This window comes from Alteromonas oceanisediminis (assembly GCF_018474025.1).
GTDB lineage: Bacteria > Pseudomonadota > Gammaproteobacteria > Enterobacterales > Alteromonadaceae > Alteromonas_E > Alteromonas_E oceanisediminis.
The window spans coordinates 288358-346028 of sequence record NZ_JAHCTA010000005.1 but is presented as its reverse complement, the minus strand read 5'-3'; the positions used below and the strand labels follow the sequence as shown (position 1 = coordinate 346028).

General features: G+C 48.7%; 60 protein-coding genes (2 of these 60 only partly in view). 18 read left to right on the top strand and 42 right to left on the bottom strand.

All coding sequences use genetic code 11. The annotated features are described in order from the left end of the window. Positions 1-27: the beginning of a tRNA-uridine aminocarboxypropyltransferase gene (locus KIU71_RS11100; protein WP_214131339.1), read on the bottom strand. It extends 597 nt beyond the left edge of the window; the window shows 27 of its 624 coding nt (coding positions 1-27); its start codon is at positions 25-27; its stop codon lies off the left edge, out of view. A gap of 68 nt (positions 28-95) precedes the next feature. On the opposite strand from KIU71_RS11100, the gene KIU71_RS11095 reads away from it, so the two are divergent. Beyond that, complete coding sequence (locus KIU71_RS11095; protein ID WP_214131338.1) at positions 96-1136, top strand: ligase-associated DNA damage response exonuclease; 1041 nt, start codon at positions 96-98, stop codon at positions 1134-1136. Then, positions 1136-2716 (top strand): cisplatin damage response ATP-dependent DNA ligase, encoded by a 1581-nt coding sequence (locus tag KIU71_RS11090; protein ID WP_214131337.1) that lies wholly within the window; start codon positions 1136-1138, stop codon positions 2714-2716. Before KIU71_RS11095 ends, KIU71_RS11090 begins: the two co-directional genes overlap by 1 nt. 38 nt (positions 2717-2754) lie before the next feature. Here the strand turns inward: KIU71_RS11090 and KIU71_RS11085 are convergent, their stop codons facing one another. Then, positions 2755-3117 (bottom strand): MliC family protein, encoded by a 363-nt coding sequence (locus KIU71_RS11085; protein WP_214131336.1) that lies wholly within the window; start codon positions 3115-3117, stop codon positions 2755-2757. Continuing rightward, entirely contained in the window at positions 3114-3722 is a 609-nt protein-coding gene (locus KIU71_RS11080; RefSeq protein ID WP_214131335.1) for a glutathione S-transferase family protein, read from the bottom strand. Before KIU71_RS11080 ends, KIU71_RS11085 begins: the two co-directional genes overlap by 4 nt. A 339-nt stretch (positions 3723-4061) precedes the next feature. Between KIU71_RS11080 and KIU71_RS11075 the strand changes: the two genes are divergently transcribed. Then, positions 4062-4883: a thioredoxin family protein gene (locus KIU71_RS11075; protein WP_214131334.1), complete on the top strand. Its 822-nt coding sequence runs from the start codon at positions 4062-4064 to the stop codon at positions 4881-4883. Between the two features lie 13 nt (positions 4884-4896). Here KIU71_RS11075 and glsB read toward each other — a convergent pair whose 3' ends face one another. Both glsB and ubiG read right to left on the bottom strand, forming a co-directional pair. Beyond that, positions 4897-5823, bottom strand: a complete 927-nt coding sequence (gene glsB / locus KIU71_RS11070; protein ID WP_214131408.1) for a glutaminase B — start codon at positions 5821-5823, stop codon at positions 4897-4899. Between the two features lie 87 nt (positions 5824-5910). After that, entirely contained in the window at positions 5911-6678 is a 768-nt protein-coding gene (ubiG, locus tag KIU71_RS11065) for a bifunctional 2-polyprenyl-6-hydroxyphenol methylase/3-demethylubiquinol 3-O-methyltransferase UbiG (protein WP_214131333.1), read from the bottom strand. An 85-nt stretch (positions 6679-6763) separates the two neighbouring features. On the opposite strand from ubiG, the gene KIU71_RS11060 reads away from it, so the two are divergent. The 3 genes from KIU71_RS11060 (at position 6764) to KIU71_RS11050 (ending at position 8088) form a co-directional block, all read left to right on the top strand. Then, on the top strand, positions 6764-7120 hold the full coding sequence (locus KIU71_RS11060; RefSeq protein WP_214131332.1) for a DUF2237 family protein: 357 nt from the start codon (positions 6764-6766) through the stop codon (positions 7118-7120). A 134-nt stretch (positions 7121-7254) separates the two neighbouring features. Further along, positions 7255-7641 (top strand): VOC family protein, encoded by a 387-nt coding sequence (locus KIU71_RS11055; protein ID WP_214131331.1) that lies wholly within the window; start codon positions 7255-7257, stop codon positions 7639-7641. A gap of 48 nt (positions 7642-7689) precedes the next feature. Then, entirely contained in the window at positions 7690-8088 is a 399-nt protein-coding gene (locus KIU71_RS11050; protein WP_214131330.1) for a YqaA family protein, read from the top strand. An 88-nt stretch (positions 8089-8176) separates the two neighbouring features. Here KIU71_RS11050 and KIU71_RS11045 read toward each other — a convergent pair whose 3' ends face one another. From KIU71_RS11045 to KIU71_RS11000, 10 genes are all read right to left on the bottom strand, one after another. Continuing rightward, a complete protein-coding gene (locus tag KIU71_RS11045; RefSeq protein ID WP_214131329.1) occupies positions 8177-9616 on the bottom strand; it encodes an aldehyde dehydrogenase family protein in 1440 nt (479 codons plus the stop codon). A gap of 10 nt (positions 9617-9626) precedes the next feature. Continuing rightward, positions 9627-11267, bottom strand: coding sequence for an acetolactate synthase large subunit (locus KIU71_RS11040; RefSeq protein WP_214131328.1), 1641 nt, complete (start codon positions 11265-11267; stop codon positions 9627-9629). Positions 11268-11562: 295 nt separating this feature from the next. Next, positions 11563-11826 (bottom strand): type II toxin-antitoxin system RelE family toxin, encoded by a 264-nt coding sequence (locus tag KIU71_RS11035; RefSeq protein ID WP_214131327.1) that lies wholly within the window; start codon positions 11824-11826, stop codon positions 11563-11565. Then, positions 11813-12046 (bottom strand): ribbon-helix-helix domain-containing protein, encoded by a 234-nt coding sequence (locus KIU71_RS11030; protein ID WP_214131326.1) that lies wholly within the window; start codon positions 12044-12046, stop codon positions 11813-11815. Before KIU71_RS11030 ends, KIU71_RS11035 begins: the two co-directional genes overlap by 14 nt. Before the next feature lie 178 nt (positions 12047-12224). After that, positions 12225-12824, bottom strand: a complete 600-nt coding sequence (locus KIU71_RS11025; protein WP_214131325.1) for a dienelactone hydrolase family protein — start codon at positions 12822-12824, stop codon at positions 12225-12227. Between the two features lie 71 nt (positions 12825-12895). Then, complete coding sequence (locus tag KIU71_RS11020) at positions 12896-13192, bottom strand: hypothetical protein (protein ID WP_214131324.1); 297 nt, start codon at positions 13190-13192, stop codon at positions 12896-12898. Between the two features lie 69 nt (positions 13193-13261). Further along, positions 13262-13606: a lactoylglutathione lyase gene (locus tag KIU71_RS11015; protein ID WP_214131323.1), complete on the bottom strand. Its 345-nt coding sequence runs from the start codon at positions 13604-13606 to the stop codon at positions 13262-13264. Positions 13607-13672: 66 nt separating this feature from the next. Continuing rightward, on the bottom strand, positions 13673-14140 hold the full coding sequence (locus KIU71_RS11010; protein WP_214131322.1) for a DUF4112 domain-containing protein: 468 nt from the start codon (positions 14138-14140) through the stop codon (positions 13673-13675). 1 nt (position 14141) lies between these two features. Continuing rightward, positions 14142-15236, bottom strand: a complete 1095-nt coding sequence (hemH, locus tag KIU71_RS11005; protein WP_214131321.1) for a ferrochelatase — start codon at positions 15234-15236, stop codon at positions 14142-14144. Positions 15237-15311: 75 nt separating this feature from the next. After that, on the bottom strand, positions 15312-16907 hold the full coding sequence (locus KIU71_RS11000; RefSeq protein ID WP_214131320.1) for an AbgT family transporter: 1596 nt from the start codon (positions 16905-16907) through the stop codon (positions 15312-15314). A gap of 238 nt (positions 16908-17145) precedes the next feature. On the opposite strand from KIU71_RS11000, the gene KIU71_RS10995 reads away from it, so the two are divergent. Together KIU71_RS10995 and KIU71_RS10990 are read left to right on the top strand one after the other, a co-directional pair. After that, a complete protein-coding gene (locus KIU71_RS10995; protein WP_214131319.1) occupies positions 17146-18138 on the top strand; it encodes a YncE family protein in 993 nt (330 codons plus the stop codon). A gap of 20 nt (positions 18139-18158) precedes the next feature. Continuing rightward, positions 18159-19430 carry an RNA polymerase sigma factor gene (locus KIU71_RS10990; RefSeq protein ID WP_214131318.1) on the top strand — a complete coding sequence of 424 codons (1272 nt, stop codon included), beginning with the start codon at positions 18159-18161 and terminating at the stop codon, positions 19428-19430. On the opposite strand, the gene KIU71_RS10985 is transcribed toward KIU71_RS10990, so the two are convergent. The 10 genes from KIU71_RS10985 to KIU71_RS10940 all read right to left on the bottom strand — a co-directional run bounded on the left by KIU71_RS10985 (position 19416) and on the right by KIU71_RS10940 (position 29700). Continuing rightward, positions 19416-19766: a YciI family protein gene (locus KIU71_RS10985; RefSeq protein WP_214131317.1), complete on the bottom strand. Its 351-nt coding sequence runs from the start codon at positions 19764-19766 to the stop codon at positions 19416-19418. The genes KIU71_RS10990 and KIU71_RS10985 overlap by 15 nt on opposite strands. Positions 19767-19913: 147 nt before the next feature. After that, complete coding sequence (hflC, locus tag KIU71_RS10980) at positions 19914-20807, bottom strand: protease modulator HflC (RefSeq protein WP_214131316.1); 894 nt, start codon at positions 20805-20807, stop codon at positions 19914-19916. Position 20808: 1 nt separating this feature from the next. Further along, positions 20809-21969 carry an FtsH protease activity modulator HflK gene (hflK, locus tag KIU71_RS10975; protein WP_214131315.1) on the bottom strand — a complete coding sequence of 387 codons (1161 nt, stop codon included), beginning with the start codon at positions 21967-21969 and terminating at the stop codon, positions 20809-20811. Positions 21970-22050: 81 nt separating this feature from the next. Continuing rightward, positions 22051-23340: a ribosome rescue GTPase HflX gene (gene hflX / locus KIU71_RS10970; RefSeq protein ID WP_214131314.1), complete on the bottom strand. Its 1290-nt coding sequence runs from the start codon at positions 23338-23340 to the stop codon at positions 22051-22053. Between the two features lie 20 nt (positions 23341-23360). Further along, positions 23361-23606, bottom strand: a complete 246-nt coding sequence (hfq, locus tag KIU71_RS10965) for an RNA chaperone Hfq (protein WP_214131313.1) — start codon at positions 23604-23606, stop codon at positions 23361-23363. A 79-nt stretch (positions 23607-23685) separates the two neighbouring features. After that, the gene (gene miaA, locus KIU71_RS10960; RefSeq protein ID WP_214131312.1) at positions 23686-24630 is read right to left on the bottom strand and encodes a tRNA (adenosine(37)-N6)-dimethylallyltransferase MiaA; all 945 of its coding nucleotides are present in this window, start codon (positions 24628-24630) and stop codon (positions 23686-23688) included. Beyond that, a complete protein-coding gene (gene mutL, locus KIU71_RS10955; protein WP_214131311.1) occupies positions 24627-26342 on the bottom strand; it encodes a DNA mismatch repair endonuclease MutL in 1716 nt (571 codons plus the stop codon). Before mutL ends, miaA begins: the two co-directional genes overlap by 4 nt. Then, positions 26339-27655, bottom strand: a complete 1317-nt coding sequence (locus KIU71_RS10950; protein ID WP_214131310.1) for an N-acetylmuramoyl-L-alanine amidase — start codon at positions 27653-27655, stop codon at positions 26339-26341. The genes mutL and KIU71_RS10950 overlap by 4 nt, the downstream gene beginning before the upstream one ends. Positions 27656-27669: 14 nt before the next feature. After that, positions 27670-28185 (bottom strand): tRNA (adenosine(37)-N6)-threonylcarbamoyltransferase complex ATPase subunit type 1 TsaE, encoded by a 516-nt coding sequence (tsaE, locus tag KIU71_RS10945; protein WP_214131309.1) that lies wholly within the window; start codon positions 28183-28185, stop codon positions 27670-27672. Between the two features lie 6 nt (positions 28186-28191). Further along, the gene (locus KIU71_RS10940; protein ID WP_214131308.1) at positions 28192-29700 is read right to left on the bottom strand and encodes an NAD(P)H-hydrate dehydratase; all 1509 of its coding nucleotides are present in this window, start codon (positions 29698-29700) and stop codon (positions 28192-28194) included. Positions 29701-29706: 6 nt separating this feature from the next. On the opposite strand from KIU71_RS10940, the gene queG reads away from it, so the two are divergent. Then, the gene (gene queG, locus KIU71_RS10935) at positions 29707-30840 is read left to right on the top strand and encodes a tRNA epoxyqueuosine(34) reductase QueG (protein WP_214131307.1); all 1134 of its coding nucleotides are present in this window, start codon (positions 29707-29709) and stop codon (positions 30838-30840) included. A 17-nt stretch (positions 30841-30857) separates the two neighbouring features. Here the strand turns inward: queG and hemE are convergent, their stop codons facing one another. After that, complete coding sequence (gene hemE, locus KIU71_RS10930; protein WP_214131306.1) at positions 30858-31922, bottom strand: uroporphyrinogen decarboxylase; 1065 nt, start codon at positions 31920-31922, stop codon at positions 30858-30860. 289 nt (positions 31923-32211) lie between these two features. Next, positions 32212-33033: an NAD(+) diphosphatase gene (gene nudC / locus KIU71_RS10925; RefSeq protein ID WP_214131305.1), complete on the bottom strand. Its 822-nt coding sequence runs from the start codon at positions 33031-33033 to the stop codon at positions 32212-32214. 137 nt (positions 33034-33170) lie between these two features. Between nudC and KIU71_RS10920 the strand changes: the two genes are divergently transcribed. The 4 genes from KIU71_RS10920 (at position 33171) to KIU71_RS10905 (ending at position 35911) form a co-directional block, all read left to right on the top strand. Beyond that, on the top strand, positions 33171-33641 hold the full coding sequence (locus KIU71_RS10920; protein WP_214131304.1) for an Rsd/AlgQ family anti-sigma factor: 471 nt from the start codon (positions 33171-33173) through the stop codon (positions 33639-33641). 83 nt (positions 33642-33724) lie between these two features. Beyond that, a complete protein-coding gene (locus KIU71_RS10915) occupies positions 33725-34168 on the top strand; it encodes a transcriptional repressor (RefSeq protein WP_214131303.1) in 444 nt (147 codons plus the stop codon). A gap of 7 nt (positions 34169-34175) precedes the next feature. Then, on the top strand, positions 34176-34616 hold the full coding sequence (locus KIU71_RS10910; protein ID WP_214131302.1) for a secondary thiamine-phosphate synthase enzyme YjbQ: 441 nt from the start codon (positions 34176-34178) through the stop codon (positions 34614-34616). Positions 34617-34708: 92 nt separating this feature from the next. After that, positions 34709-35911 (top strand): OmpA family protein, encoded by a 1203-nt coding sequence (locus KIU71_RS10905; protein WP_214131301.1) that lies wholly within the window; start codon positions 34709-34711, stop codon positions 35909-35911. A gap of 52 nt (positions 35912-35963) precedes the next feature. Here the strand turns inward: KIU71_RS10905 and dnaB are convergent, their stop codons facing one another. From dnaB to KIU71_RS10885, 4 genes are all read right to left on the bottom strand, one after another. Beyond that, the gene (dnaB, locus tag KIU71_RS10900) at positions 35964-37355 is read right to left on the bottom strand and encodes a replicative DNA helicase (RefSeq protein ID WP_315853279.1); all 1392 of its coding nucleotides are present in this window, start codon (positions 37353-37355) and stop codon (positions 35964-35966) included. A gap of 217 nt (positions 37356-37572) precedes the next feature. After that, a complete protein-coding gene (locus KIU71_RS10895) occupies positions 37573-38589 on the bottom strand; it encodes a DUF4097 family beta strand repeat-containing protein (protein ID WP_250207438.1) in 1017 nt (338 codons plus the stop codon). Continuing rightward, positions 38574-39086: a hypothetical protein gene (locus tag KIU71_RS10890; RefSeq protein ID WP_214131299.1), complete on the bottom strand. Its 513-nt coding sequence runs from the start codon at positions 39084-39086 to the stop codon at positions 38574-38576. Before KIU71_RS10890 ends, KIU71_RS10895 begins: the two co-directional genes overlap by 16 nt. Then, positions 39079-39648 carry an RNA polymerase sigma factor gene (locus KIU71_RS10885; RefSeq protein ID WP_214131298.1) on the bottom strand — a complete coding sequence of 190 codons (570 nt, stop codon included), beginning with the start codon at positions 39646-39648 and terminating at the stop codon, positions 39079-39081. Before KIU71_RS10885 ends, KIU71_RS10890 begins: the two co-directional genes overlap by 8 nt. A gap of 101 nt (positions 39649-39749) precedes the next feature. On the opposite strand from KIU71_RS10885, the gene KIU71_RS10880 reads away from it, so the two are divergent. Then, on the top strand, positions 39750-40493 hold the full coding sequence (locus KIU71_RS10880; protein WP_214131297.1) for an MOSC domain-containing protein: 744 nt from the start codon (positions 39750-39752) through the stop codon (positions 40491-40493). 322 nt (positions 40494-40815) lie between these two features. Here the strand turns inward: KIU71_RS10880 and rplI are convergent, their stop codons facing one another. The 4 genes from rplI to KIU71_RS10860 all read right to left on the bottom strand — a co-directional run bounded on the left by rplI (position 40816) and on the right by KIU71_RS10860 (position 42881). Beyond that, positions 40816-41268 carry a 50S ribosomal protein L9 gene (rplI, locus tag KIU71_RS10875; protein WP_214131296.1) on the bottom strand — a complete coding sequence of 151 codons (453 nt, stop codon included), beginning with the start codon at positions 41266-41268 and terminating at the stop codon, positions 40816-40818. Between the two features lie 24 nt (positions 41269-41292). Then, entirely contained in the window at positions 41293-41520 is a 228-nt protein-coding gene (gene rpsR, locus KIU71_RS10870) for a 30S ribosomal protein S18 (RefSeq protein ID WP_214131295.1), read from the bottom strand. 12 nt (positions 41521-41532) lie between these two features. After that, positions 41533-41907: a 30S ribosomal protein S6 gene (gene rpsF / locus KIU71_RS10865; protein ID WP_214131294.1), complete on the bottom strand. Its 375-nt coding sequence runs from the start codon at positions 41905-41907 to the stop codon at positions 41533-41535. A 98-nt stretch (positions 41908-42005) separates the two neighbouring features. Then, positions 42006-42881 carry a DMT family transporter gene (locus tag KIU71_RS10860; RefSeq protein ID WP_214131293.1) on the bottom strand — a complete coding sequence of 292 codons (876 nt, stop codon included), beginning with the start codon at positions 42879-42881 and terminating at the stop codon, positions 42006-42008. A gap of 137 nt (positions 42882-43018) precedes the next feature. Between KIU71_RS10860 and KIU71_RS10855 the strand changes: the two genes are divergently transcribed. Then, entirely contained in the window at positions 43019-43228 is a 210-nt protein-coding gene (locus tag KIU71_RS10855) for a hypothetical protein (RefSeq protein WP_214131292.1), read from the top strand. A 25-nt stretch (positions 43229-43253) separates the two neighbouring features. On the opposite strand, the gene KIU71_RS10850 is transcribed toward KIU71_RS10855, so the two are convergent. Both KIU71_RS10850 and KIU71_RS10845 read right to left on the bottom strand, forming a co-directional pair. Further along, positions 43254-43715: an NfeD family protein gene (locus tag KIU71_RS10850; protein WP_214131291.1), complete on the bottom strand. Its 462-nt coding sequence runs from the start codon at positions 43713-43715 to the stop codon at positions 43254-43256. 7 nt (positions 43716-43722) lie between these two features. After that, positions 43723-44670: an SPFH domain-containing protein gene (locus KIU71_RS10845; RefSeq protein WP_214131290.1), complete on the bottom strand. Its 948-nt coding sequence runs from the start codon at positions 44668-44670 to the stop codon at positions 43723-43725. 144 nt (positions 44671-44814) lie between these two features. Here KIU71_RS10845 and KIU71_RS10840 point away from each other — a divergent pair, with 144 nt between their 5' ends. Next, entirely contained in the window at positions 44815-45300 is a 486-nt protein-coding gene (locus tag KIU71_RS10840) for a cupin domain-containing protein (protein WP_214131289.1), read from the top strand. A gap of 41 nt (positions 45301-45341) precedes the next feature. Here KIU71_RS10840 and KIU71_RS10835 read toward each other — a convergent pair whose 3' ends face one another. The 4 genes from KIU71_RS10835 to KIU71_RS10820 all read right to left on the bottom strand — a co-directional run bounded on the left by KIU71_RS10835 (position 45342) and on the right by KIU71_RS10820 (position 53270). Beyond that, a complete protein-coding gene (locus tag KIU71_RS10835; protein WP_214131288.1) occupies positions 45342-47666 on the bottom strand; it encodes a carbohydrate binding family 9 domain-containing protein in 2325 nt (774 codons plus the stop codon). Between the two features lie 75 nt (positions 47667-47741). Next, on the bottom strand, positions 47742-48407 hold the full coding sequence (locus KIU71_RS10830; RefSeq protein ID WP_214131287.1) for a hypothetical protein: 666 nt from the start codon (positions 48405-48407) through the stop codon (positions 47742-47744). Positions 48408-48485: 78 nt separating this feature from the next. Next, positions 48486-50450, bottom strand: coding sequence for a tetratricopeptide repeat-containing sulfotransferase family protein (locus tag KIU71_RS10825; protein ID WP_214131286.1), 1965 nt, complete (start codon positions 50448-50450; stop codon positions 48486-48488). Between the two features lie 168 nt (positions 50451-50618). Continuing rightward, complete coding sequence (locus KIU71_RS10820; RefSeq protein WP_214131285.1) at positions 50619-53270, bottom strand: TonB-dependent receptor; 2652 nt, start codon at positions 53268-53270, stop codon at positions 50619-50621. A 283-nt stretch (positions 53271-53553) separates the two neighbouring features. Here KIU71_RS10820 and KIU71_RS10815 point away from each other — a divergent pair, with 283 nt between their 5' ends. Together KIU71_RS10815 and KIU71_RS10810 are read left to right on the top strand one after the other, a co-directional pair. Then, positions 53554-55518, top strand: coding sequence for a BCCT family transporter (locus KIU71_RS10815; RefSeq protein ID WP_449224074.1), 1965 nt, complete (start codon positions 53554-53556; stop codon positions 55516-55518). Positions 55519-55545: 27 nt separating this feature from the next. Continuing rightward, a complete protein-coding gene (locus KIU71_RS10810; RefSeq protein ID WP_214131283.1) occupies positions 55546-56022 on the top strand; it encodes a MarR family winged helix-turn-helix transcriptional regulator in 477 nt (158 codons plus the stop codon). 79 nt (positions 56023-56101) lie between these two features. Here the strand turns inward: KIU71_RS10810 and KIU71_RS10805 are convergent, their stop codons facing one another. Next, positions 56102-57671, bottom strand: partial view of a TonB-dependent receptor gene (locus KIU71_RS10805; RefSeq protein ID WP_214131282.1) — the 3' portion only. It continues 704 nt past the right edge of the window; the window shows 1570 of its 2274 coding nt (coding positions 705-2274); its start codon lies beyond the right edge, outside the window — the gene reads right to left on this strand; the stop codon is at positions 56102-56104.

The following is a 57671-nucleotide window of genomic DNA, read 5'->3' as shown; positions in this document are numbered from 1 at the left end:
ATTGTCAGGATCCATTAGTGAACTCATTGCGTAACTAGCTACCTAAGTGTAACGAAGCGGTATAATGAATCTATAGAGAGGCTGACGCAATCACGATGACCTTTTTACACCCGCGCGAGTGGATGGAAACACGACCAGAAGGGTTGTATTGCAAACCCGCAGATGTGTTTATCGATGCGCACAAGCCCGTTCCCCGGGTTATTGTAACCCATGGCCATGCGGATCATGCTCGGCCCGGCAATCAATGGGTGTATGCAACACCGGCAACCCTAGACATCATGCAATTGCGTTACACCGATAGCGCCTGGCACCGCTCAGTGGCGTTAGATTATCATCAGCCGTTGTGTTTGAATCCACAGTGTTCTCCTAAACAGCAGGTCACGCTGACGTTTTATCCAGCGGGTCATATACTGGGGTCGGCGCAGGCATTGCTCCAGTATGCGGGTTCACGGCTGCTGATTTCTGGCGATTATAAGCGCAGACCCGATCCTACCTGCGCGCCATTTGAAGTGACGCCGGCGGACGTATTCATTACAGAAGCCACATTTGGCCTACCGGTATTTGAACATCCACCTATCGAAAATGAAATTGCAAAGTTGATTAACTCGCTCGCGCTGTTCCCCGACCGATGTCACCTCGTTGGCGTCTACGCGCTGGGCAAATGTCAGCGCGTGATTCTGGCGCTGCGTCAGCTTGGGTACGATAAACCGATATACCTGCACGGCGCCTTAGTGAAAATGTGTGAACTGTATGCTAAGCATGGTATTGAATTAGGTGGGCTTATTGCCGTCAATGACGTTGAAAATACTCAATCTTTGGCAGGTGAGATCGTGCTTGCGCCTCCCTCAGCACTTAACGACCGCTGGTCACGCAAGTTGCCGAATGTTCTGACCGCCATGGCATCAGGTTGGATGCAGATACGGGCGCGTTCAAAGCAGCGCAACGCTGAGTTGCCGCTCATTATTTCAGACCATTGTGACTGGCCCGAGTTACTCCAAACAATAGAACAAATCAATGCGCCAGAGGTGTGGGTAACTCATGGTCGCGAGCAGGCGCTGGTCTATCAGGCACAAAAAATGGGGTATAGCGCGCAAGCACTGTCGTTGATTGGTTACGAAGACGAGGATAGTGATTAATGGAAGCATTTTCCGCGTTGCTTGAGCGGCTTTATTTCACCAACAGCAAAAACACCAAAACTGCGGTTATTCATGAGTACTTGCGAGATACGCCCGATCCTGACCGTGGTTGGGCCATCGCGGCGCTGGCCGGTACACTCAATTTTGACTTATTCAAGCGTGCATTGATTAAGTCGCTGATCCTTGAGCGTGCCGATCCGGTGCTCTTTGAATTAAGTTACGACTATGTGGGCGAAATGAGTGAAACTGTTGCGCACCTATGGCCTAACGCCGCTTCAGAAAAGGAAGTATCGTTACCGTCATTGTCGGAAGTGGTCAATACATTCAAACAAGCGGATAAGCAACAAACCCGCGACTATCTCGTTTCATTGCTCAACCAAATGACCCCTGCGCAGCGCTGGGCGCTGGTTAAACTCGGTACACGTGGATTAAGAGTTGGTGTTTCAGCACGCCTGATCAAGCGGATACTGGCAGATTACGGTGGGCAAGATGTGACGGTTTTGGAGCAACTGTGGCACGGCATAGAGCCCCCTTACACCGAATTGCTTGCCTGGCTGGAAGGCCGCGCCGAGAAGCCTGACGTTTCGGACAAAGTGACGTTCCATCCGGTTATGTTAGCGCACCCGCTAAATGAGAGTCAGCTTGACGAGCTGCATTTGAATGACTGGCAAATAGAATGGAAGTACGATGGCATTAGGGTTCAATTGGTGAGCACACCGAAAGGGATGGCGCTGTTTTCTCGTACCGGCGACGATATCTCAGCGAGCTTTCCTGATCTGCTTACCGACCTAAACATCACCGGCGTGTTCGATGGCGAATTATTAATTATCAATAATGGCGTCATCGGTACATTCAATGATTTACAACAGCGTCTGAACAAAAAGAAGCCGAGTAAGAAACTGCAGACGGGATCACCGGCCGGCATGGTTATCTATGACGCGTTGGCGATTGAAGGTGATGATCTCAGTACGGCAACACTTGCGACCCGACGGCAAGCGTTGGAACGCTGGTTCGACACGCAAAACGATCAGCGACTGTTGCTATCCAATCAACTTAAAGCCGACTCGCCAGACGCCTTACGCCAACTGCGCACGCAGGCCACCGATGGCGACAAAAACGCGGTGGAAGGCTTAATGCTGAAGCGTCGAGACAGTGTTTACACTCCGGGTCGCCCAGCCAACCAATGGTTGAAATGGAAGCGGGAACCGTTCGTTATTGATGCGGTGATGATGTACGCGCAACGCGGCCACGGGAAACGGTCTTCGTACTATTCTGACTACACATTCGGTGTGTGGCAGGAAGCTGTACTCGTGCCGGTGGGTAAGGCGTATTCGGGCTTTACTGACGAAGAACTTAAGCAGCTCGATCGCTGGGTACGACAGCACACGGTAGGGCGCTTCGGGCCCGTTAAAGAAGTGGAAAAAGCGCTCGTGCTCGAAGTGGCTTTTGACTCAGCTCATTCGTCAAGTCGACATAAATCGGGTATTGCATTGCGCTTTCCCCGTATCAAGCGGATCCGCTGGGACAAACCAGCCGCCGAAGCCGACAGCGTGACGACTGTTGCTGCGCTTATTGGTTAGACGCGAGCGGCGAATGATGAACTGATTAGCCTGCTGTGCTACAGCAATTCACAACGAGCAATCATCGGGTAATCCTCTGCCGACACCGTGTGATCCAATATCATTGTCATCAACATGGCGCTCTCTCCCTGCGTCCACCATATCAGCCCCTCCTCTGGCGATAGGCCTTGTTCAGTGGCATATTTTGCACCAGATGCCGTGCGCGTTGGGTACATCTCATAATCCTGCCCCTGATAATGTAGAATGGCACCTGACCCTGCAGCCTCACTCAGGTATATCACACCCGCTCGCTCACCGTTGTCACAGTAGTACTCAGTGCGCGGCTGGTTTGAGCAGCCACTCATTGCAGCAATCACGAGCAAAGGCGCAAGCACCCTCACATGTCGCTTCAGAACCTTCACGCAGAAGCACTCGGGCGCGTACTGACGGCGTTGTACCAGCGCTGCAAATCGCTGTGTTTCTCATCGATTCTTATTTTCACAACGCGCGCAAAATCAATAGCGCACAGAGCAATAATATCGGGTAATGTGAATTGGTCACCCGCAATAAACTCGCTTTTAGCGAGCTGTCGGTTCAGTACTGACATGAATTTTTTGGCGTTGATGCCAGCTTCTTTCCCATACTCAGGAACCGGTGTCATGCGATCTTTAAAATGACCTGTCGTATGCTGGAAGCACATTCCCACCTGCATGAACAAACCAAATTCAACTTGCCGAGCCCACATGTGGATCTGCGCTTTTTCGATCGCGGTTGTTCCCATCAGAGGAGGCTCAGGATGCAGCGTTTCAAAGTATGTGCAAATCGCGTCAGACTCACTGATACACGTGCCATCATCTAGCTCCAGTATTGGCACTTTTCCAATGGGATTTTTGGCGCGCATTTCGGCAGATAAATTGTCGCCCGATGGCAGATCGACTTGTTGCATCGGAATTTCAATGCCCTTTTCGGCCAAGAATATGCGTACACGTCGGGGAGTTGGGGCAGTGTGGGTATCATAAAGCAACATAGGGCAACCTTGATTGTTTGCGATGACTAAATGGAAACTGACGCGCCTAATCTAAGCTAAACCAGGCTACTTTTCGAGTGTTCTTGCATATTAGTTTCCTCGTTAATGGTGAGTAAATCTGAGGGCATATATTAACCAATACGCTCAATTTCATGACTGTCAACGATAAAACAATAGCATCGTTTCACTCATCAGCAATCGCCTTTTCTGGATACCGATAAAAATCGACCGGTTCTGGTTGATGATTTGTTTTTCATGGTAACCTGTTTCAAATGTCATCAAGTTAAGCTCTCTATGCGCAATTTTTTTAATCGGATCCACTGGCTTTGCATGTGCTCTATGCGTTGCTCCGCTAAGCACGGCTATGCGCACATTGCCCTGTTGAGTGCAGTGCTATTGATGCCACTGCACGCGCACAGCGCCAGCGATACAATCGACCAGCATGCCAGCACGGTAAAGCCAGAGTTTATTTTCAAGACAAAAGACAATCTTCAGGGCTTGGTCGATCAAGCGATAACCACTGCGCAAAAAGATAACACGTTATTGTTGTTGGTGCTTGGCGCTCAGTGGTGCCACGATAGTCGCGGATTAGCCGCGCAGTTTTCATCAGACCCCCTTCACTCAATTATCACAGCGCGATTCGAAACGCTGTTTGTCGATGTGGCCTACTACAACGACCTCCGCTGGCTCACCGAACAATTTGGTTACCCCGGCTACTTTGCCACTCCATCCGTCATGGTGATTGACCCGCATTCCCACGTGTTACTTAATCGCTCAAGCATGCCCCTATGGAATCAGGCAGACAGCGTTAGTCAAGAAGAATACCAGCGTTACTTTGCCACCGTGGGAGAAAACGCACACAGTGATTCAGCGCTACCTCAAGAGACACGTGAAAGGCTGCTTTCACTCAGCAAGCAACCCACTGAACGGCTCTTTACCGGGCTGGCCAAGCTTAGCCCGATGTTGCGTGACGCGATTGAAAATGATCCAGAAGATCTCAGTCAATTACGTGCACTGTCGAACGAGCTCTATGAATTTCGAATCCAACTACAAAAAGATATCATCGCCCGCTACGAATCGGCCCTCAGCGAGCCGGATAAGGCGATGCCTTTTCCTGACTATGGGCCGTTCAGTTGGGAAATTGACGACGCTTCGCAATAAAGATCAACACGCTCTAGAAAAGATGTAAGTTGAGACGATCGGCAAACTGCTCCAGAGCGTATATACCAGCGCTGGAGTTTCCGTACCGATTTAATTTAGGTGACCACACTGCCACCGTAAATCGTCCTGGCACTACGGCTAAAATTGCTCCGCCTACCCCGGATTTGCCGGGCATTCCGACACGATACGCAAAATCGCCGGACGCATCGTATAAGCCACTGGTAAATAACAGCGAGTTGAGTTGCGAATTCTGCTTACTACTGAGTACGTGCTGCCCATCAGCGACTGCCTCACCTTTGTTCGCCAAATAGCTGAAAGCCCTTGCCAGTTCCGTTGTACACATCTCAATGGCACAGAATGAAAAATACGCACGCAGTACATCCTCGACGTCGTTTTCAAAATTACCAAACGACTTCATCAAATGCGCCATAGCGGCATTGCGATGCCGATGCTCAAACTCTGATCGCGCCACAATGGCGTTGATAGTCAAACGCGGGTTGTTGGAAAGGCTGCGTAGCGTTTCAAGCATGTGGTGAGTTGGCGCAGACAAACGTGAGTAGAGTGCATCACAGGTGACTATTGCTCCTGCGTTGATGAACGGGTTGCGTGGTTTTCCCCCTTCAAATTCTAACTGCGTCAGCGAGTTGAAAGCGGTTCCGGACGGCTCTTTACCCACGCGATCCCACAAACTGTCGCCATAGCGCTGTAACGCGAGTGTCAGAGTCAATACCTTCGACACTGACTGAATCGTAAACCGCTGATGCGCATCACCCGTATGGCAGAATGTGCCGTCTACACCATACACTGCCATCGCAAAACGATCTGCTGGCATACGGCTCAGAGCCGGAATGTAGTCGGCGACTTTACCCTCAAAGGTATCGAACTGATTGCGTACGTCCTGATTGATGTCATCCAGTACGGTTTGAATATTGACGGTAATGACGTTCTCCCTTCACCCTAACAAGCTGTAAGCATTACAACACATTCTCGAATATCCACAGCTATTTGGCTAGGGCCTGTTGATTTTTCACGGCTTCGCATAGCTTTGAATGAAGTTGACTGCATGACTCTGAGTCATTTTCCAGCCGCCAAATAACGGGTTGTATTTCATGCCCGTGCTGTCAGTGAACGTCAAACCTTGATCTCGAACCCATCCCTTCAATTCAACTGGCTTCACGAAATAGCGCCAATCATGCGTCCCGCGAGGCAAGTAGCGCATCACATATTCGGCCCCCACAATCGCCACGACAAAGCTGCGCGTGGTTCGATTCAGTGTTGCAAGAATCAACAGACCACCAGGCTTCACCAATTGACAGCACTCGTTGATCAATTGCTGCTGGTCTGGCACATGCTCTACAACTTCAGCGTTAATGACCACATCGTATTGCAACCCCTGCTCAACCAAATCACCACTTAGCGTATGCAGATATTGTAGATCGAGGTCGCGCCCCTTAGCGTGTTGTTTTGCCACCTCGACACTCACTGCGCTGGCATCAATACCGGTAACCTGTGCACCGCGCATGGCAACGGCTTCAGCAATTAGCCCTCCGCCGCTGCCAACGTCAAGCACCGTTAGTCCTGAAAAACTGACGTCGCCCACAAACTTGCGATGAAAGTGCGCCGCAATTTGGGGCAGTATCCAGTCCAATCGCGCCGCATTGAATTCCAGTGCGGTTTTAAATTTTCCTTTCGGATCCCACCATTCTTTTGCCATACGATCGAACTTGGCAACCTCATTCTCTGAGAGCGTCGAATTTTTATTGATCTTCGGACTGAGCTGACTTTTATCAAGCATCGTAGATACCTTGTTGATATTTATGCATTGCGCAACAGGCGCGATAACATTACTTATACCAGATAATGTACAAGAGGGTTTAATCATGGCTAATGCACGCAATGTATTGGGTGAGCCGCTGCAATTATGCTGCGGTAACACGGGCTTCACTCGTGAGGGATTCTGTTATGTTCCATCGAGTGATGTAGGCAATCACAGCGTGTGTGCCATCATGACAGACGCCTTTCTTGAGTACTCAAAAGCTCAGGGCAACGACCTAACTACACCCAATGCGCTGTATGAGTTCCCGGGATTGAAAGCGGGGGATAAATGGTGTCTATGTGCCGGCCGCTGGCTTGAAGCAGAGCGCGCCGGTGTGGCACCGAAAATTGTGCTGGCAGCGGTGAACGAAGCAGCTTTGCAGCTTATTCCACTGGACGTTTTGAAGAAATACGCCGTGTAAATCTTCTGATTGGATAGGGTTGATGAATGGGGCTGTATCAATTTTTCGCATGAGCATTACCACGCAATTCGCGCTAAATTCGGTGTTTTCTATGTTCGCTACGCGAGCATGTCAGTCATTATCAAGAGGTATGTATGTTTAGCCACATCATGTTGGGCGCAAATGATATTCAAGAGTCCAAGCAATTTTACAATGCTACTTTTGGTGTTTTGGGCTATGAGCCCGGCGTGATTGACGAAAAAGGTCGCTGCTTTTACTTCACGGATAGCGGCATTTTTGCGCTGTCTAAGCCAATAGATGGAAAGCCGGCGTCGTGCGGGAATGGCAGCACAATTGGGTTTAGCGTCAATTCGCTTGAACAAGGCGAAAAGTGGCACTCAGTTGGGTTAGCAAATGGTGGCACAGAGTGTGAGGATCCGCCGGGGATCAGGGATGGCGGCAAAATGAAGTTGTATCTCGCCTACCTACGCGATCCCGCTGGAAACAAAATCTGTGTGCTAAAACGATTGAAACCCGAGTAACCCATATTCGTGGCGCTGCTCGCTGAATACGGGCTTTTAGGATTATTCGTGGCGGCCTTTCTGGCTGCGACTGTTTTGCCGCTAAGCAGCGAGCTGGTACTGAGCCTTACCTTATTATCGGGTTTCTCTCCATTAGCGGTGGTCGCCATCGCGACGGCAGGCAATGTGTTGGGTGCCATGGTGAACTACTGGTTGGGTTATCGTTGTGGTGAGCCGCTGGCGAAACGCGTGCTGAGAATGAATGATGATGATCTTGAGCGTGCACGCGCTCGCTTCGCACGCCATGGTAGAATAGCGCTGTGTCTGGCATGGGTTCCCATCATCGGTGACCCAATCACCGTGGTTGCCGGCGTGCTCAAAATCCGGTTTAGCGTGTTCGTGGTTTTGGTTGGACTGACTAAGTTACTGCGATATATCGTACTCAGTTATTTGGTTTTAGCAGTCTGAATAAGCGCCCTAGCAGCGCCAAAAACGCGCTGCCCAGTTCAGGTACAGCGCGTTCTGAATCATTGACGACATGTAGATTCAATGATTTTTAAGGGTTGGGGTTGCGTAGCACCATGAGGCGAATTTCGGTCATATCGGCAATGGCATAACGGATCCCTTCCCGGCCAAGCCCCGACTCTTTTACACCGCCGTACGGCATATTATCAACACGCCAGCTTGGTACATCACCAATTACGACACCGCCCACGTCCAGTACATCCCACGCTTTATGAGCTTTGTAAATATCGCGCGTAAACACACCCGCCTGTAAACCAAACTGGCTGTCATTCACTCGTGCCAGCGCTTCATCGTAGTCATTAAACGAACTGATAATCGACACCGGTCCAAATGCTTCTTCAGCATTGATCTTTGCATTGTGCGGTGCATTTTCAAGGACGGTTGCTTCCAGCATGGCGCCTTTACGCTTGCCGCCACACAGTAACGTCGCGCCAGACTCAACGGCTTCATTGATCCAGTTTTCTAATCGTTCCGCTTCTGACTCCGCAATCATAGGGCCAATAAAGGTACTTTCTTCCAACGGGTCACCATGCACTAACTGAGAGACTTTGTCTGTGTACTTTCGCTTAAACTCAGCATAGATAGCCTCATGAACGAGAATACGTTGAACACTAATGCAGCTCTGCCCAGACTGATAGTAGGCACCAAACACCACGCGCTCTATCGCATCATCAATGTCGGCATCCTCATCAATGACGCACGCAGCGTTACCGCCAAGCTCTAGAATCACAGGCTTTTTTCCCGCTCGTGCTTTTAAATCCCAACCCACATCAGGCGAGCCGGTGAAACTTAACAGTTTAAACCGGTCATCCGTGGTAAACAGATCAGCGCCATCACGCGAACAGGGTAAAATAGAAAACGCGCCCTCAGGCAAATCCGTCTCGGCCAGCACTTCGCCCATAATAATGGCACCCAACGGCGTTCGTGACGCGGGTTTCAACACAAAGGTACACCCGGCTGCAATCGCTGGTGCGACTTTGTGCGCGGCAAGATTCAATGGAAAATTAAACGGTGATATAAACGAACACGGCCCGATGGGTACATGCTTGTACATGCCGGTGTAACCTTTAGCGCGCTCAGTAATTTCCAGGTTAACCACTTCCCCCTGTATACGCACACTCTCTTCAGCAGCGATACGAAACGTATCAATAAGGCGTGTCACTTCACCGCGTGCATCTTTAATCGGCTTGCCCGCTTCTATGCACAGCGCGTATGCTAACTCTTCAAACCGCTCGTTAAACCGTTTAACACAGTGGTCTAACACTTTTTGACGTTCATACGGGCGCATTGCTGTCATCGCTGCCTGACTTTTTTCAGCGGCATCAATGGCTTTATCAATCACGTCTGCATCAGCCATGGCCACCGTTGTTGCGACCTCACCTGTGTATTTATTAGTGACTTTCAAATCCTGATTGGCAAAAACGGCTTTGCTGCCGAGGAAGTAAGGATAGGCTTTCTGTAATGATGGCATCACAACTCCTTTAAAGTTTTGAACTGAGTTTACGAATCGTTTTATTCAACGTTTCGTCGTTCAGACTGTAATCAACGGGCACATCAATGAGGTGAACTGCGGGCTCATTCAGGCATTTTGTCAATAACGGCTTAAGTTCATCGGTTGACTCAATTCGCCACCCTTTACCACCATAAGCTTCGACATACTTGACGAAATCAGGATTGCCATAGTCAAGGCCGTAGTTTTCAAACTCCATGTTTGACTGTTTCCATTTAATCATCCCGTAAGCATCGTCACGCAAAATCAATACCACGATGTGCAGATTGAGGCGCACGGCGGTCTCCAGCTCCTGACTGTTCATCATAAAGCCACCGTCGCCACAAACGGTTACCACAGGTTTATCGGGATAAACCATCTTCGCCGCCATCGCTGATGGCAGGCCCGCCCCCATCGTGGCCAACGCATTATCCAATAACAGTGTGTTCGGGAAGTAGGCAGGGTAGTTGCGCGCAAACCATATCTTATAAACACCATTGTCTAGTGTGACAATGCCATCCTTTGGCATCGCTTCGCGTACAATTTTTACAAACCGTTCCGGTAAAATAGGGAAGCGGTCATCTTTCTCACTCTCGTCCCGGTGTTCAACATACGCGTCATGAACATCTCGGTAGAAATCCAATTTCCAACTGTCTTGTGGCGTAATACCTTCTTTGATTTGCCAAATACTGTTGGCGATATCACCCACGACTTCTAATTGCGGGAAATACACCGGATCAACAGCAGCGGTTTCGAAATTAACGTGGATCACCTTCATGCCGTCATCGTGCATAAAGAAGGGTGGTTTTTCGACCACGTCGTGCCCGATATTCACGATCAGGTCAGCGCGATTGATCACCCGGTGCACAAAATCCCCGTCGGATAGCGCGGTATTCCCCATAAACAGAGGATTAGTTTCATCAATGACGCCTTTACCCATTTGCGTGGTAACAAAAGGGATACCCGTTTTAGCGACAAACTCGCGCAACATTTTTGACGTTAATTTACGGTTTGCGCCCGCCCCAATCACTAAAATAGGCGATTTGGCTGCCTCGATCATTTCTATCGCACGTGCGATTGCTTTGTACTCGGCAATGGGCCTACGGGCGATACTCGGTGTTAGCAGTGGCACTGATGTTGTTTCGGCGGCAATGTCTTCTGGAAGTTCAATGTGTACAGCCCCGGGACGCTCTTCAGACGCCAAGCGAAATGCCTCACGCACGACTGAGGGAATGCGGTCGCCACTGACCACCTGCGTGGTGTATTTCGTGATGGGGCGAAGCATGTCAACCACGTCAATCACCTGAAAACGGCCCTGCTTGCTGGTTTTAATCGGTTTTTGGCCGGTGATCATAAGAATGGGCATCGCGCCCAGTTGCGCATAGGCGGCCGGCGTAACTAAGTTTGTTGCGCCCGGCCCTAATGTCGATAAACACACGCCCACTTTGCCGGTCAATCTGCCGTAGGTGGCAGCCATAAAGCCTGCACCTTGTTCATGGCGAGTTAACACCAATTTGATTGACGAGTGGCGAAGTGACTCAAGTAAGTCTAAATTTTCTTCGCCGGGTATGCCAAAAACGTACTCTACGCCTTCTGCCTCAAGCGCTTTTACAAATAAATCAGAGGCCTTCATCAACTCTCCTTGCTGGGTTTGTTATACAGTAGTTGTATAAACGTTAGCAGGTTAATCAAGGTTTAGCGGTTATTTCGTTATAAATAAACACTATTACTTAATCGACGCTTGCCGTGCCGACTTATTTTTTTGCATTCATAACTTCTAATGAAGGCAAAAACCATCACCGGAGAAAATGAGTTATATGAGGGCTATGCAGAGGAACCAACTGACGCGAAGTGATAGGCCTTCATGTCGAGCAGAAACGTAATCGGTAAGGCGTCCAGCGCACGGCGTGAGCGAGTTTATTGAGTTATCAGGTGCGCTTATAAACATCAGATCGATGTCCAACTTTTATAACCTGTACTACAAGCTCGTGTTCCCTAATTTCATAAATGATTCTATACAGGCCCTGCCGGATGCGATACAGGTTGTTCCCACTTAACTTGATTGCTCCGTCCCTTCGCGGGTTCTCAGCCAATGAGTCGATTTTGCTGAGGATTTTTTTAATGTCTGAGGTGGGAAGTGCCCTAAAATCTTTTTCTACAGATTTCTTGAAAGTAACTTTATATTTTTCCATCAGCTTCCAAACGGTTTAGCAAATCTTCGTAGGAAATTTCAGGTTCGTTTATTCTCTGTCTTACCGCAGCCAAGTCCTCTTGATCTTCTTTCATGAGCAGTCTCACTGCCTCATCAATGAGTTCTGATATTGATGTATCCGATGATGCTGCTCGTAGTTTCAGCGCATTATGAATTGCAGGCTCGAAATAAACGGTTGAACGTTTCGATAAATTACTCATGAGTCAGCCCTTAAAATAATCACACTAAGACATTATAGCGTCAAAATGTTATTACAACTAACTTTTGCTCATGAGTACTTAACAGACACCAACCAACGGTCGCTGACTATGGAGGGACAATTGACGTGAACGGTTGTAGGCAGCGATGAAATCTTACTACAAGACACTCTATGTGCGTTTACTGGAGGCGATGCCTGACGATGTCACAACTAGGAGATTCAGCGCAGCGATTTGAACGGGTTGCTAGCGTTTGAAGCTCACTCTCGTATCCTTTTGGATTAAAATTAGCCGACAACTTATTCATAAAGCCATGACGATACGGAACCTGTCTAATTTTGGTCCTTCGCGTGTGGCATAAATCTGAGATTAACTCTGATACCGAAAAGTGTTCTTCTGTTTCGGGAAAGATAAGCGTTATTGGAAACGTTGGTGAGACTTTTCTGTTATTTCTGATTTGTGATCCATAAAAACATGTAGCATTTTTGACAAATGAGGATGCAGGACTTTCTGAGAGATTCCATATGACGGATGCGCCGATACTAAATCCAACTAAATTTACATCCAATGCCAATTTAGTCAGCACTTTACTTAAGTCTTTGGTGTATTTTTCAAGGCCAATATTCGAGGCAAAAAACTGATACGCATCGTTTTCGGATTGGAATGCCATTTTTTGACCATCGTATGGGTCTACTATGCGAGGCTTCTTACAAATCGCATTTGCTAATTCCTCAAGAGCAGACGTTTTACCGAAAATATCTGCGACGATTATGGTATTCACTTAACTTTCTCTGTCATCTGGCGAAGCTAATAGGCCGCACAGGTGTCAAGGGCCTTGCGGAAACGCAAACCTTACCAGCCTTCCAACAATGACCCAATATCTTTGCCCTTTTCTATGTCGCTTTTTTTAAGATAGGCAGTTTGATTGTTTTTGTCTCTTAACTTGAACTGATGGATTGCAACACACAACCCTAAATAGGTAAGCCAAAAGAACACTAACAAACCAAAAAATAAAATCGTTTTTTGGCTGAGTGATAGACCATGATTGAAAAACACGATTGGTGTTCCGATTAATGCAAATAACCAAACAATATGCACAAATGATGTTTTGGCCGCCTGATTTAAAATTTTAACGTTGTAGAACGACATGACAGACCTTCGAGTGCTTCAACGCTAAACTGACGGGCATTGACAGAGCGAAGCGTTTTTAGCGTCGCGTTAGCTGCCCAACTGTGTAATATGCAACAGTTCACCTACTGGCCCCCATAAGTAAAATACCTTACCCCACGACTCTTGTTTTACTGGCGTAATTTGGGTTTTGTGTTCCGACTTAGAACATAACTCATATGCATCGTAAATGTCTGTAACACAGATTTGCAACATAAAATTTTTGGCCAAAACTCTATTGTAGAAGCGCTGTAAAAAGAAAAGGCAGTCTCCGTTTTCAAAAAGCGTTAGCTCGTCGGTGACATATTCTGCTTTGAATCCTATTTCTGTGTAGAAAGACTTTGAGATTTCGTAATCCTTACTAGGAACAAATGTTTTTATATCTACAACATCCATGATTCTTTCCAAAAGCTGCTAACGGCTAGTAAAGTAGCGGCAGAATGACGCCATGAAACAAAGTGGCTATCGTTTTTCGTCATCCTCAAGTGACTTCATTTTTTCTTCCCACTCCGCGAGTTTGTCGGCGGTTTGACTGTCAACTTCAGCCTTGTTGTTTTCAATCCACCAGCGTTCGAGTAATCGCACGTTTTTACGGTTGGCTTTGTAGAAAAGGTCAGCAATATCACCCACTACGGGGATGAAACCCAAGCCAAAATCGAGCAGAACATTGCGCAGCATTTTACTTTGCAAGGCTTCAGGCGCGCCCATCTTTTTACCCAAGTAAACAATGCGCAACGCCGCAACTAACATGGCAGCGTCGCCCACGCCGGGTATCAAACCTACTAAAAAGTCCAGCCCGACAGGAATACCAACGACGGGAATACGTATTGCGGTATCAAGCAAATTAGCCACATCTTGCGCTTTGCGCAGTTCTTGTGGCGCGATGGCGCCATGCTTGTCTTGGTCAAAAACAACGGGTTTACGCGCCATGTCAGTTCTCCGCACCGAGGGATTTAGCGAGTGCTTGTCGCTGTGTATACTGCATATTATCAGTGCCACTGGCGACGTGCCAGTGGGCAAGATTTTGTTTTACCAAGCCGAATAGCATGTCGATATGCTCATCATCACTGTTCATCGCTTCAATGTATTCATAACGTTCGCCACCTGCTTGCAGAAAGTAATCTCGGTTTTCAATACCAATTTCTTCGATGGTTTCCAGGCAGTCAGCAGAAAAGCCCGGACATACAATTTGTACCGATTTAACGCCCTTTTCCGGTAGGGCTTTCAAGGTATGATCAGTATAAGGCTTAAGCCATTCTTCACGGCCAAATCGGGATTGGAATGTGGTTAAATATTGGTCCTTTTCTAACCCTAACTCCTCGGCTAACAATCGCGATGTCTTATGACATTCACAATGGTAAGGGTCGCCCTTCAGGAGGTAACGCTTGGGTATGCCGTGATAAGAAAAAATCAGTTTGTCTGCTCTTCCGTGGGTATCCCAGTGTCGTTTAATTTTACTCGCAACGGCAACAATAAAGGGAGCGTGATCGTGATAGTGGCTGATAAAACGAAAATCAGGCAGCCAGCGAGCAGTTTGAAAATACTGGCTCACGGCGTCAAAAGTTGAACCCGTCGTAGACGCACAATATTGCGGATAGAGTGGCAGCACGAGTAATTTACGTACCCCTCGCTGCTGCATTCTCTCGATAGTGCTTGCCACAGACGGTTGACCATAACGCATCGCAAATTCAACGATCACGTCATCACCCCAGGCTTCCTTACAACGTTTATCCAATGCCATCGCTTGGTTTTTGGTGTGTACCAGTAAAGGCGAGCCCTGTTCAGACCAAACGGTTGAGTATGCATGTGCGGAACGCTTTGGCCGAATGTTCAGAATCACGCCGTTGAGAATAAGCCACCACAGTACGCGAGGCACTTCAACCACGCGAGGGTCGGATAAAAACTCCTTCAAATACGGCTTCAGCGCCTGTTTGGTTGGCGCAGTTGGCGTGCCTAAATTGGTGATAAGCACACCGATTTTATCGGCCTGGCTGTGGGTAAACTCAATATTGCTAATAAACTTCATTATGACCAACGCTTCTTGTATGAAAAAAGGATCAAACACAGTGTACGTATTTGACCCTCATTTAGACCGCTAACCCTAGGGGTTGTAATACGTCGCTGCGCCAGGCCCAACCGGCATGCCGAATAAAAACACCCATGTGTAAAACAGAATAGTCCAACCCACAATAAACACCATGGAGTAGGGCAGCATAGTCGCGATGAGGGTGCCCATGCCCAGATCTTTCTTATACCGTGCTGCAATGGCGAGTATTAATCCGAAATAGCTCATCATTGGTGAAATAACGTTAGTGACTGAATCACCGATCCGATAAGCCGCCTGGATCACTTCTGGTGCAAAGCCAATCAGCATCAGCATTGGCACAAATATCGGTGCGGTGACAGCCCACTGCGCAGACGCACTGCCAAGCGACAGGTTGACAATACCGCACATAATGATGAACAAAATAAAGACTTCCGGTCCGTCGAGGCCTAGGGTCTGTAATAGAGTTGCCCCTTTGACGGCCAGCACCGTGCCCAAATTCGTCCATTTAAAGAAGGCGACAAATTGCGCGGCAAAAAATACCAGTGTGATATATAGGCCCATTGACCCCATACTTTTTGCCATCGCATCGATAATATCGCGGTCATTGCGCATGGTGCCCGCAACACGCCCGTACACAAAGCCAGGAATAGCAAAGGTAATAAAGATAAATGCGACGATACCTTTAAGAAACGGAGAGCCCGCAACTTCACCCGTTTCTGGGTGACGTAAAATGCCATTCTCCGGCACGATAGTCAGTGCTAACACTGCGCATACCAGCACAAATGAGAGCCCTGCCCAGCGCATTGCTTTACGTTCCTGATCCGTGGGCGCTTCCATCTTTTGTTCACCCAATTCGATAGACGCTTCTGATGGGTCGTACTTGCCCAGCCGTGGCTCAACGATTTTTTCAGTCACAAACGCCCCCATAAACGCGACTGCGAAGGTACTGATCACCATAAAGTACCAGTTCACTTCCGGGCCAACCACATAGTCTGGATCGAGCATATGCGAAGCGGCTTCGGTGATCCCGGAGAGCAGCGGGTCAACGGTTCCTAACAGTAAGTTGGCGCTGTATCCGCCGCTGACACCGGCAAAGGCCGCGGCCAGGCCAGCCAGCGGGTGTCGCCCGAGGGAATGAAATATCATCGCCGCGAGCGGGATCAGAACGACGTAGCCTAATTCAGACGCAGTATTGGAAATGATGCCAGCAAACACAATGGTCACCGTGACCGCACGTTTAGATGCATTCATTACTAGTGCGCGCATCGCCGTTGATAATAACCCTGAGTGCTCTGCAACAGAAACGCCGAGCAGCGCAACTAGCACCGTCCCCAGCGGTGCGAAACCGGTGAAGTTGGTGACCAGCTGCGTAACAATCCGCTGCAAGCCCTCGGCATTCATCAGCGAGATGACTTCAATAACACCGTCGGGATCGCGTCCTGCAGCCCCTAGAGGCCGTGGGTCCAGCACACCATAGTCAAAATATCCGAGCAACCCACTGAGCAACACGATAAAGATTGCCAACATGGCAAACAGCGTTATCGGATGAGGAAGTAAATTTCCCAGCCACTCTACGGTAGCGAGAAAGCGATTAAACCAGCCATTTTTTTCAGTCGAGCCAGACTGGCGCGTTGCGTCCTTAGAAGCCAAACGAATTCCTCTGTCGTTGAGATGCGCTCTGTAAACCGATAAAGCGGCTGGCACATTTTTATCTCTTATTTGCAGGTTATACTACCTAATTTGCACTGATTTGTGCAGCTTTTCAAAGGCTAGGTCACCGTGCCCAAACTGACTTGATTTCTGAGTGGCGAATGTTTAATCAACTGGATGACTCTGAAACCATTTTGTGAGTACAATTCATCGCAATGTAAACCGCTTGGGTAGACCGATGAAACAGTACGTCCGCGCCGCCTTCATGTGCTTTGCACTGCTTGGCAATCATTTCGCCATGGCTAGCGATAAAAGCATTCCGCTGGATGGGCAAATTTGGGTGGTCAATAAACGGGGTGACAATGTCAGCGTTATTGATGTTGGTCTGCGCTCAATCATTGCAACCTTGCCCACGGGGAAAGGCCCGCATGAACTGGCTATTGATAGCGATTCACAGCGGGCCGTCGTAACAGACTATGTAGGCGGGAACAGTTTGACCGTTTATGATATTGCAGCATTAAACGTTGAGCGCACGATTTCACTCGCTAAATATCCCCGGCCCCATGGTGTGTTGTTTATGCCTGATCAGGAGCACGTCGCGGTGTCTTCTGAGGGCTCTGACACGGCTGTGATTGTGAACGTGCAAACCGGTGAAATCGCGAAAGTGTTACCCACTCAGGCACAGGGCTCACACATGGTCGCACTTCCGGCATCAGGCGATGTTATTTACACCACCAATATGTCCTCAAACAGCGTTTCTGTATTGAATGTCGGTGACGAAAAATTGAGTCACAAACTGGCCATGCCAACGACACCTGAAGCGATTACCGTGGATGCTCGAAATTCGACACTATGGGTGGGCAGCAATAAAGATGGGTGGCTTAGCGTATACAATGTTCACAGTGAAGCATTGGTAAAGCAATGGAAGGATTACCTTTGGCCGTATCGCATTCTTTACTCACCGGACGAAACCGTCGTCGTTGTGCCTGACTTACGCCAAAATACGTTAGACATCATCAACGTTGATGGCTTTGAGCGACTGCATCGCATGGTGTTGCCGGACGGATCAGCGCCTAAAGGGGTCACCTTTCACCCAAACGGAGACATACTATTTTTATCGCTTTACGACGCCAATAAAGTGGCAGTTATCGACATTCGTTCAGCGAAAATCCTGTTCACCTTACCAACAGGTGATGGGCCTGATGGGCTAGGCTATGTCCCGCAACGGTGAGAGCGTGTTGAGGGCTACCAATGCCTAGCCTAAACGACACTGTAAGCACGTTATACAATCGAGACGCGACTAAACTCATCGCAACACTTTTACGTGTATTAGGCCCTGCTAATATGAATGTCGCTGAGGATTTAGTCCACGAAACGTTTAATCGCGCCCTGATACACTGGACAAAGAAAGGCTTGCCGACGTCACCGTCTGCATGGCTGATGTTAACTGCCAAACGGGCCGCAATAGATTACCTCAGACAAAGTAGTAATCAGAGGCGTCTTCTACAGGGTTGCCTCATTGATGATGGGTCGGAAGAATTGGCGCGATCTCACGCTCTGAATGCTGCATTTTCGCCATCGATGTTAGAAGATGACCAACTACGCTTATTGTTTTGGATCAGCAGCTCGGAGTTACCCGATGCACAACGACTCCCCTTAGCGCTGAAGGCGCTGTGTGGTATGTCTGTCGACGCTATTGGTCGAGCACTGTTGTGTAGGCCAGAGACGATTAAAAAACGACTGAGCAGAGCCACCCATCGACTGCGCAGTGTGCGCTTTGATATTCCGGCTGAGAGTGATTTAGGCAACGCACTGGAAAGGGTACACCGAACACTTTACTTGTTGTTTAATGAAGGTATCAGTGCGCACAACCCAAAGCCCAACGGCCGAGCAGATTTGTGCCTCTCCGCGCTTGGGTTTATGCGCCTCATTATCGCTGAACCTCGTTTCCGCAATGCGGAGTCTATGGCGTTGACAGCACTAATGCATTTTCATTACGCGCGTTTACCCAGTCGATTTGACCACGCTGGCATGCCCCTCACACTTGGTGAGCAAAATAGGGCGGCCTGGTTGCCTGAGCATCTTTCATCAGGTTTTGCTTTACTACAGCTCGCATTGAACGATGCTGACGGTCAACCCTCCTGTTACCTTCTGGAGGCGCTTATCGCTTTTGAACACTGTCGTGCAGCCACGTTTTCTCACACGCATTGGCAAACAATCAGCCAACATTACCTCGCCTTGTTGAAGCTTAGTCCTACAGCGTTAAACACACTGAGTGCCGCCGTCGCGCTGGTGGAGGTAGGTAACGCTGAACACGCACTGCAGCTACTCAACTCAGAATCGGTGAGCCAAGACAACGCGAGTGTGGCACAGCGCTTCGCTACCAAAGCCTATGTTCACTGGAAAATGGGGCAACCTCAACCTGCTCACAGCAACGCAATGAAAGCAAAGCAAGCAGGTTTAGCTGAAGTTGATTTTCGAACACTGATGCGTCAGATAAGCCCGCAATCAGTCCATTTTTAGTACTTCACGCACCTCTACAACAATGTCAGGGTAATTCATGATCGGGCACGTTTTCGCAATGTCTACCGCCTCGTCCAGTGTGGCAGCCTTAATAATGGAATAACCGCTGACGAGTTCTTTCAATTCAGATGCGGCAATGTCAGTGGTGACGCCATCTGCAGTGACACGCTTGCCAGCGTAATGCAACGGATCTCCACCTGATACAAGCTTGCCCTGCTCACTGAGCTTATTCATCCAAGCTTCCCATTCGCCCATGGCCGCTTGCATCTCATCTGCGGAAGAGTTCTCTGCCCAGTCTGGGTCGCCTCCCAGATACAACAGTATAAAGTCATTCATGTATTGCTCCTTTTAAGGGTAGTTGTTTAGAAATGCACTGTAATGCATTAACTAAACGATCACATACGCGCGCAAGGGACAACTCGACATAAAAAAACCCCTGTGCCTTGTTGCAGCATCAGGGGTTATGTATTCAAAAGCACAATGTTAGTTTGTCGCTGGATTACCGCCTTGGGCGTTTAAATAGCGGAAGAAGTCACTGGTGGGTTCTACCACCAAAACATCTTGTTTGCTATTAAAGCTTGTGCGATATGCATCCATACTACGCAGGAAGCTGTAGAACTCAGGGTTCTTCGAATAGGTACTGGCATAAATATTTGCCGCGACCGCATCCCCTTCACCTTTTAGCTGGCGCGCGTTACGTTCAGCATCAGCTAACATAACCTCTACTTTTGCATCAATATCTGCACGCAATACCTCTGCCTGCTCTTGCCCTTCTGAGCGATGTTCGCGAGCAACACCGGCACGTTCAGCACGCATACGCTGGAAGATTGACGTACTGACTTCCGTTGGTAAGTTGATTTGCTTAACGCGTACATCAACGATTTCGATACCCAATTCGTCTGAACTGGTTGAAGCCTGCTCCATCGCCTGATCCATTAACGCAGAGCGTTCGCCTGACACAATTTGAGCGATGGTGCGCGCACCAAACTCCGTGCGTAAACCGTTGTTCACTTTTTGTTTTAGTAGTGCTTCGGCTTGGAGTTTATTGCCACCCGTAGACAAATAGTAACGCTCAAAATCCTCGATACGCCATTTCACATAGGAATCGACGATCAAATCTTTCTTCTCGGACGTCACGAACCGGTCTGCGCCGTCGTCCAACGTTTGAATACGCGCATCCAGTGGTCGCACGGTATCGATGAAAGGGATCTTAAAGTGCAAACCAGGATCAAACACTTTGGTTTTGCCTGAGTCGCTGTCTTTTTGAATTTTCCCGAACTGTATGACGATAGCGCGGTTACCCTCTTTCACAACAAACAGCGAGCTCAACCCCAGCACAACCAAGGCGAGCACGACTACAATACTGAAATTTTTCATCTTAGTTTCTCCCCGAACGTGAACTGTCGTTGCGCGATGTGCTACGAAGAGGCGGCATATTCACGGGTTGATCAGGCGTTGCTGCATTACGCAAGTCATCCAACGCATTACGCGAGACACCATTGTTCTGCTGGCTGTTCTGACGCTCTAAAATTTTATCCAGAGGCAAGTACATCATGTTACCGCCACCGGGGTTGTCGATCATGATTTTGGTGGTGTTACTAAACACCTGCTCCATGGTTTCTAAATAAATGCGCTGGCGCGTCACTTGAGGTGCAGCTTCATACTGTGGTAATAACTCTTCAAACCGAGCAACTTCACCTTGAGCTTGCAAAATCACACGCTCTTTGTAGGCCTGAGCTTCCTCGTTCATTCGATTGACCTGACCCCGTGCGCGCGGCTCAATTTCACGGGCATACGCTTCGGCTTCGCGGATAAAACGCTGCTCATCCTCTTGAGCGGCAATCGCATCATCAAACGCGTCTTTAACCTCTTCCGGTGGGCGGGCATCCTTGAAGTTCATGTCGATAATTTGCACGCCCATGTTATACGGTTCAAGTATACCTTGCAGCTCTTCCCAAACACGTTGTCGCGTTAACTCACGGCCATCGGTGAGAACATCATCCATGCGTGAGTGGCCAACAACGTAGCGGATGGCACTATCAAGCGCCTGACTTAAGCTCATTTCAGGTTCAATAACCGCAAATGTCCAGCGGTAAGGATCGACCACGCGGTACTGCATTTCCATTTGTACTCGCACCACGTTTTCGTCTTCAGTCAGCATGGAGCCGGAAGAAGACTGATCACGGATTGACTGGATATCGACCGGGATCACGGTATCAATAAAGGTTGGTTTCCAACGTAAACCGGGTTCCACTTGAGACACATATTCACCAAAACGCAAAACAACGCCACGTTCTGCTTCGCGGATGGTGTAAAACCCACTGATAAACCAAATAACAACCAATAAGCCAACGATAATACCTGCGCCGATACCCCCCAAGCTCTTGCCTGAGCCTGAACCGCCGCCGTTACCACCGCTCTTTGTGAACTTGCCGAACAAATTTTTGAACACGTCGTCTAGGTCAGGTGGTCCTTGATCGCGCCCCCCTTTGTTCTTCCAAGGGTCATTGTTATTCCCACCCGGTTCATTCCAGGCCATAAATACTCTCCATACACTTCGATTTTGAAATAGTACGTCATTGCTGACAATTCAGTTTGCATTCTAACGCGAATAAACGCATTAGTGTTCGACGACTAAGCCTTCCAGTTCGCCGTTTTCCCGTTTTAACAACCGCTGCCAATCTGCACTTGGCATGCGCACGTCGACGACCCAGTCACCGTCTTCATCGTAGGTTTGAGCAGCAATGCAATTCAGCCCAAAAAGCACGCCACGAAGATGGCTTGCTTTAGGGGGTATTTTAAGCCTGCGCTGAACAATTGTTTTTGATAATCGTTCAATGAGGGCTTGTTGTAATAAATCAATGCCTATGCCTTGCTGAGCTGATACCCAAACGCGAATGGGCTGTTCGTTTTCATCCCTGTCAATCCGTGCCGTCATGCCCTCCAGGCGATCAATTTTGTTGCACACCGTCAATTGGGGAACGTCATCTGCCTCAATTTCCGCTAAGACTTCATTGACCTGATCGGTGTTTTCTCGATATTGGTCATCGGCATAATCCACCACATGTAAGAGTAGATCGGCTTCCTGAGTTTCTTGCAGGGTGGCTTTAAAAGCCGCCACCAGGTCGTGGGGAAGATGTCGAATAAACCCCACTGTGTCAGCCAAAATAATCGGCCCAACATCCTGCAGTTCTAATTTGCGCAGCGTGGGGTCCAATGTTGCGAACAACTGATCAGCCGCATAAACCCCAGCATCTGTCAGTGTGTTGAATAAGGTCGACTTACCCGCATTAGTATAACCGACCAGCGACACCGTAGGAATTTCGGCGCGCTTGCGCGAACGACGCCCTTGCTCGCGTTGCTTGCGGACTTTATCAAGCCGCCGCAAAATGGCCTTAATACGGCCACGCAATAAACGCCTGTCGGTTTCTAACTGCGTTTCGCCGGGGCCGCGCAAACCAATGCCCCCCTTTTGACGCTCAAGGTGAGTCCAGCCGCGAATGAGGCGCGTTGAAATATGGCGTAATTGCGCAAGCTCTACTTGCAACTTACCTTCGTGCGTTCGGGCACGTTGCGCGAAAATATCCAAAATGAGTCCGGTACGATCGATTACCCTACATTTCACTATTTTTTCTAAGTTACGCTCTTGAGAGGGAGACAACGCGTGATTAAAAATCACTACGTTGGCATCTACCGCGTTAACGACAGCGGCTATTTCATCCACTTTACCACTACCAATAAAGAGCTTGGCACTGGGCGCAGAGCGAGATGTCGTGACGACTTCCACCGCCTCTACGCCTGCGGAGGATACCAACATTTGCAGTTCAGAAAGGGCTTCTTTGTTTGTCTCATCACTAAAATCAACGTGCACTAACACGGCACGTTCGCCCGAGGCGTAACGCTCAAACAAATAAAACTCCTGCTAGTTGATTAATCCGCCGCGCCCGCTTCATCGCCTTGAGTAGGCATTTGAATTGCTCTTGACGGAACGACCGTTGAAATAGCGTGCTTATAAACCATCTGACTTACCGTGTTTTTAAGTAAAATCACGAACTGGTCAAAAGATTCAACTTGACCCTGCAACTTGATGCCATTGACCAAGTAAATTGACACTGGAATTCGCTCTTTTCTTAGCGCATTCAAAAATGGGTCTTGTAGTGACTGCCCTTTAGCCATTTCCATTCCTTAATTATTATCATTGTTATAGGTGGAGGATACACCACCCACTATCTGATTGTATAGCAAAGTACACTGGTTAAATAGTAACCGATTCAACAATTTTCGCTTCATTATCAACAGCGAAAGTATCTAGCCACTGCACGTCAGTCCAGTTTCTCAACCACGTAAACTGGCGTTTCGCGAGTTGACGGGTTGCCGCAACCCCTTTATCGACCATTGTGGGGTAATCATAATCACCATCTAAATGCTGCCATACCTGACGATAACCGACACAGCGCATTGACGGTAGATTAAGGTGCAAATCTTTCCGCTGGCGCAAATTCTCGACTTCATTAATGAGGCCACCAGACAGCATTTCAAGATAACGTTGATGAATACGTTGATGCAATACTTTTCGATCGTCAGGCGCGATCGCAAATTGATGAATGTGTGCCCCGGTGATGTCAGCCAGTCCGGGGGTTTTCTGTTGCTGCCACTCACTTAAGGGTTTACCGGTCATTCGATACACTTCCAATGCACGCCCGATACGCTGAGGATCATTCGGGTGAACACGCGCCGCAATGACAGGGTCAACGTTGGCCAGTTCATTGTGAAGTGCCTGCCATCCCTTGATTGCTGCCTCTTCATGAACCTCAGTTCGAACACGCGGATCTGACTCAGGCACTTGCGACATGCCCGCCATTAGCGCGTTGTAGTACATCATCGTGCCACCGACCAACAACGGCACTTTACCACGCCGCCGGATATCCTCTACTGCCGCCAATGCGTCACGACAAAAATCCGCTGCGGAATAAGGCTGTGCAGGATCAACAATATCCACTAACCAATGCTTAACACGTTCAAGCTCTTGCGCCGTAGGCTTGGCAGTCCCGATATCCATATCCCGGTAGATGAGTGCAGAATCAACACTAATTATCTCTCCCTCGAGTTGCTCTGCAACAGCTAATGCGAGCGCTGTTTTTCCTGATGCCGTTGGGCCCATCAAATTAATGATAGGCGGAGTTGTGCGTGCCTGACTCATGCGCTAACCATGTGTTCTAGCTGCGTTATATCAATACGCTTTGCACTTTGCGACAAAACAGAGTTTTGAGCGTGTTTATCCAACTGCAAAAACCATTGCATGGTCTGTTGCGATTGAAACGGACTTTCGCTTTGCATAAATTCACACAAGCGTGCGATCACAGTATCGGCACTGATCTCGTCAGTGGTGTCGATAAGCACGCTAAACGCATTCGACCATGGCATGGCGCGCCAACCCGAAGGAACCTGCTTTAGTATCAGTTTACTTGCGATTTGCTCCACCACAATATGCAGCTTTTCCAGCGTTTGTCGTTTTGCTTCTGACCAGGCTTTGCAAACGGGTATCGCCACGGGGATAAGCAAAGGCTGAGCGCGCGTGGCAGCGCTGAGCTCGGATTGAAGCCGCGCTTTAAGACATTCAGACCACCTGATAAACCACAGCGCACAATCGTCGGTACGCATTAAACAAGTATCTGCATCCAACGCTAGAAAAGCGGCGTGATCGGTTATTGTAGGTTCTGTGCCCGCCCATGGCGTAGTGCTGGTTTTCTGCAGAGGTGGTCTTGAGTTTGAATATCCTTCGGTTCGTGAAACCTGACCTGAACCTGCATTGCGAAGTATGCCCTGCTGTGCGCGTGGTGGTTGAATATAGTCATGACTGGGGTTTGCGGCAGCGGCCATTATTTCGTTAACGTGCAGTACCGAATCATCACCGTTGCCATGCGGAATGTTCGCGAGCAATACCTTGCGAAATGCGCTACTGATGAAGTCATGAACCTGCCGGGCATCATGAAACCGAACTTCATGCTTTGCTGGATGAACATTCACATCGACCGCGTGTGGGTCTACATTCACAAACAATACGAAACCGATATTTTCAGGGTCGCAGCCACTTAATTCGTAGGCCTGTCGAATCGCGTGAGTGATCAACTTATCGCGCATAGGGCGTTGATTCACAAAGCTATAATGTAGCGTGGTCGCACTCAAGTTCACACTGGGGTCGAGTATAAGACCGGTCAGCGAGACGCCGTTACTCTCAACGTCAAGCGGCCATAGCATGTCTTCGTGCAATGCGCTATGCAGTGCGCCGATACGCAGGATTGGATTTTCTGTTACGCGGCAATGTTTGACTCGTTTGCCATTGTGACGAAGTAAAAACTCAATCTTCGGATGCGCCATCGCGATACGTTTAAAGACCGCTTCGATATGACCAAACTCAGTTTTTTCAGTGCGCAAAAACCGCCGTCTGGCGGGCGTATTAAAAAACAAATCCTGCACGTCAATTGTGGTGCCATTCGGGTGAGCAGCGGGTACAATATCTACCGCCATATCCATACCTTGCGCACAGGCTTGCCATGCTTCGCTTTGGTCGGCGGTTTTCGACGTTAATGTAAGCCGGCTCACCGCACTGATACTGGCAAGCGCTTCGCCGCGAAAGCCCATACTGGAGATAGCTTCTAAATCGTCTAGACAGGTTATCTTACTGGTTGCATGTCGGCTCAAAGCTAACGTTAATTGTGCTTTAGCAATGCCACTGCCATTGTCACGAATCAGGATCTGTTTATGTCCGCCTTGCGTGATATCTATTTCAATCTTAGTAGCACCGGCATCAATACAATTCTCAACCAGTTCTTTCACCACTGAAGCTGGGCGTTCGACAACTTCTCCCGCAGCAATTTGGTTTGCCAATTGCGGTGGCAACAGTTGGATCATGGGATCGTCAGCACTTGGCCAATACGTACGACATCTGAGGTGAGATTATTGGCTTGCTTGAGACTACTCACATTAACGTTATAGCGCTGCGCGAGCACCGATAACGACTCCCCGCTGCGGACTTTGTGAGTGCGTGTCGAATTTTTCAATGACGCCCACAATGTGCCGTCAGGCGGCACAGCTTTGAAGTAACGTTTGGTGGCATTAAACATGGAGGTTGCCAAACGTTCTCTATGCTCTGCCCAATTGAGATTTTTTTCTTCCTGCGGATTCGAAATAAAACCAACCTCAACCAAAATGGACGGAATATCCGGCGACGTCAATACCGCCAGACTCGCTGCTTGTGGCCTGGTCTTATGCATTTTAGTTATTTTGCGCATTTCCGAGATGACTTTTTGACTCAAATCATGACTCGTTGCCATCGAGTGATCCATCGACAAACCCAAAATGGTTTCGGCTAAATAGCGTTCACTTACCGCGTCGTTGATCACCTCTGCGGCCCCACCTAATAATTCAGAATGGCGTTCTGTCCGCTCCATCCAACGCCCCAACTCAGAATCTGCACGGCCTGTTGACAGCACCCACACAGAACCACCGCGTGGCTGTGGTGTTGTAAAGGCATCGGCGTGAATTGAAACCAGAAGATCAGCTTTATGCTGACGCGCCAGCTCTGGCCGTCGATTAGGTGCGATGTAATAGTCGCCCGTACGGGTCATCACCGCACGCATCCCCGGCTCATTGTCCACCATCGCCTGTAGTTTTTTTGCAATGCTCAGCACGATATTTTTTTCGAATGTACCGGTGGGGCCAACAGAACCAGGATCTTCGCCGCCATGCCCAGCATCAATGGCGATAATAATGTCTCGATCACGATCACTTTGTTCACTACTTTTGACCACAACCTGAGGTGCCTGCATCGGCGAATAAGGTAAATCCACCACTAAGCGATGGCCATAAGGCTTCGTCGGCGGCATGGCAAAGAGTTCTGGCGTAACGCTACGAGACAGATCCAGCACAACTCGTGTGGCGCGCTTGTTTTTGGGTGTACTGGTGCGGATGCGTTTGAGAAAGGCGTTGGTATTGTCAACTCTGCCTAAATCAACGCTCAGCGACGTTTCAGCAAAATCAATGACGACACGATCGGGGTTTTTCAGCGTGAAATACGAATAATCCGGTTGGCTGCCTAAGTCAAACACGATGCGCGTGTTGTTTGGCGAAGGCCACACGCGCACGCTTTCGATATCATTGGCATAAGCGGGTAGTAGCGCGCCTATCAATAAAAGCAGGGATAAGCCAAAACGTGTCAAAGTCATATGTGTCGTTGGTTCTATCTTTGTTCGCGTAAATTGAAACCGCCTAAGGTCAGTATTGCCTGCCCCTGAGACGAATGCGCCACGAGCTCAATGCGTCTGGCATTTTCATCTTCGCCATGCTCAATTCTAATGATTAAGTCAGGTGCTGCCAAGTAGTGCCCACCTTTATCTGGCCATTCAAACAAACAGATGGATTTGCCGATGGTGTAGTCCCGAATACCCATAAATTCCAGTTCTTCTGGATCGGCAAGACGATACAGGTCGAAATGGTATAGGTTGGCAGCACTCAGTTCATAGGGCTCAACCAAGGTATAAGTAGGACTCTTTACGTTACCCGTGTGACCAAAAGCGCGGATAAAAGTTCGACTGAACGTGGTTTTGCCCGCACCTAAATCACCTTGCAAATAGATAACCATCGGCATTAAATCGTGATGTAAGAGGGTGTTGCCTAACAAATTGGCTAGCGCAGCCGTACCCTGTTCATCGGCAACATCCAGCGATATGGATTGTGATACATTCTGCGTTGCCATAATCCGCTATGTTAACCGGTGATTGATTAAGGCGCGTAGCGTATCAAATAAGTCACTGGCAAGCAGCCCTCGTTGGCCGTAATCTTGTGCAAGAATATCGCCTGCTCTCGCATGCACAGTGACACCATATTTTGTCGCGACATCAGCGCGCAACCCCTGTGCTAATAGAGCGCCTAATACACCACTGAGTACATCACCCATCCCCGCCGTTGCCATGCCGGGGTTACCATGTTTGCACACCCAGGCATACTTTTCGGTATCGACAATGGTCCCGGCTCCTTTCAACACACAAATAGCATGGTAACGCTGAGCAAGCAGTCTGGCGGCATTAAAACGATCGGCTTCAACAGCCTCTACATTGTCACTTAACAGCCTCGCCGCTTCACCAGAGTGCGGCGTGATGACACACTGGTCAACATTAAACGCGCCGGAGTGACGCGACAGAATATTCAACGCATCAGCATCAATGACCATCGGTTTTTTGTGCGACTGGCAATAGTTCAACGTTTTCTCAAACGCATTGTGACTCCAGTCATCTTGACCTAACCCGGGTCCGATAACGACACAGGTTGCCCATTCAAGCGCCGCATCCAGATTGTCTGTGACAACCATTAATTCAGGGCGACCTGCGTTAATTTGAATCTTGGAATCTTCATGTGCATAAACTTTGACCAAGCCCGCACCACTGCGCAAAGCGGCCTCACTGGAAAGGCGGATCGCGCCTGCCGTGCCTTTATTACCGCCGATGCATAATAGGCGACCGTAGGTGCCTTTGTGGCTATTCACTTCACGTGGTGCCATTTGCGCAAAATGTTCCAATTCAATGACCGTGGCGCTCGCCCGCGCTAACGCCATGAACGCTTTGCCGATACCGAGATCTTCAAACACTAACCGGCCACAGGACTGTTTACCGGCACCCGTGCTCAAGCCGGCTTTTATGCCGACGAAGGTCACTGTTAAATCTGCTTGAATGCACCGTCCCATTGACTGGCCCGTATTCGCTTCGAGGCCAGAGGGAACATCAATGCTGATCACAGGTCTATCGCTGGCGTTCACGGCATCAATTATGGTTGCGTACTCGGGTCTGATCGAGCTGTTGGTACCCGTTCCCAATAGAGCGTCGATCACCACGTCGCTGCGCGACAGCGCTTCTGTGCTGAATGCATCTACCTGACCGCCAGCATCAAACCAAAGCTGCTGAGCGCGCTGGCTGTCGCCTGACAACGCTCTGTCGGGCTCGACAGCACATACCGCAACCTGTTTGCCAGCACGTTTTGCTTCCACCGCCGCAATGTAACCATCGCCAGCATTGTTGCCATGCCCCACCAAAATAAGATAGCGTTCGGTGTTTGGAAAGTGGTTTCGGCCATGCTCAAAAACTGCTTTTCCTGCGCGTTCCATCAGGGTGAACATATCGTTACCTGACTGTTCTGCCGCCGCTTTTTCATTGTCGCGAACCTGATCTGCTCGAAACAGTTTATGTGCTAAACTTTGCGCTAATTCGGAATCTAACATTATGCTATGACCACCATCGATTCGGTTGATTTAAATCAGTTAGCAAACAATATCAAGGCTTGGGGGAAGTCGCTAGGTTTTCAGCAAGTCGGTATTTGCGATGTTGACTTGAAACGCCACGAAACGTTTCTGCAAAACTGGTTGGATGCGGGTTACCACGGCACAATGAGCTATATGGCCCAGCATGGCATGAAGCGCGCTCGGCCGGATGAGCTGTTACCCGGAACGTTGCGCGCCATCAGTGTGCGATTAGATTACCTACCGCCCAACGCCTCCTTTGCAAAGCACCTGGCGGATCCACGTATTGGCTATATCAGCCGCTATGCCCTTGGCCGTGATTATCACAAGTTGGTGCGCAAAAAACTCAAGCAACTGGGTGACAAAATTAAAGCCGAGCTGAGTACGGCTGAGTTTCGTCCATTTGTCGACTCTGCCCCGGTACTTGAGCACGCGTTGGCCGAAAAAGCAGGTATCGGTTGGACAGGTAAGCACTCACTCACATTAAACAAGGAGGCTGGTTCGTGGTTTTTTCTCGGTGAATTGTTGATCAATTTACCACTGCCCACAGACACGCCTGTGGAGCCTTCTTGTGGTACCTGCAATGCGTGTATAACACTGTGCCCCACCAACGCTATTGTTAAGCCTTATGTTGTTGATGCGCGACGCTGTGTTTCTTATCTTACGATTGAGCATGAAGGCAAAATTGATGAAGCGCTTCGGCCTCTGATGGGTAACCGTATCTATGGCTGCGACGACTGCCAACTGGCGTGTCCTTATAATAAAGCGGCGCCAATCACCGAGGAAACCGACTTTTCGCCGCGCAGCCAGTTGTTTGGACAACCCCTAATCACATTGTTCGAATGGAGCGAGGAAACCTTTCTTGCGGCGACCGAAGGTTCTCCCATACGCCGAATTGGCTACGCACGCTGGCAACGCAATCTGGCTATTGCGATGGGTAATATGGCCTATACCCCTGACATGGTCGACGCTTTAAACAAAGGGCTGGGACGCGTAGATGCTAACGTCGACGAACACATTCACTGGGCCTTGCAGCAACATCAACAGCGGCTCCAGAGGGAATCGCGTAAAACAGTGCGATTAGTCAGATCGGTGCAAAAAGGAATGCCGCGCGACGCTTGATCGCGCGGATAATGTTATCATTTGGTGTGATATTGGCCACTTAACCGATGCACAGCATCCACAAATACCTTGGCATTTTTTGGCGGAACATCTAGGTGGATCCCATGGCCCAGGTTAAACACATGCCCACTACCATGTCCGTATTTGGCTAAGATAGTTGCCACTTCGCTTTCAATACGCTGCGGTTGAGCGTACAGCATAGACGGGTCCATATTGCCTTGTAGCGCAACCTTATCGCCAATGCGCGCTCGCGCTACATCAATGTCAATTGTCCAGTCTAAACCAACGCCATCGCAGCCTGTTGCCGCAATCGCTTCAAGCCACATGCCGCCATTTTTAGTAAATAATGTCACGGGCACTTTGTGGCCGTCATGCTCGCGGATCAAACCGTCCACTATTTTATGCATGTATTGCAAAGAAAAGTCGCGATAGTCTCGCGGAGATAACACTCCACCCCACGTATCAAAGACCATGACCGACTGAGCACCCGCTTTGATTTGCGCATTTAGATAAACAATCACTGAGTCAGCGAGTTTATCCAACAAAGCATGCAGAACCGTCGGCTCCGCAAACAGCATTTTTTTAATTTTAGTAAACGCTTTGCTTCCGCCCCCTTCCACCATATAGGTTGCCAGTGTCCAAGGGCTGCCTGAAAAGCCAATCAGGGGCACTTCGCCTTTCAACTCACGGCGAATTGTGCGGACCGCGTTCATCACGTACTGCAGCTCTTGCTCTGGATCCGGAATGGGTAACTGCTTAACCATCGCAGCGCTATCAACTGTGCGCTTGAAACGAGGGCCTTCACCGGTTTCAAAATACAAGCCCAAGCCCATCGCATCTGGGATCGTTAAAATATCGGAGAACAGGATAGCGGCGTCGAGATCGAAACGACGCAGTGGCTGCAATGTCACCTCACACGCAAGCTCTGCGTTTTTACACAACGCCATAAAATCGCCCGCTTCAGCACGTGTCGCTTTATATTCAGGAAGGTAGCGCCCAGCCTGCCGCATCATCCACACGGGTGTTACATCGACAGGTTGCTTCAATAAAGCGCGGAGATAGCGGTCGTTCTTTAGCTGCATGAAATCGGAAACTCTATAGTGAATTGGAATGTTGACGCACTTTAACGCCATTGAATGGCGCAAAATATACCAACAAAAAGGCCAAAATGCTTGGGTTGTTTAGGGCCTGTTGATCAACTCGCTCTGGAAACTTGCATAAATAGTAAGCACCTGCTATACCTAAGAAGCATAATAAATAAAGAATCTCGTTAACGAGACCGCGCTATCAAAGATTCACTTGGCTCGAACTTCGGTTCGAGCTTTTTTATGCACGTTTGCTAATCCCGTTGTTGGGTACTCTTGATCACATTTATTGTGACAATAGTCGCAGCGTTTCTTGAATAAGTTGCCCTGCAATAGACAGTGTTGGAGGCGTGGTTGGCAGATTGGATGGTGTAAACCAGTCAGCCGCACAAATTTCATCATCATCGATGCTGATCTCATCGCCAGCCCATTCTGCAATGAAACCCACCATCAGTGAGTGCGGAAACGGCCAAGGTTGGCTGCCAAAATAGCGCAAATTTTTGACACGTACACCCACTTCCTCTTTCACTTCGCGATGTACGGCACTTTCTAAGCTTTCACCACTTTCAACAAAACCGGCAAGCGTTGAATACATGCCCGTGTCTTTGTGTCGTGACCCCATCGCCAATAAAATTTCACCTTGGCGATAAATCGACACGATGATGCAGGGCGATACGCGGGGATAGCAACGGTGTTTGCACCGGTGACATTGCATCGCCATCTCCCAGCTTACGCGCTGCATGGTGTCGCCACACTGTCCGCAAAAACGGTGAGTTCGGATAAAAAGCGCGTACTGCCACGCTTTCGCGATAACGCTAAATTCCTCTGGTGAAGCTGACATCAGTGCCCCGCGCATGCCGATAGTGTCACTCAGCCATGCGTCGTTGCTGGCAATACGTTCATGACGCAAGTCGATCATGTACACCGCTATACCCTTTAATATTTCGATTTGTACAACATGTTCACCATACTCATGAAGCGGTTTAAGATGTTGCCATGACGTGTGCAATAACGGTTGCTTTTCTTCACTGCACATAAAGCGATCCTGCGTAATGATCAACCAAAAGTAACTCGCTTGTGTATCTAAGGGGCTTGTTTGTGTCACCAACTTCGTTTCCTGTTACGTGAAGAGTCGCGATGAGGCTAACAGTGCCTGATATTCAGATTCGACGCAAAAAATCACAATACTTTCACCCGCTGCTATACTTCATTTAACCGTAATACAAACAGCGAGTGTTTGACGCTATGCTAAATCAAATTGGGCCAACACCAACCCCCTTCAATGGGCAGCGCACTGCCGTTGATATGTGGTTAGACGAGCGTCAGCAACTCATTGTTGGCTATTATCAAATCGCTGGATTGAGTCTTACCAAAGCCCCCTCATTACACAGTGTATCGCCTGCACCTGAGCACTTGGCGTCCTTTTGTGAATTGCTAATGGATTACATTTCGGCCGGGCATTTCGAGATATTTGATATGCTGGTGGCCGGTGACGCCACGGGTGATGCATTGCGCGACCACCTGTATCCAAAACTGCTCGACAGTACCGACGAAGCATTGAAATTTAATGATCTTTTCGGTGCCGAGCAATTGGCCACTGATAGTCCTCTGTTGGTGCGAAAAATTGCTGATCTGGGAGAAACACTGGTCGAGCGATTTGAACATGAAGACCAGTTAATTCAGCACATTACTGCGCACCATGCATCAACAGAGTAACGCTAATTTATTAAGTTATGTGGTAAGCTTTATCGCAGTCGAAATAACGTTTGATTCAGTGGCAACAGGAATATAACCAAGCGATGACAGAACTATCCACATTGACCGAGAAAGCTCGACGCTTTTGTGAGGGCAAAGGCGCGCGTTTTACGCCGTTAAGAGAAAAAGTTTATCAAATTATGTTAAGCAAGCACCGCCCCATGGGAGCGTACGAGCTGCTTGATATTTTAAAAGAAACCGAAGATAGCGCTAAGCCAGCAACAGTCTATCGTGCTCTTGATTTTTTACTCGACTTTGATCTGATCCATAAATTAGAGTCCACCAATAGTTTTGTCGCATGCCACCACTTTGGCTGCAGCCATCCTGTACAGTTTCTAATATGCGACAGTTGTGGCGAAGTGGCAGAAATACAATCCGTCGGCATCGAAGACAAATTAAACGACCAAGCAAAATCGCGCGGGTTCAGCATTTCCAAACAAACCATTGAAGCACACGGTTTATGTGCGCAGTGCCATCAAAGCGAGTGAAAGTTCGATGGAATGTGACTCAGTTCGCTTTTGCTTACCCACGTTCCCGCGTGGATTTCATTTAATAACTGAACACGTCATTTCGGCAATTCCGTCGATAAAACACGTCCAATCGGGGATTTTGCAACTCTCCTTACTCCACACCAGTGCCAGTTTATGCATTAACGAGAACGCAGATCCGACGGTACGCACGGATTTAGAGGCATTCTGCAATGAGCTGTGTAGCGATTCCACTCCCTATTTCATACACACCTATGAGGGTAAAGATGACATGCCCGCGCATGTAAAATCTGCAATTTTTGGTTCGTCGCTGTCATTATCGATTGATCATGGAAAGCTCGTTTTGGGCACGTGGCAAGGTATTTACCTGGGCGAACACCGCGATAATGGTGGCAAACGTACCATTCACGCCACATTTCTGGGCAAGTCAATGGGTAAGTCGGCATGATTATTTCATGCATTCTGAATTGTCGTGTAAACTTAACCCAACCAACACACTGCTTAACAGTATTTAATACCAGTACGTAAAAGGAACTCAACATGTTGAAAAAAGCACTCATCGCAAGCGCCGTAACCGCTGCATTTTCCTTGCAGCCAGCACTGGCGCAAGAAGCTCCTGCAAACGACAAGTGGATTGCAGGCTTCGCACAATATTATAACGCAGATAGCAGCAAGCCAGATCCTGCTGGCTATTTCGATGACGGGCACGGCTACGGCGGCGAATTCGGATTCCGATTTGAGCCCGAGTGGGCGGTTCGTGTGGAAGTTGCTCGCCAGAAAATTGATGTCGATCCGTTCAGAACGTCTGGCTCAGAAGAAGAAGGTAATAGTTTTGGCTTAGACATGCTGTATTTCCTTGAAAATGATGCAGCCTATCTATTTGGTGGCTTACGCCATCAAGCGCTTGAACAAAGCTATCGTGCAGCGGCCGCGGGTGTGGGTAAACATTGGAATTTATCTGAGCGTTGGAAAGTCGTTACTGAAGCCACTTGGTTCCATGATTTTGGTCAAGGGTATAATGACTTTGGCGTGAAGCTGGGTTTAGCTTATTACTTCGGTGACAGCGTATCAACGCCACAACGTGATGGTGATGCAGATGGCGATGGCGTACTAGACAGCCGTGACCAGTGTTCAAATACACCGATGGGGACATCAGTTGACGCAACAGGCTGTAACAATGACAGTGATGCAGACGGTGTTGTCAACAGCGTTGATCAATGCCCCAACACGCCACGAGGCACTGCGGTAGACAGCCAAGGTTGTGCATTAGTTAAAGACTCTGACAACGATGGTGTTGCAAACTCAATCGATGCATGTCCTAACACGCCGGCGACTGACAAGGTTGACGCTAAGGGTTGCACCGTGTTTGCCGAACATCAGGTGTCAGTCGTACTCGATGTATTGTTCGCAAACGACAGCGCCGTTGTTACTGATCCACGTGATGCAAAAATCGTCGAATTTGCTGAGTTTATGAATCGCTATGACCATACCGATGCAACCATCGAAGGTCATTCTTCGGCCGTCGGTGACGCAGATTACAATATGGACTTATCGCAACGCAGAGCACAGTCTTTTGTGGATGTACTGGTTAACACTTACGGTATCAATAGAAGCCGTTTATCGGCTGTTGGCTATGGTGAAACGCAGCTACTTGACGAAAGAAATGTTGCTGAGGCACACCGCGTTAATCGTCGCATTCATGCCAAAGTAGTGGCTCAGGTTAAAGAAAAAGAAACGCGTTAAACGCTACCGCTTTGACTGATTAAGGCCAGCACATGCTGGCCTTTTTTATAATCTAATATTCGTCAGCCACAGCCGCACCGGCGTAGTTGTCAAAACGTGAAAACTGCCCTTGGAATGTGAGCCTTGAGGTGCCAATGGGTCCATTACGTTGTTTACCGATAATGATCTCAGCCACGCCTTTATACTCACTGTTTTCGTGATACACCTCATCACGGTAAATAAACATAATTAAATCCGCATCTTGCTCAATGGAGCCTGACTCACGCAAGTCAGAATTCACTGGGCGCTTGTCTGCGCGTTGCTCCAAGCCACGGTTTAACTGCGATAAGGCAACAACTGGCACTTCCAGTTCTTTCGCTAAGGCTTTGAGTGAGCGAGAAATTTCTGCAATTTCCAACGTTCTGTTGTCACTGAGACTGGGGACGCGCATCAGCTGCAAATAATCTACCATAATCATACTAATGCCGCCGCGCTCGCGGGCAAGCTTGCGCGCGCGTGTTCTAACATCCATGGGGGTTAGACCGGATGAGTCATCGACAAATAAGTTGTCTTTATCTTTCAACATGGCCATGGTGCGCGCAATGCGCTCCCAATCGTTGTCGTCTAATTGCGCGGTACGAATTTTGGTTTGATCGACTCGACTGAGCGATGCCAACATCCTCATCATGATTTGTTCGGCGGGCATCTCTAAGCTAAATACCAGTACTGGCTTTTCTTCGCTCATCATGGCGTTCTCGCACAAATTCATGGCGAATGTGGTTTTCCCCATGGAAGGCCTCGCCGCGACAATAATTAAGTCAGAAGGCTGAAGACCGCTGGTTTTTTTGTCGAGATCAGTAAACCCTGTTGTGACGCCCGTCACTTCTTTACCTGACTTAACCAGCGCCTCAAGCCGGTCAATGGTTTTGCCTAGTACTTTCTCAATATCCCGCGGGCCTTCATTCTCGCCCGTACGCTTTTCGGCAATTTCAAATACTTGAGACTCTGCCAAATCAAGCAACTCAGCACTGTTCCGGCCTTCTGGATTAAAGCCCACTTCGGCGATATTATGCGCCACGCCAATGAGTTCACGGGTGATTGCGCGTTCTTTGATAATCTGGGCATAGGCGACCACGTTAGCAGCACTGGGCGTATTCTTGGCTAGCTCAGCGAGATACGCAAAACCACCGGCTTCCTCAAGCAAATCGTTGCGCTCTAGCTGTTCCGATACAGTGATTAAATCAATGGGTTGATTATTCTTAAGCAGCGCCAGAATGGCGGCGAAAACCGTTTGATGTGCGCGATTGTAAAAGTCATCCTCGCCAACGATCTCTGTGACTTTGTCCCATGATTCGGGCGCAATCAGCATACTGCCCAGTACGGACTGTTCCGCCTCAATCGAATGCGGCGGTACTTTTAATTTTTCGACTTTGGCATCGGGTTTTGACGGCTTGACAACGTTCACTGGACACATTTTGATTGGGAAAAACGGCTACACAGTATGCGCTATTTTAGTCGATTTGGACACCATAAAAATGTGATCTTGCTGGGGCCTATTGATCGTTGCGATACATTTTTTGCTGCGGTCTGATGGCAAGGTAATCAAGGCTGAGTATTAACGCGCTTTCATGAAAAGCGCCCATATGGTGGAGCATCTGGGCGCTTAATCTTAGTTGATACCGCTATTTACTTTGTAATTTAACGCGACCATTCACCGTCGACACATCAACTTTTGCACTACCTGAACCGGTTGTAAACTCAAGCCAGCGTCTGGGACCATATTTGGCTTTCTGGGTTGTGTCGTCGGTTAATCGGTTAACAAAATTGCCACCGGCATGGCCTTTGATATCAAATCTTGCCGACACAGCCTTTTGGAAAGTCAGTTCAACCGAGCCGCCGACAGTGGCGATACGCACCTCCCCATCTTCATTTAAATGCATTTTTACATCGATACTACCGTTTACCGTGGTCAGATCTAACTCATCAACATTGCCAAGCGTGAGATAAAGATCACCGTTGACCGTTTCGGCGCTAATTTCCTGGCTGTCGGAACGCATATCAATATCACCGTTGACCGATTCGAAGCCAAGCTCGCCCGCACCGCTATGCTCCCCCTGAATCGCTCCATTTACTGTTTCAATATGCAGATCGCCGGTCGCCTGCATGGCTTTTACATCACCATTCACCGATTCCAACCGAACACGCCCTCTAACATCGTCAACAGAAATGGCGCCGTTCACTACATCAATATCTACATCGGCATACAAGGCTTGAGCGTCAATACTGGCGTTCACGGAACTGTAGCTGATATGACTTTCGTGTGGCACGTAGATGACGAGATCGTCACCGTCGTCATTGTTCCAACCCCAGCCGTTGCTGCGGTGACGCCCACCTTTCATTTCCACTTCTATACGTACTCGGTTACCATCGCGACGAAAAATAAACTCTTCCGCGTGTTCACTGAGCTCACCGCTCACATGCACTTCGCTTTTGTCCCAGCCTTTTATCACTGCACTACCGTTCATGTGCTCGATATCAATGTAGCTGGTTTTGTCAACGTCCATGCTCTGGTCAATCTTCTGCCCCGCGAACGCATTCATGCAGGCTGTCGCCAAGGCGACTGTCGAGGTCAATTTCCACCAATTCTTTACATTCACATTATTCATCATCGTATCATCCTCGTTTAAATCTGACGCCATTTAGGCGCGTGTACGCGTTCAATTAAGCTAATTTGTTGCTGATAAACATTTTGCAGCATTTTAAGCAGTGCCACGTTATCAGGGTCTTGCTCGAGGGCCGCCTTAATAGCCAGTGCCGCCTCGTCTAATTCACTCAGTTGTTGCTGCCAGTTTTGCGTCAACGCAGGTTGATCTTGCAAGCTCACCAACAAGGCCTCCTTTTGGGCCTGATGCTGCTTGCTCATGGTTGCCGCGAGTTGCTCAACCGACGGTTGCTGCACTGATGGCCCAGCTTGCATACCGCTAACCATATACCAACCGAATAAGGCAACGAACATCACGCTCGCGGCGGCCGCTAGAGGCCATTGGCTACGATGCTTGTCGTTTGTGGCTGGCAGTGTTTCTTCTCTTTGCTCGATACCAAGTGCAATGCCTTGCCATAAATCACGTTCAGGCTGAATATCGCGCGAAAGCGATTGTGCCTGTTGTTCTAGTCGCTGAGAATTTTTACTACTCATCATCCATCCACTCTGTTAGTAACTGTTTTGCGCGGTGAAACTGCGCTTTGCTCGATCCCACGGCCATATTCAATAAATCGGCGATTTCTTCATGCCGGTAGCCTTCGATGGCGTGCAGCACAAAAACATGCCGGGCACGCTCAGGCAGTCGCAGAATGTAGCGATCCAGCTCTACATCGCCGGCCGAACCTGCATCGCTATCGTCCATCACCGGCGAGTCCTCAATATTGAACGTTCGCTGAAACCAGCCCTTTTGTTTGCGAATGTACGAAATGGCGATGTTCGACGTTACGCTGTGTAACCACGTGGTAAACTGACTCTGTCCGTTGTAATTACTGAGTTTACGCCACAGTTGAATAAACACTTCTTGCGTCGCATCTTCTGCCATCGTGCGTTCACCCGTAAGACGTAAGCACAACGCGTACACCCTGCCAACATACGTTTCATATAGCTGCTTGTAAGCGGCCTTATCACCTTGTTGGGCTGCTGCAATTACATCGATGTCTTTCCTCGATGCAAATCGTTGCTGGGCCTCAACAATGTTTCCCGGTTGTTCTACCATACGTCCGTGGTTCCAATCTTCCACCTAACTAGCGGCGGGTTTTGTTCTCAGTGTGCAGTTAAAAGATTAGTCGCGCGGCTAAGCACGAAGGTTTAAAGCACGTGAAAAAATACTGTGGATTTTTTTTACCGCGCTATCATGAGTATATTACACGCTCTGGGCAGCAGAGCGACGCACAACACGAAAAGGTTTCCATGTATAATATCAATCAGCTATTTGCCGGTACGCCCAAACCGTTCGGTGCGAAAGGCGCCCCCAGCAGTATCCACAAACAACCAGTGCAACAGTTAACTGTATTTAAAAACGGCACGCTTGAGGATGAACAAGGCAACAAGAAGCTACATGGAGGTCCTGAAAAGGTACTTCACCAATATGCCATCAGTAGCTATCAGGTATTCCAACAACATTTCGCAGAACATAGCGCTCAATTCGTTCCCGGTAGTATTGGTGAAAACATCAGTGCACAGGACATGAATGACAAAAGTGTGTGTATTGGTGATGTTTATCGGGTTGGCTCAACCCTGATCCAAGTTGGCTCGCCTCGGGTTCCCTGCAGCAAAATATCACAGCGATTCGGTCTCCCTCAGCTCGACCGTTTCGTGAATGACCAAGGTATTTGTGGCTGGTATTTCCGCGTGCTGGAAGAAGGCAAAATTGACACTGGCGACACAATGGTGCTCGAATCAAGGGAAACAACTACGTTGAACATTGCTGACTTCATGGCCTTGGTCAATGACCGAAATGCCCATCGCGATGATCTCTTACATGCCGCTGCAATCCCATCGCTAGACCCGGAATGGCAAATCCGCTTAATGCAAAAATCACGCACAGCAAGGGCCAGTTGACCTTTCATCTTACGCAACGCTGGAGTCTGATTCTTTCATCAGCGAGGAATGAGGAGCGTGGTTTGGTTAATCCAAATTAGCGACAAATGACGAGGTTGATGAAAGAATCAGGCCCAGCCCTCGGGTCGAGTCCCAATACTCCACACTTTTTGTTGTGAATCCCTCATTTAGAGTGACTAAATTTCGGCATTCACGCCTCAATTGTGAAATATTGGGCGCTCGACGTTGCGTAAGATGAAAGGTCAACAGGCCCTTAAATTTTTAAGGGTAAAAAAAACCGCCAGTTGCAAGTGCAATGGCGGTTTTTCGATGGTATGTGAACTTACGCTTCAGCGATAATAACCAATTTAATAGAAGTCATTACGTCTGAGTGAAGCTGTAGGTCGATTTCGAACTCACCAGTTTCACGTAAAGTACCCGTAGGCAATTTCACTTCCGCTTTGGTCACTTCAACGCCGGCCGCTGTGATAGCGTCAGCGATGTCACGTGTACCAATAGAGCCAAACAATTTGCCTTCGTCACCCGCTGGAGCAGCGATAGTCACTTCACCAAGCGCTTCGATTTTCTCAGCGCGTGCTTGTGCAGCACTGAGCTGATCAGCGATCTTCGCTTCAAGCTCGGCACGACGCTGTTCAAATTTTTCAACGTTAGCTTTGGTTGCTGGAACTGCTTTTCCCTGAGGGAATAAGAAGTTACGTGCGTAACCCGATTTCACTGAAACCTTGTCACCTAATCCGCCTAAGTTGGCGATTTTATCTAGTAGAATGATGTCCATCTACAATACCCCTTCTATCGCCAATTACTTATGTGAGTCAGTGTAAGGTAGCAACGCAAGGAAGCGAGCACGCTTAATCGCAGTTGATAACTGACGTTGATATTTAGCACTCGTACCCGTAATACGGCTAGGTACGATTTTACCGCTTTCAGTCACATAGTTTTTCAATGTGGCGGTATCTTTGTAATCAATCTCTGCTACGCCTTCAGCTGAAAAACGGCAGAATTTACGACGTCTAAAAAAACGAGCCATGGTAATTCTCCTTTATTCTGAATCTGCAGAAGCAGGTTTTGCTGGTGCATCTTCACGACGCTCACGACGCTCTTCTTTCATCATTGGTGACGCTTCAGTCACGGCAGATTTAGTACGCATCACAAGGTTACGCAAGATAACATCATTGAAACGGAACGCAGTCTCTAATTCTTCAACCGCTTCAGCAGTCGCTTCGGCATTGATAAGAACGTAGTGAGCTTTGTGTAGCTTCTCGATTGGGTACGCTAACTGGCGACGACCCCAGTCTTCTAGACGGTGGATTTGTCCGCCGTCCTGCTTAAGGATGTTAGAGTATTTCTCTATCATCGCAGGAACTTGTTCACTCTGATCAGGGTGAACCATAAAAACGATTTCGTAATGACGCATGTCTGCTCCTTACGGTTGTAGCCTCGGGCAGTACAGCCTTCTGCATGGAGACAAGGAACTGGTTGGTTGGCTGTAAGGGCGCGGAGTATACAGAGGTATCAAGACAAGATCAATACACTGACGCCAACCAGTGCCAGTAGCGACCAGCCAAAGGTTTTACGATTCACTTTCTCACCCAAAACTTTGGCTACAATCAGCGACAATACAACGCTTGTAGCGAACAATGTTTGAACAATTGCGGCTTTCGTGTGCGCAAAGGCGATCATCTGCAAGAATAAGGCGGCAAAGGTTCCTAATAGGGTCGCTCCAGCTAACAGCACAAGGCCATTTTTACCTAACTGACGTTTCGGCTTAAACGAGCGTTTTAGCACCAACATAACAACAACCAGACTGACAAGGCCGCCGAGCAACCGATACAGAGACGCATTTGCGGCGTCAATTCCTGTGCTGGTGAGGATGTCACGGCTGATCACCGCACCAACAGCCTGGCATACTGCCGCAAGCGCAGCGAAAATATACCCGCTGACGGAAAACAATTTCACGTCACTGCGCTTTTGCAGCTTGATAATGACGTCCACAGAGACTAAAACAAGCGCTACACCCAACCATTGCTGCCACGTAAGCCACTCGTTGATCCACGCCATAGCAAATAGAGCCGTGAAAATAGGCGCAAGCGTTTCAGCGACCAATATTGACTGACTGTCACCAATCCGATTCAGTGCTTGAAAGAAAAAAGTGTCGCCCATGCCAATACCAATAATACCGCTCAACACTAACCACATCACAGCCAGATGCGACAAAGCGACCTCCAGTGGATTAATCAACGTGACCAGCACCAACACGAAAGCGGCTAAAGCACCCTTCCAGAAATTCAGCGCTAGCGGCGAATAGTAAGCGCCCAAGAGTTGAAACATGCGCGCTGCAATAGCCCAACAAAATGCCGTGGTGAGTGCGGCAATTTCGCCTGTATACATAATTAAGAGTCTCTGATTGTGTTTTGTTGGTATGAATTTCGCAGTATTAGCGCTGAGTGATAATGGTATCGCGACATAAACGCTTTGAAAACGCTTTAGTAGTCCGAAATTTGATTTAACCGGGGGCGTATCGTCTGATGTTCAGATTATCGTTTATTTTGACATTATTTACGTTGTTCATTGTACCGTTGGCGCTGTTCTTACTGCTAACCCAACGTATCGAGCTATCTATGCCTGTCACCTTATTACTGATTGCTGCGGTCTCACTGCGCATAGGTTTTGGATTGGTTTCTTTACTGAAAGAGCCAGGAAGGAATAAGCGAACACGCTACGCTCGCCGTCGCTGATCAGCGACGGCGGAGCATTCTGCTGTTACAGGTCATAACGTGGGCGGATAGCAAACTCGCCTACGTCTGCCTGAACAACTTCAACCCACGTGCCGGCTTTAATCGGTTCTTTACATCGCAATTTCCATGCGATCCCAGAGTAATGATGCAGGCTTGGTTTGTTCGGCGCTACGTCGTCTACCAGCAAGAAGCGATAACCAATTAAATCACTCGCCGCGCGGGTTTTGTCCACTCTGGACTGCATCTTTTTCAGTGAGCGCCACAAGGTTGCTGCCAGCACAGTAGTGACGATGGCGACGCTGAGTAACGCGCTTTGCCAGTTGTCGGGTATCAATGCAAACTGCAACAATGCCGCCGTTATCAATGCTGAAATGCCGACAAAAAACAAAATAAACGTACTAAAACCTAACACAATAATCTCTACGCCCAGCAGCACCAGGCCGATGATAAGCAGTGTTTCCGCTAGGTTCGACAACATCCAATTCATGTACTACCTATCCTTGTTTCTGTGTTGCATTGAGACGCTGGATAATCGTCATTGCCTGCGCCACAATACTGCCGGGCTCAGTGGCGCCGTCTGGCAACAAGACAACCGATGACTCATCTGCGATTGCGCGCTTCGCTTCGATGGCTTTGGTGGCCAAGTCTAACTCAACCGCTTTTTGACCTTCTTCAGTATTTGCCGCTTTACCCACTTTGGTCAGTGCTTCGGCCTGTGCCTGCGCAACGGCAATAATGGCTTGAGCCTCACCTTCAGCGCGCAAAATTTGCTCTGACTTATCCGCTTCTGCTGCTAGCACAACGGCGGCTTTTTCGCCCTCAGCACGATTGATTGCAGCTTGACGATCGCCCTCAGATTCAAGAATCTGTGCCCGCTTCACCCGCTCAGCTTTCATTTGTGCTTCCATGGCTTCCATCACGGAATTGGGCGGCACAATATCTTTTATTTCATAGCGCAGAACCTGAATACCCCATGGACCGCTCGCTTGATTAATCGCCGACACGATATTCGTATTCAGCAGATCCCGCTCTTCAAACGTTTTGTCCAACTCCATTTTGCCCAGTTCAGAGCGCATGGTGGTTTGCGCCAATTGAGTTACTGCGAATACGTAGTTATCTACGCCGTAGGTCGCTTTGTAAGGGTCAAGTACACGGAAATACAGCACACCATCGACACTGAGTGAGATGTTGTCTTTAGTGATTGCGCTCTGCTCGGGAACGTCAACCGCCTGCTCCTTGAGTGAGCGGTCAGACGCTACGCGGTCAATAAACGGCATAATGAAGTTTAAGCCCGCTTCTTTGGTAGATTGGTACTTGCCGAATCGCTCAATCAAAAATGCGCGATTCTGTGGCACAAATTTAATCGATGAGCGCAGCAGAATGATTACAAAAATGAGTAAGAAAACTTGGTATGTCAGTACATAATCAAGCAGGAACTGCATGGTGAATATCCTTATTGTTAGGTGTTCTTCCGTACGACGCGATGGTCGCCAGCCAGCAAGCTGTGCGCAAAATGAGACACCACTTGCTATAGCTTGCGAATGTATAGCACTATTCAGCCTTTGTGACTAGAACTGTTGAACAATATGCAATCAATAATTGACCAATTTAAACTCAAACCTCATCCGGAAGGTGGCTATTATGGCGAAGTCTATCGCTCACCCGCGCAGGTCGAGTCTCAACACCACGGCAAATCACGACCCGCACTTACGCATATCTACTTTTTGTTAACCCATGGGGAATGTAGCCGCTTCCACCGAGTGTGGCATGACGAGGTCTGGAATTTTTACGCCGGTGCGCCACTAAGCCTGTACGAAATAACCTGCGACGATGGCCAACTCTGCCAGTCCGCTGAGCCTCAAATGAAATCGATCACCATTGGCGCGGGAGCCGATTATGTGCATATCATCCGGGCTGGCCATTGGCAGGCTGCTGAGACAAGCGGCGATTATTCTTTTGTTGGGTGCAGTGTCGCACCCGGATTCGATTTTGAAGACTTCAGCTTTATGGAATCGGAGGAGGACAAAGCGTGGTTAAAGCAACATCGTCCTGAGTGGCAGCGGTTTATTTAGGGCACGACCAGCGTGCCCTGCTTGCAGAGATATCTGCGACGCTATTGCAACCACGCATAACTGAATTTCATGAACACCGATTGCTCGGCGCTGGTCAGGCGGCGCAGGCTATCGTCATTAAATCGTGTGTCAGAGATGCCGACAAAAAATTTGGTCAATGGGTTCAACTTATAGCTATAAAGCAATTGCCAGCCCACATCTTGCGCGTCAGCATCGAGCCGCCCGGCAAGATTAGGGTTGTAATTCTCTAAGTTTCGCTCAATATTCGAATAGGCCAAAATTAGGCGCACAAACTGGCGCGTATTAAACTGGTAAGTCAGCCGTAAATCGGCCAAATGGGCCTCAAACAACGCCGCATCGTTTGATTCGAAGTCGTTGTAAAGGCCGTATAATCCGACAAAAAGATGCTGCCCTAAATTCAGCTCAACCTCACTTTCTACCAATAGTTGCTCACCGAGCCGATTGTTGGCGAAATCAATGGCATCACCTTGGCTTGCGATCACATTAAAATACACGGTTTCATTTGGCTGCACTTCAAAATAGCTTCGGTACTGACGCTCGTCGAAACGGTCGGTGTTGCCATCAATGGCCAAGGAAGCGGAATCTAACCGCAAACCAACACGGGCGCGGTCAACGTATCCCACTTCCCAAAATGTTTGATAATCGCCGCGAACACTGAAAAACACTTCCACTTCCTGTTCAATCAACTCACCGTTATCGTTGTGGGTTATATCCCAGTCTCCATTCAAGCGAAGACGGTTCCACCAACTGGTTTGGCTCCACCATAGGTAACCACCGCCCACAACGGTTTTATTGTGATCAATCTGCGACACAAAGCCCAAGTCTGCGCGAAAGTCTTCGCCGTTGGCATAATGCGCCGCATTGAAAAACCAGTTGCGTTCCTCATGGCTATAGTTAACACGGTAGGATAGCCCTGAAAATGCCTCGGCATTGGCAGTACGCAAAGCTTCTTCAGTAAATGCCTCATTGTCAGCACATTGCCCATCGAAGCAAAAATCCCGAAACAACTCCGTCGGATACTGCGTGTCCGATACAACCACCTGCGCGCGCAGGGTGTCAGTTTCAGAAATCAAATACCGCACGTCTGCGCCATTCACGTAATTATGATAGTCACCCGCTTGGCGCAGTGTACTCACAACCCCCAGTGACAGATCATCACTAAGATCGTAACGATACCGGATGGCCGCGTTGGTTGACTCTTCATCCAACACCGCCACCGAAGAGCCCAAATTTCCCGGCACTAAAAAGGTGGTCGACTCATCGTTCGCCAGAAACACACCAATGGAATGGTCATCCACCCGTCCTGTCACTTTCGCGCCGTAATCTGGCGAACCGATATTGCGCGTGTAAACTAAGTTCAAATTCGACGAAAAATAATCAGCATTTTCGGTGAAGAATGGTCGCTGTTCGTCAAAGAACAAAGCAAACGTATTGTTGATGCTCAGTTGTGCGACATCCGACTCCACCTGAGAGAAATCGGGATTGAATGTGGCCTGAAGGGTAAACTCAGGTGTAATGCCCCAGTTCACGTCGAGGCCAACTTCCTGATTATCATCATATTCCCAGTCACGCGTCGAGTAGATGTCTCGAGACCGTGACTTGCCCGCCACAATGGTGGGCACTATGGCTAAATTGTTGCTCTGCTTTGCAGTTTCAAAGCCTGATACTTCGCCCATTTGACATAAGAAACATGAGTTATCACGGTCGCGTTTCATGTCGGAAATGCGCAGCTCATCTTCACGCGGATAGAAGCGCAAAAACTCGGCGCCCCAAGTTTTGGTTTCATCATTCTCGTTGAAATTCATGATGCGCAGCGGCAACGCCATTTCGACCACATAACCGGTTTCAGTAATTTTTCCGGCTGATTCCCAGATGGCATTCCATGCGTCACTCTCGTTGCCGGTCATTTCATTTTCAATCAGATCAGCCTGTACGCCAAAGGGATTAACGAAAAACTGATAGGCCAAACGGCTGTCGTTGAACGTATCTAACTTGAGACCAACGAGATCGTCACCAAAAATGAGGTCGCGGTCACGATAGAAAGCGCGAATGTTGTCTGGCTCTGGATCGTCCGCAACGAAGGCAACAAAAAGGGTATCTCCGTCTTCATAAATGAAGACGTCTGTCTTTACCGGGGATATCGTGTTTTCAAACGGCTCGGTAACATAAATCAGTTCACGTTTGGCCGCCAGCTTCCATTGGGGCTCATTAAGCTCACCGTCGATAACCGCAGCATTCTCAAGCAGGGGGATAGCTAAAGATCCTTCAACAGGGTCACTGTAAACACAGAGATGCGTAAGGGTTGCCGCTAAGGATATTATTATTCTTATAAAACCAAACTTCATGGGATGTCCAAGTGTGTTTTTTTAGTACAAAGCAATTACCGTTGCTAGGGTAGGGTATTCACACTTAAAAACCAACTATTTGAACGCATCCGCTTCAAAATAAAGAGGTTTTATCGATCCGCAAAACAGCAGTTTCATCAACAACTCCTCTTCTTTCGGCGACGCACTGGAGGTAAAAAACTGTGTTACGCAGTTCTTTGCTTCCTCTACAAGCACGATGTGGTCAAAACTGGGTGTGTGTTTTATTTTGTGGATCAGTATGCGGTCTCGATTTGGCAGCTCGACGATGTCGTAAGTTTGGCGCAACCCTGAAGGCTCAAGCCCTTCGAGTTTACGATGGTAAAGCTGTTTGACAAAATTGACCGGCACGGCGGTATAGATGGGCTTACTTTCGGTTATATCAGAGCCTAACCACACATCAACCTCAATCTGCACAGACTCATTTCGGATCAGCCGTTCCAGATTGAACGAGCGTGTTTTAATAGTCACTCGATCGGCATCGCGCACGAGATAGAATAAGTTAGCTCCCTTTGCATCGACCAAATACAGAAGCTGCTGATTTTTTGGGTCTTGCAATGCAGGTAGATAGGTTGCAAAAAGGTCGGACTCGCTACTCGCCAAGGCGAATACATGCTCACCTTCATATTTTGGGTCGAGGGGCGGCGGCTTGGCTTCTTCAGCGCCAGCGGTCGCTTGCACCAACATGACAATTACAAGCACCGAGAGCCACATGGGGCTCATTCGATTGATCCGTCGTGTCATCGTTTCGTTATCTCTTCCAACCCGATCCTATCGCCTAGCATAGCATATAGACTCGGTCTAACCTGAAGACAAAACATCGGTTAATTCATCCAAATATTGACTGAAATTTTCCCATTGCTTCAGGCCGGAGCGATAAATAGGCTGGCGGACCTGCTCGGAGCTTGGCGTTTTAATCACGCGGCGCGTTTGATGAAATGAAAGGCATTGAGGCTCGAAAGGCAAGTTGCAATACGCCAGTATGCGTTTCACCTGACCTTCAAGATCGTCAATCACGTCCTCATGTTGCACGCGTAATACAGCCCCCGGAAGCACGTTGTCCCAATGCGCCATCAACCGCGTGTATGCCCGATAGTAGCGGCCAATGTTGGTTAGACTGTAAGTGAATTCCTGGCCCTCACCAAACAACTGCTTGAAGCCACTGAAGCAACACGCCATGGGGTCGCGCCGTGCGTCAATAATTTTGGCATTCGGCAAGATCAGTTTAATCAATCCGATATGAACAAAATTGTTCGGCATTTTGTCGATAAACAACGGAGCACCGCTGCGATACACCTTGGTTTCATCTAAATACTGCTGGCCGAACCGTGCCAGATAGTCAGGATCTAAGGACTTCAGCAATGCTGGATAAGCCACTTTTTGCCCACGCAGTCGAGACACCAACGCTAAAATGTTGTGCAATTCCATCGTGCCATCGACCATCGAATGCGAAGCAAGGATCTGTTCCAGTAAGGTTGAACCTGCGCGAGGTAGCCCAACGATAAAGATTGGGTCCTGTGCCGGATGACCGGCGCTATTGTGATGCTCAAACACCTCGGCTGTCATCGCAGTCATCTGTGCCGTCACCTGCTCTTCAATGAAGCGGGGATCATATTGCAATTGCGACTGTTTCAACTGATTTCCCTGCGCATAATGGGTAAATGACTGTTCGAACAGTTGGCTATCTTCAAACGCCTTACCTAACGCAAAATGCATATGAATTTTATCGTCTATTTCAGTCTCTGCTGATTCGGATAATGTGAGTAGCTTAGCGCGCTCCGCCTCAGTGAATTGGTACGTTTTGGTGTTCGCTAAGCTCCAGTAAGCATCACCTAAATCCGGTTTGATTGCGTAAGCACGCTGATAAGCAGCAATAGCGTCATCAAAATCACCACGCGCTTTGAGCGCATGACCTAGCAATAAATAGACATTCGGTTGACGCTCATTGTGCTGCAACACGTGCCGGTATGTCTCCACAGCGCCGTCTAACTCGCCCAACCCCACCATTGCGCTGGCTTTCGCAACGAGCAGTGTAGGGCTGTTCGGTGTTGCCGCTAATAAGGTTTGAGCGCAATCATGCGCTTTTTGGAACTTACCCATCTTCGCCAGCAACTTAAGGTATTCGATACCGGTAGCCCGATGGTCAGGATACAGTTCCATGCTGCTCTCAAGTAGAAACTCAGCTTCTGTGTATAACTTGAGCTTAATCCCAATCTCAGCAAGCAGCAGCATACCTTCCACATGGTGTTTATGCCGTTGTAAAAATTGACGACAGACCTGATCGGCGAGCTTGAGGTCGCCTTCGTGCATAAGGTCTCTGGCCCCTAAAATTTCACGGGGTAACGCGCTTAAATAGGCCACTTGTTGTTGCGCATATTCCGCCGCTGAGGGATTACCTAAAGCGGGATATAGTGTGGACAGAGCACGCCAGCTACCAACTAACGATGGGTTACGTAGGGTCGCTTGATAGAAGGCGGACGCAGCAAGTTGCTTTTGACCCAGCGCTTGCTGAGCATAGCCCATTTCTTGATAAACCCGGGCATGATCGGGATTGCGCGCTAATAAAGTCTGCGCGACAGCGATAGCCCTCTCGGGCTGCTGATGCTGCCGATGCGCCACACATTGCAAATACAGGATATCCCGATGCTCTTGCTCGGCGAGCGAATTGCCGGAAATGGCTACATTGGCGAGTTCTATTGCCTGCGCAAACTGCCCCTGTGTAATGGCTTGTTTGACTGAATTTACAGGACTGTCGGATTTTTGCACGGTGACCTTACTTTTTTGATTGGGAGCGTAGTTGATTCAAGCCGGCGATGCGCTGCGCGCATCCTATGCATTACTGCCATTAAAAAAGGGGCAAATCAAACCTCTTTGCCCCTTACCATTTTATTTTTGCGCGCCATCCCCCCTCTTACGAGGAGCGATTAGCAACGCTTAATAAAAGTCGTATGACAACCGCAAACCGACCGTTCTGGGGCGATTGGTAACTACTTTGGGTGTAAATTGCTGATTATCAATATACTGCACACCACGTTCGTCAAACACATTATCAACATACAGTTCAGCTTTCCATTCATCGTTCGTCACGCCGAAGGCGAGATTTGCAATAAAGTAGCTTTCCTGAACATAGCGACCGCCTCTAAACGTTTCACCATTGCTGTCTGTGTAAGTGACGCCATCGTACACCGCCGCTTCCTGCTGGATGGGCAAGCCCGAACCGGTTCCGTAAATCAATTGGGTAGCATCTTCAATCACATAAGCATCCATCTTCAAACCCGCCAAACGGTCGCCTGTATAGGCCAGTGAACCGTTAACGTACCCGGTGAGTCCGCCGTCTATTTCATAGAAGTAACGTGCACGAATATTGCCTGACAAATCTGCTGAGTACGGCAGTTCTGCACCGACGCCTGGCGCGATACCAGCCAGTTCAGGGTTAATGCTGGTCAGCTCAGTGTCTAATAAACTTAACGCACCGTTGATCACAAGATTGTCTGTCGCTAACCAGGTAATGTCTGCATCCACGCCGCGGATTTCAGCATCGCCCACGTTGTCAGTAAAGACTAAGAAACTGATATTCGTTGGGTCGAAACGAGACGTTTGGAGATCGGTTATATCAGAGTAAAAGGCTGTTGCATTCACACGTAAGATGCCATCTAAGAAATCACCCTTCATGCCTAATTCGTAATTGTCCAGTGTATCGGTCAAGGAATAAACGGGAATACGGAAGTTCTCGAATGCGCCATTCTGATTAGACGCCAAACCGCCACCCACACGGTTAGTCACCGGCGGACGGAAACCTTCTGAATAGGTTGCAAATAACAATACGTCATCGGTCACCTTCCAATCCAAAGACGCTTTCAGAATAGTATCATCAACCGTTAGCGTACCATCGTCATCCAGGAGGCTTACATCGAGTTGCCCATTTGCAATCGCCTGATCGATTAATGCTGGGTCTTCACCAACGGCAGCCAGTTCATCAGGGTCAAGCGTACCAAACGCACGAATACGCCGGCTTACATCAACCGTTGTGGTTGAGCCTTTATAAATGTCATCAATCTCGTACCAACGCGCACCGATTGTGGCCGTTAGTGTGTCAGTCAAATCGTATTCAAACTGGCCAAATACGGCGATTTGATCAATCGTGTGGGTAACGTCATTAACAAAGCTGATCGAAGGCTCGAAAGGCCCACCGTTGCTGTTAATGCCCTCAGTCCCCACCGTGGTTCTGGCAAGATCAGTAAAAAAACCGAGGTCAGTATTGGCAATATTAAATTTACCCACCGTTTCGAGATCTTGTGAATCATAGAAAATACCTGCCGTGACTCGCCATTCACGATCAGCGGATGTGTTGACCCGAAACTCGTGCGTGATCCGGCTAGCGTTTGTATCTTCTTTGTAGAATTTTGTTGGATCTAAGCAAATTTCATCGTCAGGCGTTGCCGCTTCATAGTGATTACACACGTAGTAGGCAGCAAACAATCCACCATTGGTATAACCGGTGTAGTCAATGTTTGATTCAATATCGCGGTCTAAGAAACCACCGGTATACACTAACTCCAACTGCTCTAAACGCCCTTTGAGAGTCCATGTCGTGAGTCCAAATTCGTCATCGTTATTTTCGGGCACAAAGCGGTTGGTTGAACTCTCACCGGCTAAATTCGGGTCGTAAGAGAAAACGCCTTCGGTCTCCAGCGTTTGCTGGGTATGCTGAACCAATAGTGACCAATCATCGTTGAACAGATAGGATAGACCAAACCGCGCGCCGGAATAGACGGCGTCGTTGAAATCATCTTCAACCAATAAATCATTTTCAGGTGACACAACCGGCGTGTTTTCCGGGTCACTTAATACGCCGCCTGAGATGCGGTCAATCACCACTGCACTGCCAATATAGCCACCCTCACCCGGCACGTTGAGCACGTTATCAATCCAGCCACCTTGGTTATCGTTGTAGGCCGCCACACGTACTGCAAGATCGTCGCTGATCGCGAAGTTAAAATACGCCTCAACGGTATTGCTCATTTCACCGCCTTTGGTGAAACCAATATCAGTATCAACCCCTGCCGAAAAACCGCTATGGTCAGGTTTGTTGGTGATCATTCGCACCGTACCGGCTTGTGAGCTTGCGCCAAAAAGCGTGCCTTGCGGCCCCGGAAGCACTTCGACGCGCTGAATATCAGTGGCAAAGATGTCGAGATTACGCCCTTGCATCGACACCGGCTGCTCGTCTAAGTAAAACGCAACTGAAGGTTGCAGCGCTTGTACAGATGAAACTGAGATATTGGTTTGTGTTGTGGCTGCCCCACGAATGTAAATTTCGTTTTGGCCTGGGCCGGTGCCCTGAAACACCACGTTTGGTAGAAACTCGACATAATCCTGAAAGTTATCTACGCCTAAGTTTTCTAATGCCTGACCATTCAGTGCGCTAACCGAGACAGGGATGTCCTGAATAGATTCGGTGCGTTTAGTCGCAGTGACTTCAATGGTTTCGATTTGCGCTTTGGGTGGCACAGAGGTTTCCTGTGCATAAAGTGAGGTAGCTGCAAAGGCCGAGAGTATCGCGCAACTAAGCTTGGTTTTTTTCATAGTGTTAACCTTTAAGTCGAGTAACTTGATTAGATGCCGAATTATTTTTATTAGAAGTTATGGCATAGCCATTCAGAATCATACGCCTTTATAATTCGAATTCAAACCATGTTGCGGCTTTACCCGCAATACAATTTGCCTATATACAACACCTTAACTCAGATATACGATCAAAAATTGCAACGTAGACATTGTAGTTTAGTGCTAAATTGCATGTATAAAAGTAAATCGAATTCAACTATATTCAATGCGTACTTTTCGCTCTCTACCAGAGGCAGTTTTTGTGCTAAAAACCCGTAGTCGCTTAAATCCCCATGTATTCTACCCGTCGTCTGCAGCCATCATTGTATTGCTGGCGTTCGCTTTTATTGCTCCAGAGATGGCCGACTCCTTGTTTCAGCAGGTGCAAACTGACATTGTCAAAAATGGCGGTTGGTTTTACGTACTCACGGTCGCGATAATTTTAGTGGCGGTCGTCTATCTGGGTGTATCTCGCTACGGCGAAATCCGTCTTGGACCCGACCACGCGTTACCGGACTACCCTTTAGTCACGTGGCTTTCCATGCTTTTTGCGGCAGGCATGGGAATAGGTTTAATGTTTTTCGGGGTCGCCGAACCCTTAATGCATTATCTGACGCCTCCCACCGCTGAACCGGGCAGTATCGAAGCGGTTCGTGAAGCCATGAAGACCACATTTTTCCATTGGGGCTTTCATGCGTGGGCAATCTACGCCGTGGTTGCATTAGTCCTGGCTTACTTTAGTTTTCGACACAACCTACCCTTAACGCTTCGGTCGGCACTCTACCCGATTATTGGTGAGCGTATTTACGGTTGGCCGGGGCATGTTGTTGATATTTTCGCAGTTACCAGCACGATTTTTGGGGTTGCAACGTCTCTTGGGCTGGGAGCATCACAAATCAATTCAGGGCTTGCCTATTTATTTCCTATCGACGTCAGCAATACCAATCAAATCATACTCATGGCAGGGATCATCGGTGTCGCTGTAGTTTCTGTTGTATCAGGGCTGGATAAAGGAATACGTCGTTTGTCGGAAACCAACATGGTGCTGGCAGTTGCGTTACTCCTGTTTATTCTCATCTTGGGGCCGACCGTTTTTCTGATCCAGGCCTATTTGCAGAACACCGGCGCCTATCTTTCTGACATCGTACGTAATACCTTGAATCTGTTTGCGTATGAAAAGACCGACTGGATTGGCGGCTGGACGATTTTCTATTGGGGTTGGTGGCTGGCTTGGGCGCCTTTCGTCGGCCTGTTTATTGCGCGCATTTCGCGCGGTAGAACCATCCGTGAATTTGTGTGGGGGGTATTATTCCTGCCAACAGCATTCACGTTATTATGGATGACAGTGTTTGGTAACTCAGCGATTGACCTTGTTTTCGAACAAGGTCAGGCTGCTCTGGGAACGATGGCAAATGACAATCCATCCGTTGCTCTTTTTGTTTTTCTAGAAAGCTTCCCCTTTTCTGAATTGCTCGCCTTTATCGCGATACTCATGGTGGTTATTTTCTTTGTCACTTCCTGCGATTCAGGCGCTATGGTGGTGGACATGTTGTGCTCGTACGGCAAAAACGATACCCCTGTTTGGCAGCGTATCTACTGGGCCGTTGGTGTGGGTATTGTCGCGGCGATACTGCTGGCGGCCGGCGGTTTAGGTGCTCTGCAGACAATGACCATAGCCACGGCTTTACCCTTTGCTGTTATTTTATTGCTGTCTTTGTTTGGGTTGCTTAAGGCTTTGCGTGTAGAAGCCTTTAAACGAGAAAGTATGCATTTTCACGCCGCGCCGTCGTCATCAGATACCAGCGCTCAGGCGTGGAAAGAGCGTTTGCGCTCCATCGTCGATTTCCCAAATAAACATGCCGTACAAAGGAGTCTCGACACGGAGATCAGTAATGCCTTTAACAGCGTGGCGGCAGAGCTTAGGGCCAAGCACCTTGACGTGAAAATTGAAAAAGAACCTGGCAGTATTCAAATCACAGTACAGCATGGCGACCAACCTGAGTTTCTTTATCGCGTGCAAGCCCGCAAGTATCTCCAGCCTGATTTCGCCAACGCTGAAGCAGAAGGCGTAGACAGCGACGACGAACAATCCTACTATCGCGCCGAAGTCCATTTAAGTGAAGGCGGCCAGGATTACGATATTATGGGCTGGTCAACACTGGCAGTGATCAATGATGTGATTGATCAATATCATAAACACTTGCACTTTCTGCACTTGATGCGTTAGCGCCGTGATTGAAGCATGGGGAATAGCATGCCAAAAGATGAAGAACTTTTAGTGGCGCTCAGGCGTGTCATTCGTGCCATTGATTTGCGCTCAAAACAATTAAAGAAAGACGTTGGTCTAACCGGGCCTCAATTGTTGGTGATGCGCAATATCAGTGAAACACCGGGCATTATGGTAAGGCAGATTGCAGACAACATCACGCTGAGCCCAGCCACTGTCACAAGCATTCTCGACCGGCTAGAGGCCAGAGAATTAGCAAAGCGGGTTCGCAGCACGGATGATAAACGCCGTGTCGGCGTATTCCTAACCCCGCAGGGAGAAGAGATCCTAGCGGGCTCTCCGTTGCCTTTTCAGGAGCACTTTACCAACCGATTCAGCCAGCTGGAAGATTGGGAACAGAGCCAAATGGTCGCCACGATGCAGCGGATCGCGGGTATGATGGATGCGACAGATATTGATGCGTCTCCGGTATTAGAGGTTGGCAGCTTGGCTGACAAACCCTAACCTGTGATCGCAAGGTTTGAACGAGAAAGCCCAGCATCACGCCGGGCTTTTGTTATGTTAGCTTAATACGCCAACCCGGTTAAAGTTCAAAGGTTTTGCTAAAGCGCAAGCCGAACTCACTGCGATCATTACTTCGAACAATTCCTACGTAGCCATTTTGGGCAAGCCGACCTTGATCATAGACTTCATTGAAAACATTTTCTCCGTAGGCTGTTAGCGTCCAGTCACCGGCTGGTGATTCGTAGGCAATGTTGAATCCTACCAATTCACGTGAATCCAATTGCTCGTTTGGATTAAATACTGATTGCCCCTGCATCTCATCTCTAAACGAGTAATCGGCGTTTAGCGATATCAAACCACCATTGTCCATTTCGATAAAATAACTAGGCGCAAACATAAAGGTCCACTTCGGCGTTAGCGCTGGACTATCACCCTGGCCAATACCAATTACTCCCTCATCAACCTCAGTAATTTCGGCATCCAGATAGCCCACGGCAGTACGAATAATAAAGTCGTCGGTGAGATCAATGGTACTCTCTAATTCGATACCCTTCGCTTCCGACTTGCCGGCATTCTCGACAATAGTCACAAATCCACCACCCGCTTGTGGATCTGAAAAAGGTAATGCTAAGTCAGTGTACTCAGTAAAAAACACCGCAGCGAGTAGAGAGACTCGGTCAGTGATCTGCCCTTTTACACCCACTTCGTAATTGATCGCGGTGGTTTCATCAAACGACACAAATTGCGCTGCGCCGCCAAAGGGTCTGGGTGGAAAGCCGCCAGTTTGATAACCTTTTTGAATTTGGCCATACACATTCATGCCGTTGTTGAACTGGTAGGCTGCATTGACATCCCATGTCACTTCGCTGAAGTCAGCTTCACGAAACGCCCGCTCGCCACCAAATGATGGAAACAGCGCATCGGCTTTTTTCTCATCTTTGGAATAGCGCAAGCCACCACCAACACTTAATGCATCTGATAACGCGTAGCTTAGGTTCGCATACACGGCATAGGCATCTGTCTCCTGATGTAAATCGAAGAAGCCGAAATCGCCACAAAATCCACAAATGGTGGTCACTGGCGTCACACCATCGTTCAGCAGTCCATTGGGAACGTTGAACGGACTAAACACCCAAGGGCCCGACTCTGTTGTGCCATCTTCGTTGAAGTAGTACAGACCAGATACCATATCGACTTTACCAAACGTGCCGTTAAGTTGTAGCTCAAGAGAGACTTGATCTGCTTCGCCGGTTTCAGGAAACTCTGACAAATTCAGCGGCGACGCATCGTCGTCCAGCCCACCTTCGTATTCTGAAGAGCGTGAGCTTGCGATGAATTTTGCGCTCAACTCGCGATTGATCTCATAATCAGCGATGAACGACGCTCCCCATCCCGAATACTCGGTTGACTCTATGCCCGCCACTGTGGTTCCCAAATCATCTGGATTCGCCGGGATCAGGTCAGGTGTCAGTAAATAAAACTCACCATCGTCAATGCTGGGTCCTGTCGGTCTGTTGTCTGTAAATTCGATGGTGTACGGCGACTGACCTGACTCATTTTCCACTGCATCAACCGCGAACTGTAAGCTTAATGCACTGTTAACCTGCCACTTTGCCGCGATGCGTCCGCTGAACTCCTGTTCTTCACCA

What these genes read in the sequence shown, in the direction of transcription:
- KIU71_RS11090 (WP_214131337.1), top strand. Translation starts at nt 1,136, where the DNA reads ATGGAAGCATTTTCCGCGTTGCTTGAGCGGCTTTATTTCACCAACAGC.
- rpsR (WP_214131295.1), bottom strand. Translation starts at nt 41,520, where the DNA reads ATGGCTCGTTTTTTTAGACGTCGTAAATTCTGCCGTTTTTCAGCTGAA.
- KIU71_RS11035 (WP_214131327.1), bottom strand. Translation starts at nt 11,826, where the DNA reads ATGGAAAAATATAAAGTTACTTTCAAGAAATCTGTAGAAAAAGATTTT.
- KIU71_RS10905 (WP_214131301.1), top strand. Translation starts at nt 34,709, where the DNA reads ATGTTGAAAAAAGCACTCATCGCAAGCGCCGTAACCGCTGCATTTTCC.
- KIU71_RS10985 (WP_214131317.1), bottom strand. Translation starts at nt 19,766, where the DNA reads ATGAATGACTTTATACTGTTGTATCTGGGAGGCGACCCAGACTGGGCA.
- KIU71_RS11060 (WP_214131332.1), top strand. Translation starts at nt 6,764, where the DNA reads ATGGCTAATGCACGCAATGTATTGGGTGAGCCGCTGCAATTATGCTGC.
- KIU71_RS10855 (WP_214131292.1), top strand. Translation starts at nt 43,019, where the DNA reads ATGTTCAGATTATCGTTTATTTTGACATTATTTACGTTGTTCATTGTA.
- KIU71_RS10860 (WP_214131293.1), bottom strand. Translation starts at nt 42,881, where the DNA reads ATGTATACAGGCGAAATTGCCGCACTCACCACGGCATTTTGTTGGGCT.
- hemE (WP_214131306.1), bottom strand. Translation starts at nt 31,922, where the DNA reads ATGCAGCTAAAGAACGACCGCTATCTCCGCGCTTTATTGAAGCAACCT.
- KIU71_RS11055 (WP_214131331.1), top strand. Translation starts at nt 7,255, where the DNA reads ATGTTTAGCCACATCATGTTGGGCGCAAATGATATTCAAGAGTCCAAG.
- KIU71_RS10920 (WP_214131304.1), top strand. Translation starts at nt 33,171, where the DNA reads ATGCTAAATCAAATTGGGCCAACACCAACCCCCTTCAATGGGCAGCGC.
- KIU71_RS10810 (WP_214131283.1), top strand. Translation starts at nt 55,546, where the DNA reads ATGCCAAAAGATGAAGAACTTTTAGTGGCGCTCAGGCGTGTCATTCGT.
- KIU71_RS11045 (WP_214131329.1), bottom strand. Translation starts at nt 9,616, where the DNA reads ATGCCATCATTACAGAAAGCCTATCCTTACTTCCTCGGCAGCAAAGCC.
- rplI (WP_214131296.1), bottom strand. Translation starts at nt 41,268, where the DNA reads ATGGACATCATTCTACTAGATAAAATCGCCAACTTAGGCGGATTAGGT.
- KIU71_RS11075 (WP_214131334.1), top strand. Translation starts at nt 4,062, where the DNA reads ATGCGTTGCTCCGCTAAGCACGGCTATGCGCACATTGCCCTGTTGAGT.
- KIU71_RS10910 (WP_214131302.1), top strand. Translation starts at nt 34,176, where the DNA reads ATGGAATGTGACTCAGTTCGCTTTTGCTTACCCACGTTCCCGCGTGGA.
- rpsF (WP_214131294.1), bottom strand. Translation starts at nt 41,907, where the DNA reads ATGCGTCATTACGAAATCGTTTTTATGGTTCACCCTGATCAGAGTGAA.
- hflK (WP_214131315.1), bottom strand. Translation starts at nt 21,969, where the DNA reads ATGGCCTGGAATGAACCGGGTGGGAATAACAATGACCCTTGGAAGAAC.
- KIU71_RS10940 (WP_214131308.1), bottom strand. Translation starts at nt 29,700, where the DNA reads ATGTTAGATTCCGAATTAGCGCAAAGTTTAGCACATAAACTGTTTCGA.
- KIU71_RS10915 (WP_214131303.1), top strand. Translation starts at nt 33,725, where the DNA reads ATGACAGAACTATCCACATTGACCGAGAAAGCTCGACGCTTTTGTGAG.
- KIU71_RS10845 (WP_214131290.1), bottom strand. Translation starts at nt 44,670, where the DNA reads ATGCAGTTCCTGCTTGATTATGTACTGACATACCAAGTTTTCTTACTC.
- ubiG (WP_214131333.1), bottom strand. Translation starts at nt 6,678, where the DNA reads ATGCTTGATAAAAGTCAGCTCAGTCCGAAGATCAATAAAAATTCGACG.
- mutL (WP_214131311.1), bottom strand. Translation starts at nt 26,342, where the DNA reads ATGATCCAACTGTTGCCACCGCAATTGGCAAACCAAATTGCTGCGGGA.
- hfq (WP_214131313.1), bottom strand. Translation starts at nt 23,606, where the DNA reads ATGGCTAAAGGGCAGTCACTACAAGACCCATTTTTGAATGCGCTAAGA.
- KIU71_RS10890 (WP_214131299.1), bottom strand. Translation starts at nt 39,086, where the DNA reads ATGAGTAGTAAAAATTCTCAGCGACTAGAACAACAGGCACAATCGCTT.
- KIU71_RS10820 (WP_214131285.1), bottom strand. Translation starts at nt 53,270, where the DNA reads ATGAAAAAAACCAAGCTTAGTTGCGCGATACTCTCGGCCTTTGCAGCT.
- hemH (WP_214131321.1), bottom strand. Translation starts at nt 15,236, where the DNA reads ATGAAGTTTATTAGCAATATTGAGTTTACCCACAGCCAGGCCGATAAA.
- KIU71_RS11095 (WP_214131338.1), top strand. Translation starts at nt 96, where the DNA reads ATGACCTTTTTACACCCGCGCGAGTGGATGGAAACACGACCAGAAGGG.
- KIU71_RS11010 (WP_214131322.1), bottom strand. Translation starts at nt 14,140, where the DNA reads ATGGCGCGTAAACCCGTTGTTTTTGACCAAGACAAGCATGGCGCCATC.
- KIU71_RS10885 (WP_214131298.1), bottom strand. Translation starts at nt 39,648, where the DNA reads ATGGTAGAACAACCGGGAAACATTGTTGAGGCCCAGCAACGATTTGCA.
- KIU71_RS10835 (WP_214131288.1), bottom strand. Translation starts at nt 47,666, where the DNA reads ATGAAGTTTGGTTTTATAAGAATAATAATATCCTTAGCGGCAACCCTT.
- KIU71_RS10850 (WP_214131291.1), bottom strand. Translation starts at nt 43,715, where the DNA reads ATGAATTGGATGTTGTCGAACCTAGCGGAAACACTGCTTATCATCGGC.
- KIU71_RS10950 (WP_214131310.1), bottom strand. Translation starts at nt 27,655, where the DNA reads ATGACTTTGACACGTTTTGGCTTATCCCTGCTTTTATTGATAGGCGCG.
- KIU71_RS11080 (WP_214131335.1), bottom strand. Translation starts at nt 3,722, where the DNA reads ATGTTGCTTTATGATACCCACACTGCCCCAACTCCCCGACGTGTACGC.
- tsaE (WP_214131309.1), bottom strand. Translation starts at nt 28,185, where the DNA reads ATGGCAACGCAGAATGTATCACAATCCATATCGCTGGATGTTGCCGAT.
- queG (WP_214131307.1), top strand. Translation starts at nt 29,707, where the DNA reads ATGACCACCATCGATTCGGTTGATTTAAATCAGTTAGCAAACAATATC.
- KIU71_RS10840 (WP_214131289.1), top strand. Translation starts at nt 44,815, where the DNA reads ATGCAATCAATAATTGACCAATTTAAACTCAAACCTCATCCGGAAGGT.
- KIU71_RS11020 (WP_214131324.1), bottom strand. Translation starts at nt 13,192, where the DNA reads ATGTCGTTCTACAACGTTAAAATTTTAAATCAGGCGGCCAAAACATCA.
- KIU71_RS11030 (WP_214131326.1), bottom strand. Translation starts at nt 12,046, where the DNA reads ATGAGTAATTTATCGAAACGTTCAACCGTTTATTTCGAGCCTGCAATT.
- KIU71_RS11040 (WP_214131328.1), bottom strand. Translation starts at nt 11,267, where the DNA reads ATGAAGGCCTCTGATTTATTTGTAAAAGCGCTTGAGGCAGAAGGCGTA.
- KIU71_RS10830 (WP_214131287.1), bottom strand. Translation starts at nt 48,407, where the DNA reads ATGAGCCCCATGTGGCTCTCGGTGCTTGTAATTGTCATGTTGGTGCAA.
- KIU71_RS10995 (WP_214131319.1), top strand. Translation starts at nt 17,146, where the DNA reads ATGAAACAGTACGTCCGCGCCGCCTTCATGTGCTTTGCACTGCTTGGC.
- miaA (WP_214131312.1), bottom strand. Translation starts at nt 24,630, where the DNA reads ATGAGTCAGGCACGCACAACTCCGCCTATCATTAATTTGATGGGCCCA.
- KIU71_RS11015 (WP_214131323.1), bottom strand. Translation starts at nt 13,606, where the DNA reads ATGGATGTTGTAGATATAAAAACATTTGTTCCTAGTAAGGATTACGAA.
- KIU71_RS10895 (WP_250207438.1), bottom strand. Translation starts at nt 38,589, where the DNA reads ATGGCGTCAGATTTAAACGAGGATGATACGATGATGAATAATGTGAAT.
- hflC (WP_214131316.1), bottom strand. Translation starts at nt 20,807, where the DNA reads ATGAAAAATTTCAGTATTGTAGTCGTGCTCGCCTTGGTTGTGCTGGGG.
- KIU71_RS10990 (WP_214131318.1), top strand. Translation starts at nt 18,159, where the DNA reads ATGCCTAGCCTAAACGACACTGTAAGCACGTTATACAATCGAGACGCG.